This is a genomic window from Bradyrhizobium sp. BWC-3-1 (assembly GCF_032917965.1).
GTDB lineage: Bacteria > Pseudomonadota > Alphaproteobacteria > Rhizobiales > Xanthobacteraceae > Bradyrhizobium > Bradyrhizobium canariense_D.
Map to the genome: position 1 here is coordinate 1 of NZ_CP136625.1, position 57,671 is coordinate 57,671.

47 protein-coding genes and 2 pseudogenes (1 of these 49 running past the window's edge) are annotated in these 57,671 nt (G+C 65.2%); 40 read left to right on the forward strand and 9 right to left on the reverse strand.

The window, feature by feature from the left end; genetic code table 11:
* The 11 genes and pseudogenes from dnaA to RX329_RS00055 all read left to right on the forward strand — a co-directional run bounded on the left by dnaA (position 1) and on the right by RX329_RS00055 (position 14,889).
* Positions 1–1,413, forward strand: a complete 1,413-nt coding sequence (gene dnaA / locus RX329_RS00005; protein WP_026233035.1) for a chromosomal replication initiator protein DnaA — start codon at positions 1–3, stop codon at positions 1,411–1,413.
* 380 nt (positions 1,414–1,793) lie between these two features.
* Positions 1,794–2,912, forward strand: coding sequence for a DNA polymerase III subunit beta (dnaN, locus tag RX329_RS00010; RefSeq protein WP_007598262.1), 1,119 nt, complete (start codon positions 1,794–1,796; stop codon positions 2,910–2,912).
* A 210-nt stretch (positions 2,913–3,122) separates the two neighbouring features.
* Positions 3,123–3,487, forward strand: a pseudogene (locus RX329_RS00015) (endonuclease domain-containing protein).
* An 89-nt stretch (positions 3,488–3,576) separates the two neighbouring features.
* A complete protein-coding gene (gene recF / locus RX329_RS00020) occupies positions 3,577–4,713 on the forward strand; it encodes a DNA replication/repair protein RecF (RefSeq protein WP_085361994.1) in 1,137 nt (378 codons plus the stop codon).
* 120 nt (positions 4,714–4,833) lie between these two features.
* On the forward strand, positions 4,834–5,577 hold the full coding sequence (locus tag RX329_RS00025) for a hypothetical protein (RefSeq protein ID WP_085385545.1): 744 nt from the start codon (positions 4,834–4,836) through the stop codon (positions 5,575–5,577).
* A gap of 125 nt (positions 5,578–5,702) precedes the next feature.
* Complete coding sequence (locus RX329_RS00030; protein WP_085385546.1) at positions 5,703–7,871, forward strand: hypothetical protein; 2,169 nt, start codon at positions 5,703–5,705, stop codon at positions 7,869–7,871.
* Between the two features lie 279 nt (positions 7,872–8,150).
* Positions 8,151–10,586, forward strand: a complete 2,436-nt coding sequence (gene gyrB / locus RX329_RS00035) for a DNA topoisomerase (ATP-hydrolyzing) subunit B (protein ID WP_018455834.1) — start codon at positions 8,151–8,153, stop codon at positions 10,584–10,586.
* A gap of 227 nt (positions 10,587–10,813) precedes the next feature.
* On the forward strand, positions 10,814–12,109 hold the full coding sequence (gene murA, locus RX329_RS00040; protein ID WP_018455833.1) for a UDP-N-acetylglucosamine 1-carboxyvinyltransferase: 1,296 nt from the start codon (positions 10,814–10,816) through the stop codon (positions 12,107–12,109).
* Positions 12,110–12,361: 252 nt separating this feature from the next.
* Positions 12,362–13,756 (forward strand): MATE family efflux transporter, encoded by a 1,395-nt coding sequence (locus RX329_RS00045; protein ID WP_085361995.1) that lies wholly within the window; start codon positions 12,362–12,364, stop codon positions 13,754–13,756.
* Positions 13,753–14,241, forward strand: coding sequence for a DUF2867 domain-containing protein (locus RX329_RS00050; protein ID WP_085361996.1), 489 nt, complete (start codon positions 13,753–13,755; stop codon positions 14,239–14,241). Before RX329_RS00045 ends, RX329_RS00050 begins: the two co-directional genes overlap by 4 nt.
* Positions 14,238–14,889, forward strand: a pseudogene (locus RX329_RS00055) (2-hydroxychromene-2-carboxylate isomerase). The gene RX329_RS00050 and the pseudogene RX329_RS00055 overlap by 4 nt, the downstream one beginning before the upstream one ends.
* Before the next feature lies 1 nt (position 14,890).
* On the opposite strand, the gene RX329_RS00060 reads toward RX329_RS00055, so the two are convergent.
* Positions 14,891–16,006, reverse strand: a complete 1,116-nt coding sequence (locus RX329_RS00060; protein WP_085361997.1) for an FUSC family protein — start codon at positions 16,004–16,006, stop codon at positions 14,891–14,893.
* A 118-nt stretch (positions 16,007–16,124) separates the two neighbouring features.
* On the opposite strand from RX329_RS00060, the gene RX329_RS00065 reads away from it, so the two are divergent.
* The gene (locus tag RX329_RS00065) at positions 16,125–17,492 is read left to right on the forward strand and encodes an MmgE/PrpD family protein (RefSeq protein WP_018455828.1); all 1,368 of its coding nucleotides are present in this window, start codon (positions 16,125–16,127) and stop codon (positions 17,490–17,492) included.
* 6 nt (positions 17,493–17,498) lie between these two features.
* On the opposite strand, the gene RX329_RS00070 is transcribed toward RX329_RS00065, so the two are convergent.
* Positions 17,499–18,926, reverse strand: coding sequence for a serine hydrolase domain-containing protein (locus RX329_RS00070; RefSeq protein ID WP_085361998.1), 1,428 nt, complete (start codon positions 18,924–18,926; stop codon positions 17,499–17,501).
* A gap of 145 nt (positions 18,927–19,071) precedes the next feature.
* A complete protein-coding gene (locus RX329_RS00075; RefSeq protein WP_085361999.1) occupies positions 19,072–20,130 on the reverse strand; it encodes an AraC family transcriptional regulator in 1,059 nt (352 codons plus the stop codon).
* Positions 20,131–20,388: 258 nt separating this feature from the next.
* Between RX329_RS00075 and RX329_RS00080 the strand changes: the two genes are divergently transcribed.
* From RX329_RS00080 to RX329_RS00090, 3 genes are all read left to right on the forward strand, one after another.
* Positions 20,389–21,306: a pirin family protein gene (locus tag RX329_RS00080; RefSeq protein WP_085362000.1), complete on the forward strand. Its 918-nt coding sequence runs from the start codon at positions 20,389–20,391 to the stop codon at positions 21,304–21,306.
* A 77-nt stretch (positions 21,307–21,383) separates the two neighbouring features.
* Positions 21,384–22,298 (forward strand): phosphoribosylaminoimidazolesuccinocarboxamide synthase, encoded by a 915-nt coding sequence (locus tag RX329_RS00085; RefSeq protein WP_018455824.1) that lies wholly within the window; start codon positions 21,384–21,386, stop codon positions 22,296–22,298.
* A gap of 260 nt (positions 22,299–22,558) precedes the next feature.
* Complete coding sequence (locus RX329_RS00090) at positions 22,559–24,775, forward strand: SLC26A/SulP transporter family protein (protein ID WP_085362001.1); 2,217 nt, start codon at positions 22,559–22,561, stop codon at positions 24,773–24,775.
* Here the strand turns inward: RX329_RS00090 and RX329_RS00095 are convergent.
* Positions 24,765–25,598, reverse strand: a complete 834-nt coding sequence (locus tag RX329_RS00095; RefSeq protein ID WP_085349865.1) for an alpha/beta fold hydrolase — start codon at positions 25,596–25,598, stop codon at positions 24,765–24,767. The two genes, RX329_RS00090 and RX329_RS00095, sit on opposite strands and share 11 nt — an antisense overlap.
* A 221-nt stretch (positions 25,599–25,819) precedes the next feature.
* Between RX329_RS00095 and RX329_RS00100 the strand changes: the two genes are divergently transcribed.
* Positions 25,820–26,761: a GlxA family transcriptional regulator gene (locus RX329_RS00100; RefSeq protein ID WP_018455822.1), complete on the forward strand. Its 942-nt coding sequence runs from the start codon at positions 25,820–25,822 to the stop codon at positions 26,759–26,761.
* Positions 26,762–26,772: 11 nt separating this feature from the next.
* Here the strand turns inward: RX329_RS00100 and RX329_RS00105 are convergent, their stop codons facing one another.
* The 3 genes from RX329_RS00105 to RX329_RS00115 form a co-directional block, all read right to left on the reverse strand.
* Positions 26,773–27,492: a hypothetical protein gene (locus RX329_RS00105; RefSeq protein WP_085349866.1), complete on the reverse strand. Its 720-nt coding sequence runs from the start codon at positions 27,490–27,492 to the stop codon at positions 26,773–26,775.
* 115 nt (positions 27,493–27,607) lie between these two features.
* Entirely contained in the window at positions 27,608–29,101 is a 1,494-nt protein-coding gene (locus RX329_RS00110) for an NAD-dependent succinate-semialdehyde dehydrogenase (RefSeq protein ID WP_018455820.1), read from the reverse strand.
* A 122-nt stretch (positions 29,102–29,223) separates the two neighbouring features.
* Positions 29,224–29,544: a hypothetical protein gene (locus RX329_RS00115; RefSeq protein ID WP_007603877.1), complete on the reverse strand. Its 321-nt coding sequence runs from the start codon at positions 29,542–29,544 to the stop codon at positions 29,224–29,226.
* Positions 29,545–29,891: 347 nt separating this feature from the next.
* Between RX329_RS00115 and RX329_RS00120 the strand changes: the two genes are divergently transcribed.
* Both RX329_RS00120 and RX329_RS00125 read left to right on the forward strand, forming a co-directional pair.
* The gene (locus tag RX329_RS00120) at positions 29,892–31,085 is read left to right on the forward strand and encodes a serine hydrolase domain-containing protein (protein WP_085385547.1); all 1,194 of its coding nucleotides are present in this window, start codon (positions 29,892–29,894) and stop codon (positions 31,083–31,085) included.
* A gap of 79 nt (positions 31,086–31,164) precedes the next feature.
* Positions 31,165–32,859 carry an AMP-binding protein gene (locus RX329_RS00125; protein ID WP_085349868.1) on the forward strand — a complete coding sequence of 565 codons (1,695 nt, stop codon included), beginning with the start codon at positions 31,165–31,167 and terminating at the stop codon, positions 32,857–32,859.
* Positions 32,860–32,992: 133 nt separating this feature from the next.
* Here RX329_RS00125 and RX329_RS00130 read toward each other — a convergent pair whose 3' ends face one another.
* Positions 32,993–33,994, reverse strand: coding sequence for an adenosine kinase (locus tag RX329_RS00130; protein ID WP_085349869.1), 1,002 nt, complete (start codon positions 33,992–33,994; stop codon positions 32,993–32,995).
* Positions 33,995–34,119: 125 nt separating this feature from the next.
* Between RX329_RS00130 and murJ the strand changes: the two genes are divergently transcribed.
* The 16 genes from murJ to RX329_RS00210 all read left to right on the forward strand — a co-directional run bounded on the left by murJ (position 34,120) and on the right by RX329_RS00210 (position 49,100).
* Positions 34,120–35,670 (forward strand): murein biosynthesis integral membrane protein MurJ, encoded by a 1,551-nt coding sequence (murJ, locus tag RX329_RS00135; protein WP_085349870.1) that lies wholly within the window; start codon positions 34,120–34,122, stop codon positions 35,668–35,670.
* Positions 35,671–35,743: 73 nt separating this feature from the next.
* The gene (gene trpS, locus RX329_RS00140; RefSeq protein WP_063992141.1) at positions 35,744–36,796 is read left to right on the forward strand and encodes a tryptophan--tRNA ligase; all 1,053 of its coding nucleotides are present in this window, start codon (positions 35,744–35,746) and stop codon (positions 36,794–36,796) included.
* Positions 36,797–36,904: 108 nt separating this feature from the next.
* Positions 36,905–37,399: a universal stress protein gene (locus tag RX329_RS00145; protein ID WP_018455814.1), complete on the forward strand. Its 495-nt coding sequence runs from the start codon at positions 36,905–36,907 to the stop codon at positions 37,397–37,399.
* A gap of 174 nt (positions 37,400–37,573) precedes the next feature.
* Complete coding sequence (locus tag RX329_RS00150) at positions 37,574–38,143, forward strand: NifU family protein (protein ID WP_026233032.1); 570 nt, start codon at positions 37,574–37,576, stop codon at positions 38,141–38,143.
* Between the two features lie 85 nt (positions 38,144–38,228).
* Positions 38,229–38,927: a tRNA (adenosine(37)-N6)-threonylcarbamoyltransferase complex dimerization subunit type 1 TsaB gene (gene tsaB / locus RX329_RS00155; RefSeq protein WP_018455812.1), complete on the forward strand. Its 699-nt coding sequence runs from the start codon at positions 38,229–38,231 to the stop codon at positions 38,925–38,927.
* A complete protein-coding gene (rimI, locus tag RX329_RS00160) occupies positions 38,924–39,406 on the forward strand; it encodes a ribosomal protein S18-alanine N-acetyltransferase (RefSeq protein ID WP_018455811.1) in 483 nt (160 codons plus the stop codon). Before tsaB ends, rimI begins: the two co-directional genes overlap by 4 nt.
* Before the next feature lie 38 nt (positions 39,407–39,444).
* Positions 39,445–39,900 (forward strand): Fur family transcriptional regulator, encoded by a 456-nt coding sequence (locus tag RX329_RS00165; protein WP_007598312.1) that lies wholly within the window; start codon positions 39,445–39,447, stop codon positions 39,898–39,900.
* Positions 39,901–40,581 carry an HAD family hydrolase gene (locus RX329_RS00170; RefSeq protein WP_018455809.1) on the forward strand — a complete coding sequence of 227 codons (681 nt, stop codon included), beginning with the start codon at positions 39,901–39,903 and terminating at the stop codon, positions 40,579–40,581.
* Between the two features lie 192 nt (positions 40,582–40,773).
* Positions 40,774–42,162 carry a tRNA (N6-isopentenyl adenosine(37)-C2)-methylthiotransferase MiaB gene (gene miaB, locus RX329_RS00175; RefSeq protein WP_317245479.1) on the forward strand — a complete coding sequence of 463 codons (1,389 nt, stop codon included), beginning with the start codon at positions 40,774–40,776 and terminating at the stop codon, positions 42,160–42,162.
* Between the two features lie 4 nt (positions 42,163–42,166).
* Positions 42,167–43,225: a PhoH family protein gene (locus tag RX329_RS00180; protein WP_317245480.1), complete on the forward strand. Its 1,059-nt coding sequence runs from the start codon at positions 42,167–42,169 to the stop codon at positions 43,223–43,225.
* A 61-nt stretch (positions 43,226–43,286) separates the two neighbouring features.
* Positions 43,287–43,796 (forward strand): rRNA maturation RNase YbeY, encoded by a 510-nt coding sequence (gene ybeY / locus RX329_RS00185; protein WP_085349875.1) that lies wholly within the window; start codon positions 43,287–43,289, stop codon positions 43,794–43,796.
* A gap of 1 nt (position 43,797) precedes the next feature.
* A complete protein-coding gene (locus RX329_RS00190; protein ID WP_026233030.1) occupies positions 43,798–44,916 on the forward strand; it encodes a hemolysin family protein in 1,119 nt (372 codons plus the stop codon).
* The gene (gene lnt / locus RX329_RS00195) at positions 44,913–46,526 is read left to right on the forward strand and encodes an apolipoprotein N-acyltransferase (RefSeq protein ID WP_085362003.1); all 1,614 of its coding nucleotides are present in this window, start codon (positions 44,913–44,915) and stop codon (positions 46,524–46,526) included. The genes RX329_RS00190 and lnt overlap by 4 nt, the downstream gene beginning before the upstream one ends.
* A 210-nt stretch (positions 46,527–46,736) precedes the next feature.
* A complete protein-coding gene (locus RX329_RS00200; RefSeq protein ID WP_007598327.1) occupies positions 46,737–47,150 on the forward strand; it encodes a helix-turn-helix domain-containing protein in 414 nt (137 codons plus the stop codon).
* Between the two features lie 85 nt (positions 47,151–47,235).
* Positions 47,236–48,393, forward strand: a complete 1,158-nt coding sequence (locus tag RX329_RS00205; protein ID WP_085362004.1) for a M20 family metallopeptidase — start codon at positions 47,236–47,238, stop codon at positions 48,391–48,393.
* Positions 48,390–49,100, forward strand: coding sequence for a tRNA (guanine(46)-N(7))-methyltransferase TrmB (locus RX329_RS00210; RefSeq protein ID WP_085362005.1), 711 nt, complete (start codon positions 48,390–48,392; stop codon positions 49,098–49,100). Before RX329_RS00205 ends, RX329_RS00210 begins: the two co-directional genes overlap by 4 nt.
* On the opposite strand, the gene RX329_RS00215 is transcribed toward RX329_RS00210, so the two are convergent.
* Positions 49,097–50,179, reverse strand: coding sequence for a DUF2336 domain-containing protein (locus RX329_RS00215; protein WP_085362006.1), 1,083 nt, complete (start codon positions 50,177–50,179; stop codon positions 49,097–49,099). The two genes, RX329_RS00210 and RX329_RS00215, sit on opposite strands and share 4 nt — an antisense overlap.
* 364 nt (positions 50,180–50,543) lie before the next feature.
* Between RX329_RS00215 and rimP the strand changes: the two genes are divergently transcribed.
* The 6 genes from rimP to truB form a co-directional block, all read left to right on the forward strand.
* Positions 50,544–51,323 carry a ribosome maturation factor RimP gene (gene rimP, locus RX329_RS00220; RefSeq protein WP_018455800.1) on the forward strand — a complete coding sequence of 260 codons (780 nt, stop codon included), beginning with the start codon at positions 50,544–50,546 and terminating at the stop codon, positions 51,321–51,323.
* Between the two features lie 2 nt (positions 51,324–51,325).
* On the forward strand, positions 51,326–52,936 hold the full coding sequence (gene nusA, locus RX329_RS00225; RefSeq protein WP_007603900.1) for a transcription termination factor NusA: 1,611 nt from the start codon (positions 51,326–51,328) through the stop codon (positions 52,934–52,936).
* A 22-nt stretch (positions 52,937–52,958) separates the two neighbouring features.
* Complete coding sequence (locus tag RX329_RS00230; RefSeq protein ID WP_018455799.1) at positions 52,959–53,642, forward strand: RNA-binding protein; 684 nt, start codon at positions 52,959–52,961, stop codon at positions 53,640–53,642.
* A 70-nt stretch (positions 53,643–53,712) separates the two neighbouring features.
* Complete coding sequence (gene infB / locus RX329_RS00235) at positions 53,713–56,415, forward strand: translation initiation factor IF-2 (protein ID WP_085362007.1); 2,703 nt, start codon at positions 53,713–53,715, stop codon at positions 56,413–56,415.
* 156 nt (positions 56,416–56,571) lie between these two features.
* Complete coding sequence (rbfA, locus tag RX329_RS00240) at positions 56,572–57,003, forward strand: 30S ribosome-binding factor RbfA (protein WP_026233028.1); 432 nt, start codon at positions 56,572–56,574, stop codon at positions 57,001–57,003.
* Positions 57,000–57,671 carry the 5' portion of a tRNA pseudouridine(55) synthase TruB gene (gene truB, locus RX329_RS00245; protein WP_085385550.1) on the forward strand. The gene runs 447 nt beyond the window's last position, so the window shows 672 of its 1,119 coding nt (coding positions 1–672); the start codon lies at positions 57,000–57,002; its stop codon lies off the right edge, out of view. The genes rbfA and truB overlap by 4 nt, the downstream gene beginning before the upstream one ends.

Below are 57,671 nucleotides of genomic sequence, written 5' to 3' on the forward strand. Positions count from 1 at the left end.
ATGACAACCCCGGAACAGGATCGCTGGTCACGCGTGAAGAGTCGGCTGCGCTCGAACGTAGGCGAGGACGTCTATACGAGCTGGTTCGCGCGCATGGATCTGGAAGGCGTCCAGGACGAGAGCGTGCGTCTGTCGGTGCCAACCCGCTTCCTGAAGAGCTGGATCCAGGCCCATTATGCCGAGCGCGTGCTGTCGTGCTGGCAGGCCGAGATGCCGGAAGTGCATCGCATCGATCTCACCGTGCGCTCGGCCGTGCGCCCCGTGGTGCAGCAGAAGGAAGCGCCCGCGCCGGTCGAAACGCGCCGCTCGCCTGCGCCGGAGCTGCGCTCGACCGCGACCGCGCCGGTCTCGGCCAATCATGATGCACTCGGCGGCTCGCCGCTCGATCCGCGCCTGACGTTTGCGAGCTTCGTCGTCGGCCGTTCCAACACGCTGGCGCATGCGGCTGCGCGTCAGGTCGCCGAGGGTCGTCGCGGCGATCCCGTCATGTTCAATCCGCTCTACATCCATGCGGGTGTCGGCCTCGGCAAGACGCATCTCTTGCAGGCGGTGACCTGGGCCGGCAATTCCGGCAACGAGCGCAAGGTGCTTTATCTCACCGCCGAGAAATTCATGTACGGCTTCGTCGCCGCGCTGAAGACGCAGACGGCGCTCGCCTTCAAGGAAGCGTTGCGCGGCATCGACGTGCTCGTGATCGACGATCTCCAGTTCCTGCAGGGCAAGTCGACCCAGGCCGAGTTCTGCCACACGCTGAACGCGCTGATCGATGCCGGCCGCCAGGTCGTGATCGCGGCCGACCGTCCGCCGTCCGACCTCGAAAGCCTCGACGACCGCGTGCGCTCGCGGCTGGCCGGCGGCCTCGTGGTCGAGATGGCCTCGCTCGGCGAGGAGCTGCGGCACGGTATTCTCAAGTCGCGCGTCGCAGCCGCCCGCGCTCATCATGCGACCTTCGAGGTGCCGGAGGAGGTGCTGACCTATCTGGCCCGCGCCATCACCCATAACGGCCGGGATCTCGAAGGCGCGATCAACCGCCTGCTCGCGCATTCGAAGCTCAACAATCGGCCGGTGACGCTGGAGATGGCGGAGCACGAGGTGCGCGACCTGATCCGGCCGCAGGAACCGAAGCGGATCAAGATCGAGGACATCCAGCGCGTGGTGGCACGGCAGTATAATGTCAGCCGCTCCGATCTCCTGTCCTCGCGCCGGACCGCCAACGTGGTCCGTCCGCGCCAGGTGGCGATGTATCTCGCCAAGACGCTGACCTTGCGATCGCTTCCCGAGATCGGCCGCCGCTTCGGTGGGCGCGACCACACCACGGTGCTGCACGCCGTGCGCAAGATCGAGGCCCTGGTTTCCAAGGACACGGCGCTGTCGGACGAGGTCGAATCGCTCAAGCGCCAGCTTCAGGAATAAACGCCTATTTGCTTCTGCGCGGGTGCGACCACATCCAAGCTGCATCGGAGGTCGTCATGCCCGGGCCTGTCCCGGGCATCCACGTTCTTAGGACCGCGAACCCAGACGTGGATGGCCGGGACAAGCCCGGCCATGACGGGCGCAGAGACGTCCCTGGCCGGCGAGGCGTTCAGCGCGTTGCGGAAACATAGGTAAATCGTGGGGAACTGCCCGCAATCCCTTGAATCCGGGGGCCATCCGCGCCACCTTGCGCGACCCTGACGGCTTTGGTCATATCGGCTGGATGATCCGGCTTTCCGGGGTCTTCGGTGCCGTGGCGCGCGTCCCGCCGCCCGGCTTTTCCAGATTTGTGTTTCCTTGGGGATCGGGCGAGTAGTGCAATGAAGGTTACGGTCGAACGCGCGCAACTCCTGAAGTCGCTGGGCCACGTCCACCGCGTGGTCGAACGCCGCAACACGATTCCGATCCTCGGCAACGTGCTTGTTAGGGCCGAGAACGCGAAATTGTCGCTGAAGGCGACCGACCTCGACCTCGAGGTCACCGAAACGCTCGCGGCGGAAACCGCGACCGCGGGCTCGACCACCGTGCCGGCGCACATGTTCTACGACATCGTGCGCAAGCTGCCGGACGGTTCGCAGATCGTGCTCGAAGCCGACGGCGACCGCGCCGTGCTGGCGATCCGTGCCGGGCGCTCCCGCTTCACGCTGCAGACCCTGCCGGAAAACGATTTCCCGGATCTCGCCGCCGGCGACATGTCGCATTCGTTCAGCCTCGCCGCCAAGGACGTCAAGCGGCTGATCGATCGCACCCAGTTCGCGATCTCCACGGAGGAGACCCGCTATTATCTCAACGGCATCTATCTGCATGCCGCGGGCTCCGCCAAAGCCGCCACCCTGCGCGGCGTCGCCACCGACGGCCACCGCCTCGCCCAGCTCGACCTAGTGCAGCCCAAGGGCGCCGAGGGCATGCCCGGCGTGATCGTGCCGCGCAAGACGGTGGGCGAGGTGCAGCGCCTGATCGAGGACAACGAGGCCGAGGTCACGATCGAGCTGTCGCAGGCCAAGATCCGCTTCACCATCGGCAATGTAGTGCTGACCTCGAAGCTGATCGACGGCACCTTCCCCGATTACGGCCGCGTGATCCCGCAGGGCAACGACAAGGAACTCGTCGTCGACAAGAAGGATTTCGAGAACGCGGTCGATCGCGTCTCGACGATTTCCAGCGAGCGCGGGCGCGCCGTGAAACTCTCGCTGTCGCCGGGCAAGCTGGTGCTGTCGGTGACCAATCCGGATTCCGGCAGCGCGACCGAAGAGCTCGAAGTCGAATACGCCTCCGACGCCCTCGATATCGGCTTCAACTCCCGCTATCTGCTCGACATCGCCGCCCAGATCGAAGGCGACGTCGCAACGCTCCGGCTCGCCGACCCGGGCTCACCGACCCTGGTGCAAGACCGCGACGACAAGAGCGCGCTCTACGTGCTGATGCCGATGCGGGTGTGAGGGACGTGGTCCTCCTCTCGCGACACCTTTTATGCGGAGACAACCCCTCACCCGGCCTCGCTGCGCGAAGCCCCCCTCTCCCACAAGGGGAGAGGGTGAAGCTACAGCTTCGCCTGCCGAAACAAGCGCAATGCACGTTGCTGCGCCCTCTCCCCTTGTGGGAGAGGGCATCTCCACGGGCGGATACATACTCAGTCGGGTGAGGGGTTCGTGCCGCAGGAACCATCCCATCGGCCAGTCTCCAAACGTCTTCGCCAATTCGCGAAGAATATGCGGCACGAACCGGCGGATGCGGAAGCGGCAATGTGGCGCCTGCTCAGGCACCGGCAACTCTCCGCTTTCAAGTTTCGCCGGCAGGTCCCGTTCAACACCTACATTCTCGACTTCGTCTGCTTTGAGAAGCGCCTGGTGATCGAGATCGACGGCGGTCAGCACGGAGAATCACGACGCGATGCAGCGCGTGACGCAGCTCTCTCGCCGAAGGCTTTGTCATCGCGCGCTACTGGAACAACGACGTGCTCCAGCGACCCACTTCTGTATTGGAGGACATCCTTGCAAAGCTCGCCGAGCGGTAAGATACCCCTCACCCGTCGCCTCACTTTGTGAGGCGCCACCCTCTCCCACAAGGGGAGAGGGGAAGAATCGCGGCCACGACAAAGATCTGATGACCCCCTCCCGCATTCATCGCCTGACGCTGACGCATTTTCGTAATTACCGGGCGGCGGGGCTCGAGACGGCGGCCGACATGGTGGTCCTGGTCGGGCCGAACGGAGCGGGCAAGACCAATTGCATCGAGGCGATCTCGTTCCTGTCGCCGGGACGCGGCCTGCGGCGCGCGACGCTGGACGACGTCGCCGACAACCAGGGCGACGGCTCCTGGGCGGTGTCGGCACAGGTCGAGGGCGCGCTGGGCCTTGCCACGCTCGGCACCGGCATCGATCCGCCGCGCGCAGATAGCCCGGTGAGCCGGCGCTGCCGCATCGACCGCGAACCGGTCAATTCGGCGGCGGCGTTCGGCGACCACATCCGCATGGTATGGCTAACGCCGGCGATGGACGGGCTGTTCATGGGAGCGGCGTCCGAGCGGCGGCGCTTCTTCGACCGCCTGGTGCTCGCCATCGACAGCGACCATTCCAGCCGCATCTCCGCGCTCGAACGTTCGCTGCGTTCGCGCAACCGACTGCTCGAGACGCGCAATTACGACGACCATTGGTGTGACGCGATCGAGCGTGAGACCGCGGAGCTTGCGGTCGCGGTCGCCGCAACGCGCGGCCAGACCGCGGCGCGTCTGACCGGCATGCTGAACGCTCGCGCGCAGGCCTCCGCCTTCCCTTCGGCGCAGATCGCGCTCGACGGCTGGATGGAGAACGCGCTGCTGACGGAGACCGCGACGTCGGTCGAGGACCGCTACCGCCAGATCCTGCGCGACAACCGTCCGCGTGACGCCATCGCCGGCCGTACCACGGATGGTCCGCATCTCACCGATCTGCAGGTGATCTACGCGCCGAAGAGCATGCCGGCGCGCGATGCCTCGACCGGCGAGCAGAAGGCGTTGCTGATCGGGCTGGTGCTGGCGCATGCGAGCCTGGTCGCCGAGATGACCGGCATCGTGCCGCTGCTGCTGCTCGACGAGGTCGTCGCGCATCTGGATCCCGGCAGGCGCGCGGCGCTGTTCGACGAGCTGCGCAAGCTCGGCGCGCAGGTGTGGTTGACCGGCGCAGACCCTGCCGCCTTCGCCGAGATCGGCGCCGGGGGCGAGATCTTTGACGTCGAAAGCGGACAGGTATCGGCCCGGCGCTAGTCGCCGCCGTTGAACCGGCCCCATTTCTGCCGCGACTAGTTGCCGGAGGCCGCGCCGACGGCGTCGCAGCCGTTTTGCAATCGCGCAATGACATGCCGCGCGAGACCCCTGGAGAGTGAGATGCGGACGGCAAGGTCCGGGGCGCAAGCTCCGGCACGATGGCGGGCGTTTGCGTGCGGCCTCGTCCTGCTCGCGATCTGCATGCTCGCTGCAAGCGCCGGCGCCGGGATGCCGCATCTCGCGGCGCTGTTTTCCGCCGATCTCACGCCGGATCCCGATGCCAGGCTGCTCGCACCGACCCGCTACAGCTTTCGAGGAATCCACACCACCCTGATGCGGGGCGTCGAAGCGCCGCTTCGGGTCAAGCTCGAAGCCACCGTGCCCGCCGAACTCGGCGACGTCCTAGCCTTCTACCGCAGGGAGCTCGGAAAGCTCGGGTGGCAGGAGCAGCACGATGGCGCCGTCGTCTCCGCCGATCACGTCCAGCTCGCGTTCGCATCTCCGCTCGGTCCGGCGATGCTGGAGCTCGGCCGCAAGGGCAGCAGCACCTTGGTTCATCTCGTGCAGAAGAACTCGGATACTGCAACCCGGGCGAACGTCATGCCCGAGCCGGGCCAGGCGAAGCTGGTGTTCAGCAACATCGGCGAGACGGAAGCCGTGCTCGGGATCAACGCGCAGATCATCAAGCGCTCCGCCGGCGCTAACGCCGTCTCGCTGGATCTGGCGCCCGGCAGATATTCCTACGAACTGGGCGTGCCCGGCCGTCCGGCCCACAGCAACATCCTCACCGTCGCGGCCGGCGACGCCTGGGAGCTCACCGTCGGGCGCGACGGCGAGGCATGGTCGCCGCTCCAGCTGTATTGAGCCGTCCGAATCTTTGAACCTGCCCGGTTCCTGCCGCGACTTCTGGTCTGAGGCCCCGCCGACGGTGTCGCAGCCGTTGCAATCGCGCGCGCCCAAGCGCCGCGCGGCATCCTGGAGACGTAACGATGGCGATGATCCCGCGCGGGGTGCAAGTCCCGGCACGATGGCAGCTGCTTGCATGCGGTCTCTTCCTGATGGCGAGCTGCTCGATCGCGGCCGGCGCCGACGAGGGCATCGTCGACGTCCACGCGCTGCCCCAGCTCGAAGGTGCGGTGGAAGACATTTCGCGCCCCGATCCCTATAGCGTCGAATATCGCGTACCGATGCGGCAGGCCGTGACGCTGCCCGCGGTCCAAAAGCTCCTGCGCGACAACGGATGGGTGCCCTATGTGATGCCGCTTGAGGAGAAAAGCAGCCTGCTGAAGTTCAGGAAGGGACGACAGGGCCTTTCCGTTCATTTCACGCAGGCGCTCGGCCGGCCAGACCAGTCCGTGGTTTACTACACCACCGACCGGATCTACGGGAACGTGCCATTTCCGGAAGGCGCAAGTGACATCGTGTTCGACGGGACCCGGCCCTATCTCGGCTGCATCGCGCCGACGCCGCTCGATGCAACGTCGGATTTCTACAGCAGCCAGATGGCTGCGATCGGCTGGCAGAAGCTCACGCCGGAAACCGCCGCACGCTGGACCACCAGCCTGAATGAAACCGTTCCCAACGGCCTGCGCGCGTTCTACGCGCATGCCGATAGCAAGGAGACCGGCTTCTATCAGCAGAAGCCCGTGATGCTGACGCTGACGCGCCGCGACGATGGCCGCACCAATGTCGATATCCGGGTCGCCCCCTTCGCGCTGCCGAGCGAGCTCAAAGCCGATAGCGATCTGGCCGGCCTGCCGCGGCCGAGCCCGACCAAGACGGCCAGGGGGCTCGGCGGCGCGAGCGACAACAAGCGCGAAATGTCGGCCGCCGCGATGGCCGAGCTGCCGGCCGTGCTCGCCTTCTATCACCGCGAGTTCGCCGCGCGCGGCTGGCAGGAGGACGGCAGCGCGCAGCTCGCACCCGGTGACGAGGTCGCGATCAAGATCTCTTCGGCGGAGGAAACCGGCGTGCTGCGGCTTGGCCGCAAATATGATTTCACCATGGTCAGCCTGACCGCGCAGGTGAAGGACTCCGCGCTTGCCGCCCGTGCCAAGGCGAAGAAAGAGGCGGACGACAAGTTCCTTGGGGATGCGTTAGGTGCGGCCAAGCAGCTCATCACCGCCGACGAAGCCAGGCGCAAGGTGCAGGCGGCCGCATTGTCCGACGCGCCGCTCAACGCGCAGGCCGACAGCAAGATTCCGGTGCCGCTGCCTGAAAACGCCGAGGGTGTGAAGTTCGAGAGCGACGAGGGCAGGCTCGAGTTCTCCTCGACCTCGAGCGTGAAGGCGCTCACTGCGTTCTATCGCGCATCGCTCAAGCCAGCGGGCTGGAAAGAGCAGCCCTCCGTCATCAATCAGCCCAACATGGCGGTGATGGAGTTCGCAAAGAGCGGCAAGTCGATCTCGATGACCGTGATGCAGATGGGACCGAAGGTGAACGTTAGCGCCAACGGCTCCGGTCTGGTCGTCGCCGCGGCGAAGCCCGTCGAGGCCAAATCGACCCAAGCCAAGGCGGTCCAGACCAAATCGAAGGAGCCGCTCACGCCCGATCCCGATTCGGCCCTGCCGGTGCCGACGCAGCACAGCTCGACCGGCATCAGCTCCACGAAATTTCCCGGCAGCGACCAGTCGTTCCGGACCGAGCTCGAAGCCAGCATCCCCGCCGACCTTGGCGAGGTCCTCGCCTTCTATCGCGCGGAGCTGACCAATCGGGGCTGGCAAGAGAAGGCCGACGGCGCGATCGTGACGGCCGAGCGGGCGGAGCTCGCGTTCACCTCGCCGCAGGGGCCGGCCGTGCTGAAGCTTGGCCGCGCCCGAGACGAGACCACGGTCAGCCTGATGCAGCGAAATCCGCAGGCCGCGGCCAAGGCCGACATCATGCCGAAGGCCGGACAGGCCAGGCTGATGCTCGGCAATATGGGGCCGAAAGAAGCATCGCTGACGATCAACAATCAGACCGTAAAGATCGCGGCCGGCGCCGGCGGTCCGCAATCGCCGAAAGGCCCGATGCTCGATCTGCCGCCAGGCAAGTACCAGTACGCGCTGCGTCTGCCGGGACGCCCCACTCGCACCGAGATTCTCACAGTGGCCGCCGGCGATGCCTGGGGCCTCCTGGTGGGGCCAAACGGAGATGTGCTGCCGCTTCAGATGTATTGAGCTGCAAGGCCGTTCCGGGGCGTTCCAGGCGCCTCGGAACGCCCTCGTCCCCGCAAAATCCACGCCTTCCACGGCCCGAAACGGCTTCCCGAATCGCGCTTTTTCCAAGCCGCCGAATCGGGCTTCGAAGGCCTTGAAAATCGGCCAAAAAATTCTATTTAATCAAAGACTTGCCGGGGGATACTTTGCGCTAGGCGCAATCCGTCTTTCGTGGCACAAATAGCCCGCATATCAGCGCCTTTTGCGCCGCTGATTCGGGCGACATCTCGAAGGCCTCTCATGACAGAACCTGCTCGGCAGACGCCTGCCGAAAACGAACCCTCAAATCCGAGCGATTACGGGGCGGAATCGATCCGCGTGCTCAAGGGTCTCGACGCCGTCCGCAAGCGTCCCGGCATGTATATCGGCGACACCGATGACGGCTCGGGCCTGCATCACATGGTGTACGAGGTCGTGGATAACGCGATCGACGAGGCGCTCGCGGGCCACGCCACGCGCGTGGACGTGATCCTCAACGCCGACAATTCCGTCACCGTGCGCGACGACGGCCGCGGCATTCCCGTCGACATCCACAAGGGCGAAGGCATCTCGGCAGCCGAGGTCATCATGACCCAGCTCCATGCCGGCGGTAAGTTCGACCAGAATTCCTACAAGGTTTCCGGCGGTCTGCACGGCGTCGGCGTCTCCGTGGTCAACGCGCTGTCGAGCAAGCTCGGCTTGCGCATCTGGCGCGACAACAAGGAACACTACATCGAATTCGCCCATGGCGATGCGGTCGCGCCGCTCAAGGTGGTCGGCGACGCGCCCGGCAGGCGCGGCACTGAGGTGACGTTCCAGGCTTCGACGGAAACCTTCAAGAACATCGAGTATGATTTCGCCACGCTGGAGCACCGGCTGCGCGAGCTCGCCTTCCTCAATTCCGGCGTCAACATCGCCCTCTCCGACATGCGTCACGCGGTCGAGAAGCGCGAGGAGATGCACTATTCCGGCGGCGTCGAGGAATTCGTCAAATATCTCGACCGCAACAAGAAGGCGATCGTGCCGGCGCCGATCATGGTGCGCGCGGAATCCAACGGCATCGGTGTCGAGGCCGCGTTGTGGTGGAACGACAGCTACCACGAGAACGTGCTGTGCTTCACCAACAACATCCCGCAGCGCGACGGCGGCACCCATCTCGCCGGCTTCCGCGGCGCGCTGACGCGCCAGGTCAACGGCTATGCCGAGGCCAACGCGAAAAAGGAAAAGATCGCGCTCACCGGCGACGACTGCCGCGAAGGCCTCACTGCGGTGCTGTCGGTGAAGGTGCCGGACCCCAAATTCTCGTCGCAGACCAAGGACAAGCTGGTGTCCTCGGAAGTGCGCCCCGTGGTCGAGAACGTGCTCAACGAGGCGCTGCAGGCCTGGTTCGAGGAGCACCCTTCCGAAGCCAAGATGATCGTCGGCAAGGTGATCCAGGCGGCGGCTGCCCGCGAAGCGGCGCGAAAGGCGCGCGAGCTGACGCGCAAGAGCCCGCTCTCGGTCTCTTCGCTGCCCGGCAAGCTCGCCGACTGCCAGGAGAAGGACCCGGCGAAATCCGAGCTCTTCATCGTCGAGGGTGACTCGGCAGGCGGCAGCGCCAAGCAGGGCCGCAACCGCGAATTCCAGGCTGTACTGCCGCTGCGTGGCAAGATCCTCAATGTCGAACGCGTGCGTCCCGACAAGATGCTGCACAGCGAGCAGATCGGCACGCTGATCACCGCGCTCGGCACCGGCATCAGCGACGAATTCTCGATCGAGAAGCTGCGCTATCACAAGATCATCGTGATGACGGACGCCGACGTCGACGGCGCCCACATCCGCACGCTGCTGCTCACTTTCTTCTACCGGCAGATGCGCGAGATCATCGACGGCGGCTATCTCTATATCGCCCAGCCGCCGCTCTATAAGGTCAACCGTGGCAAGTCCGAGCAATATCTGAAGGACGAGCGGGCGCTGGAAGATTATTTGATCGATACCGGGCTGGACGATTGCGTCTATATTCCCGGCACCGGCGGCGATCGCACCGGCCGCGACCTGCGCTCGCTGGTCGATGACGCCCGCGCGGTCCGCGGCGTCCTGCGCAGCCTGCACACCCGCTACAATCGCAAGGTGATCGAGCAGGCCGCCATCACCGGCGTGCTCAACAAGGCGATCTACGGCGATCCGGAGAAAGCCGCCGCGGCAGCCCAATACATCGCCGCCCGCCTCGACACGCTCGCCGACGAGGTCGAGCGCGGCTGGATCGGTCAATACGTTGAAGGCCATGGTTTCCAGTTCGAGCGCACCGTGCGCGGCGTCAAGGACGTCGCCCTCATCGATGACGCGTTCCTGGGCTCGGTCGAAGCCCGCAAGCTCGACGAGTACACGGTCAAGCTTCAGGACGTTTACGCCCGCCCCGGCAAGCTGCGGCGCAAGGACACCGAGCACATGGTCTACGGCCCGGTCGATCTGTTCGAAGCCGTCACCGACGCCGGCCGCAAGGGCGTCTCGCTGCAGCGCTACAAAGGGCTGGGCGAGATGAATCCGGAGCAGCTCTGGCAGACCACGCTGGACGTCAATGCGCGATCACTGCTCCAGGTGAAGGTCAAGGAGGTCGACGAGGCCGACGACATCTTCACCAAGCTGATGGGCGACGTGGTCGAGCCGCGCCGCGACTTCATCCAGGAACATTCGCTGAGCGCGACGATCGATATCTGAGATCGGATGGCTTGGACGGTCGTCATGCCCGGACTTGTCCCGGGCATCTACGTTCTCCGTGCATCTGGCAAAGGCGTGGATGGCCGGGACAAGCCCGGCCATGACGTAGAGACACGGCTGAACCTCCCCCGCCCTCGCGACAAGTGCAGAATTGCTCCCGCGCTCAATTCTCGGTAGTTTCCGCCTCGAAAACCCGCCCCCCACTCAACACGACAGCGAGAGACCCCGTGGCGCCCATCCAGTACATTGTCGAGGGCGGTCACCGGCTCTCGGGCTCGATCGAGCCTTCCGGCAACAAGAATGCGGCCCTGCCGATCATCGCGGCAGCCCTGCTCACCGAGCATCCGGTGACGCTGGAGAACGTGCCGCGGATCCGCGACACCGAGACGCTGGTCGAGCTGATCCGCTCGGTCGGCGCGGCGGCGGAATGGACCGCCCGCAACACGCTTCATATTCACGCCAAGAGCATCCGCGCCGCCGATCTCGATCCGGACTTGTGCGTTCGCATCCGCGCCTCGATCCTGCTCGCCGGCCCCCTGCTCGCCCGCTGCGGCGAAGTGATGCTGCCGCCGCCCGGCGGCGACGTCATCGGCCGCCGAAGGCTCGACACGCATGTGCTCGCACTCGAGCAGTTGGGAGCCAAGGTCACCGCGACCGACCGGCTCGAATTCCGCGCTTCGAAACTGACCGGCGCCGACGTGTTCCTGGACGAGCCCAGCGTGACCGCGACCGAGAACGCGCTGGTCGCAGCCGTCGCCGCCCAAGGCACCACCTATTTGCGCAACGCCGCGTCCGAGCCGCATGTGCAGGACCTCGCCAACTTCCTGGTCGCGCTCGGCGCAGGGATCGAGGGCATCGGCACCAACACCATGATCGTGCACGGTCCGGCGACGCTGGGCGGCGCGACCTACCGGATCCAGCCCGACCATATCGAGGTCGGCTCGCTGATCGGACTCGCGGCCGTGACGCGGTCGCCGCTTCGCATCGTGCGCGCGGGCGTCGAGCATCTGCGCTCGATCCGCATGGGATTCGAACGGCTCGGCATCGTCTGCCGCATCGAGGGCGACGATCTCATCGTGCCCTCAAACCAGACGCTGAAGATCCAGGACGATTTTGGCGGCCATGTGCCGAAGCTGGAAGACCAGCCCTGGCCGGCCTTCCCGGCCGATCTGATGTCGATCGCGATCGTCACCGCCACGCAATGCGAGGGCGTGATCCTGATGTTCGAGAAGATGTTCGAATCGCGGATGTTCTTCGTCGACAAGCTGATCGCGATGGGCGCGCGTATCGTGCTCTGTGACCCCCATCGCGCCATCATCGCCGGCCCCAGCCGCCTGCGCGGTGCATCGATGATCTCGCCCGACATTCGCGCCGGCATGGCCATGCTGCTCGCGGCCGTCTGCGCCGAGGGCACCTCCACGATCAACAACGCCGACCAGATCGAGCGCGGCTACGAGCGCATCGACGAGCGCCTCAACGCGCTCGGCGCGAAGATCAGGCGCGTGCCTGAACGGAAGGGCTGAGAGTTTCTTCCTTCTCCCCTTGTGGGAGAAGGTGGCGTAGGCGGCCTTCGGCCGCCGTTTTTGAGAACGCCGAAGCTTCGCATCGGCTATAGCGCCGGATGAGGGGTTGCTTCAGCGAGTCTTGAGGGCCGTACGCGGAGAGATCCCCCTCACCCGTCTCGCCGCTGCTGCGGCGAGCCACCCTCTCCCGCAAGGGGAGAGGGAGAAGACCAAGCCATGTTTTCGTCGCCCGGCTGTGCTATTGACCCGGCCATGCTCGACACCGTCCAGCCTCGTTCGCAGCCGCAAGCCGGCGTGCCGCCAAATCCTCTCGCCGACGAATTCGTCGCGACGCTGCGGCTGGCCGTGCCGATGATGCTGACACAGCTCGGGCAGATCGCGATGATCACGACCGATCTCGCGCTGATCGGGCGGCTCGGCGAGAGCGCGGTCGCAGCAGCAGCGCTGGCGCACACGGTCTATTTCGTCAGCTTCACCTTCGGGCTCGGATTGATGGCGGCGGTGTCGCCGCTGGTCGCGCAAGCCTTCGGCGCCGGCGATGTCAGGCGCATCCGCCGCTCTCTGCGCGTCGGCTTGTGGGTCGCGTTGCTGATCTCGCTGCCGATGATGGCCTCGCCGCTCTATGGCGAGCACATCCTGGTCGCACTCGGTCAGGCGCCGCACTCGGCCGCGCTCGCCCAGCGCTATCTGAATGGGCTGGCCTGGGGCATCGCGCCGGCGCTCGGGTTCATCGCGCTGCGCAGCATGATGAGCGCGGTGAACCGGCCGCAGGCCCCGCTATGGATCACGCTCGCGGCGATCCCCGTCAATGCCGCGCTGGTCTACGCCCTGATCCACGGCCTGTTCGGCCTGCCGGAGCTCGGTCTGTTCGGCGCAGGGCTTGCGACCACCATCGTCAATCTCGGCACGTTCGGCGCCACGCTCGCCATTGCGGGACTGCGCAAGCCGTTCGCGGATTATCGTCCGCTTGCCAATCTCTGGCGGATCGACTGGCCCCTGATGCGCAAGCTCATCGCGATCGGCGCCCCGATCTCGTTCTCGCTGCTGCTGGAATATGGCCTGTTCTCTTCGGCGGCGCTGCTGATGGGGTTGATCTCGACCACGGCGCTTGCGGCGCATCAGATCGCCCTCCAGGTCACCGCCGTGCTGTTCATGGTCCCGCTCGGCATCGGCATGGCGGCCACGGTGCGGGTCGGCCACGCCTTCGGCCGCGGCGACCCGGCTGCGGTGAGGCGCGCAGGTCTCGTCGCAGCCGTGATCGGGATCGCGTTCGTCTCGGCCCTCACCGTCGCAATCATTCTCGGCCGCTATGAGCTCGGACGGCTGTTCTTCGGCAGCGGCGAGGCGAGCATGGCGACCGTCGAGCTGACTGCAACGCTGCTGCTGGTCGGCGCGACCTTCTTCATCGCCGATGCCATCCAGACCATCATGGGCGGCGCACTGCGCGGCATCAATGACACCAGAATGACGTTGGTATTCGCCGCGATCGGCTACTGGTGCGTGGGCTTTCCCATCGCCTGGTTGCTCGCTTTTCACGCTGATTTCGGCGCGGTCGGTGTCTGGATCGGACTGTCGATCGGATCGTTCGTCTATGCCGGACTTCTGATCTTGCGCTTCCGGATGCTGACGCGCAAACTGGCGGGATGAACGGGACCGTCCGCGAAGTCATCCCCGATGTCGACGCCGGCACGCTGCTGGCCGGTGCGCAATTCATCGACGCCTTTCGCGTGGAGATCGGCACAGCACCGGTGAATGCCCGCGAGGCCTGCACCAGGATGGTGTTGCACGGACCGCGCTGGATCGGTGCACTGACACGCCTGCGCAACATCCTCGTGAGGCCCTTTGGATTGAAGACATCGGGTGAAGGCGCACCAGCGCCGGGCGGCCTGATCGGCTTGTTTCCGGTGCTGAGCGAAACGCCGGAGCAGCTGGTCGCCGGCTTCAATGATTATCATCTCGACTTCCGCATCGTGGTCGATGTCGCCGGCGAAGCGGTGCTGCGCCACGTCACCCTGACCACGCTGGTGCGGACCAACAATCGGCTGGGCCGCGCCTATCTCGCGTTCATCACGCCCTTCCACAAGCTCGTCGCCCGCAGCATGATGGGGCGGCTCGCGGAGCCGGCCCGATGACGCTCTCCGTCGACCTCTACTACTCCTTTCGCAGCCCGTTCAGCTATCTGGCGCTGCCAAAAACGCTCAAGCTCGTCGAAACCTACGATCTGGCGGTGAATTTGCGGCCGGTCTATCCGCTCGCAGTCCGTGTGCCCGGGTATTTTCAAGAAGGCCAGCCCGAACTTCATTCGCTATGTGGTGCTCGACAGCACGCGCGTGGCGCAGCACGAAGGCATTCCGTTCCGCTTTCCCAGGCCCGATCCGATCGTGCAGGACAAGGTGACGTTCGACGTCGCGGCCGAGCAGCCCTACATCCACCGCCTGACCCGGCTTGGTGCCATGGCGCAGCTCGAGGGACGCTCGCTCGCATTCACCGATGCAATTGCCCGCGTGCTGTGGGACGGCTCGGTGTCGGGCTGGAACGAAGGCGATCATCTCTGGCGCGGCGCCGAAAAGGCCGGCTTCGATCTCGCCGCGATGGATGCCGCAATCACCGCGGACCCTGATCGCTACGAGCAGGTGATCACGGAGAACGAGAAGGACCACGCCGCCTCCGGCCATTGGGGCGTGCCGACCTTCGTGTTCGACAACGAGCCGTTCTTCGGCCAGGACCGCATCGATTTGCTGGTCTGGCGCATGCAAGGCAAGGGCCTGATGCGGCGCTAGCTCACTCGGCCAAGCGCGCTGACTTGTCCGACGAGGCTTCCGACCACTCGCCGACGACGCGATCGAGATCGCAGAGATTCTGGTGCATCTGCTCCAGCGAGAAGCCGATCGCGAAGAAGCGCTCGGCGGTGTCGCTCGGCTGGCCGCGGATCAGGCCGTCCTGGCGAACGGCGGCAACCGCCTCGGCGTAATGCTGGAGCGCGACGTGCACGGGATGAATCGGCGGCGCGCCGGCACCAGCCCGCAACGCTTCGGCCGCCGAGCGCAGAAAGCGCACGATCGCCGCACTGACCTCCGCCAGCGGCGCGGCGAGCCGCAGCTGCACCTCGGCCGGCAACGGCACCACGGTCGAGCGGCCGATCATCACGACGTCGTGGCGCAGCCGTAGGATCGTTCGCAGCAAGGGACCGGTGTCGGGCCCGCTTGACAGGCGCGCGGCCCGCTCGCGCTCGGCTTCGGCACCGATCGCATTCATGCCCACCATCGCGGTGCCGATGCCGTCCTGGATCCGGTGCAGCGCATCGTTGTCGCGGCCGCGCGTGAGACCCGCGAGCAGCTCGGTGAAGGCGTCCGCGATCAGCTCGAGCAGCCTTGCCGCGCTGGCGCGGATCTGGCGCACCGCGCGCGAGGGCAGCACCAGGAACGAGACCAGCAATCCCGTGATTGCGCCGACCCCGACCTCGCTGACCCGATCGATTGCCGATGTCATGGGATCGGAATGATGCATCGTCGGAACCAGCAGCACGATGATGGCGGTGACCGTCGCTGCATTGAGGCTCGGGTTGATCGCGGCGACGAAGGCGAGTGGCGCGACCGCCAGCACCAGCAGCCCCAACAGGCCGGCCTCGGTCGAATAAGGGATCAGGATCGCGATGGCGCCCCCATAGATGGCGCCGCCGATGGTGCCGAGCACGTAATCGCGCGTCGCCTTCAGCGAGCGCCCGACGCTCAACTGGGTCACGATCAGCGAGGTCAGCACCGCCCAGAGCGGCAGCAGCAGATGCAGCGCGGTGGCGATCGCGTAGGCCGCGGTGGCCGCGACCGTGACCCGGATCGCCAGGCCCAGTTGCGTTCGCCGCGCCCGGACCCGGTCGAACACATCTTTTGGAAGTCCCATCGTGGAATATCCCGATCCTCTTGGAGCCTGCCAAAAGCATAGCTGATGCCCGCAGCCCATGGCCGCTTGAAAGGCCAAATCAGCCCGCCTAACTTGCGCGCCAAAACGAGGAAACACGATGGCCCACGAAACCGCAACGCTCGCTGCCTATGTCTTCAATCTGAAATACGGGGATATTCCGGCGGAAGTGCTGGATCGCGCAAAGGTGCTGACGCTGGACTTCCTCGGCAGCGCCATCCGCGCCCGCAGCGAAGCGGAATCGACCCCCTCGATCCTGAAGATGCTGGAGGCGCTCGCGCTCGACACCAGGGGCGAATCCACCGTGTTCGGCGACAGCAAGACCTGGACGCCGGCGGTCGCGGCGCTGCTCAACGGCGCGCTCGGCCATTCCCTCGACTTCGACGACACCCATGCGGACTCCTCGCTGCACCCGAGCGCGCCGGTCGTTCCGGCCGCCTTCGCCATCGGCGAGATGGTCGGCGCGTCGGGCCGCGACGTGCTGACCGCGATCGTTGCGGGCTATGAGGTCTGCTGCCGGCTCGGCAACGCGCTCGACCCGACCTCGCATTATGCGCGCGGCTTCCATCCGACCGCCACCGCTGGCACCTATGGCGCAGCAGCGGCCGCCGGAAAACTGTTCGGCCTGTCCGAGCAACAGCTCATCGCCGCCTTCGGCGTCGCCGGCAGCCAGGCCGCGGGCTCGCTGCAATTCCTGGTCAATGGCGCCTGGAACAAGCGCTACCAGGTCGGAGCCGCCGCGATGAATGGCGTGATCGCCGCGACGCTGGCGCGCAACGACTTCGTCGGGGCGACGGAATCCGTGGAGGGCAAACATGGCCTGCTCGCCGGCTACACCGACGATGCGCATCCCGACAAGGCGGTCGCCGAGCTCGGCAAGACCTACGAGACCATGAAGATCGGCGTCAAACCGTATCCGAGCTGCCGCTACACTCACGCCGCGATCGACGCGCTGATCGCAATGCGGCGCGAGCACAATCTGACGCCCGATCAGGTCAAGCGGGTCGAAATCGGCCTGCATCGCAACGGCATCACGCTCACCGGCGACGCCGCGACCAAGCGCCACCCGACCTCGATCGTCGGCGGCCAGTTCTCGATGTTCTTCACCGGCGCGCTCGCGCTCGACCAGGGCTCATTTGGCTGGGACGACTACAATCGTCTTGGCGACGCCGCCATCGACGCACTCGCCGACAAGTTCGACGTAGTGCAGGACGATCGCCTCGAAATCGGCCGCACCCACCCCTTTGGCGCGCGCGTGAGTATCACGACGGACGACGGCGTGCATGAGCGGCTCTACGCCGATCCCTCGGGAGAGCCGACCTCGTTCCCGGATGCACAGGCGATGCAGCAAAAATTCTTGACGCTGGCACGCCCGGTGCTGAATGCGCGCGCGGAGAAATTCGCGGACGCGATCATGACGCTGGAGCGGTTCGATCGCGTGGCAAAGGCGACGGAGCTGGGAAGGTAAAGCACCTCAATCCATCCCCGCCACCTTCCCTTTAGCGCGCGTTGCCGCAATCACATCCCGCACCAGATCAAACACACCGTCCGCTTCTGGCGGTGAGTTCGGCGAACGGCCGAGCCGCACTATCACGAGTCGTTCCGACGGAATCACGATTGTATACTGCCCGATCGTGCCCTTGGCGAAGAAGGCATCGCGCGGCCAGCCGTGATCGACGCGAAAGGTCGCGCCAAAGCTGTCGCCCTGGTTGGTCCAGAATCCGGCGCCGATACCGACCCAGGCATTGGGCGTCGCCGACGCCGAGTAATTCACCCAGCCCTCGGGCAGGATGCGCCGGCCGCCGGCGACGCCGTCGTCGAGATAGAGCTGGCCGAAACGCGCCCAGTCGCGCGCGGATGCGAGCATCTCGCTCGACCCCTCGATCGTGCCGGCGCCGTCGAGCTGGAGCGTGACGTGTCGCATGCCGAGCGGCGCGAACAATTCGCGGCGCGCGAAGGCAAGCGCATCGGCGGGATTGCCGCCGGCGGCGTTGCGGATCAGATGCGCGAGCATGATGGTGTTGCCATCGTGATAATTCCACACGGTGCCCGGCGCGGTCGCAAGCGGCATGCTCGCTGCATAGGCGGCCATGTCGGCCTCCACGAATTTCATGCGATTGACCGGCTCGAACGCGGAGCCAAGCGAGGCCTGAAGCGAGCTGCCGAGCGCCAGGCCCGCGGTGTGGCGCAGCAATTGATCGACGGTGATGGCGTGACGCGGATCGTCCGGATTTGTCCAGGCGGCGACCGGTGCGGGCCCGTCGAGCTTCAGTCGGCCCTGGCGCACGAGGATCCCGGTGAGAGCCGAGATCACGGACTTGGTCATGGAGAAGCCGAGCAGCGGCGTCTCCGGTCCGATGCCGTCCGCATAGCGCTCCGCGATGATGCGGCCCGACTTCATGACGACGATTGCGCGGGTGCGGCGGAATGGCGGCGATGGCGGCTCGGCGAAGGCGCGATCGAGCGCGGCTGACAGTTCCGGGCTTTGCGGCGATACGACCGCGGGCCCGGCGATCTCGGGCAGCAACGCCGGCTGCCTGTCATCAGGCGGCAGCCTGACGTCGGCGATCTCAGCACCGTGCTCGAGTGTGCAGCCGAGGCCCTCGCGATAGACGGCATGGCTGCGACCGATGCCGAACAGCGTCACCGTGACGTCCTTGCGCGCGCGATCGACCTGATAGTCCATCGCCCAGGTGAGCAGACCGGCGCCCGGCATCGCATCGGCGGTCTCGGTCAGGTTGCGCCTGATATCGAGGCCCGAGACAAACGTCTCCGAGCAGAGCACGTCGGCGATGAAGCCGGTGGCGACCTTGGGCAGGTCATGGGCGCGAACCGCGCCGAGCGCGAGGCCGGCAAAGGCGACGGTGGTGATGAGAAGGACGATCTTGCGGCGGCGGGTCACGGGCTTGCTCCGGCTTGAGGCGCGTGCCGGAGACGAAGCGGCATTCACGCGATGCCCGCTCGCCGGATTTGGAAAACGGCAGAGCCGAAAGCAGCGAGACGCTCGCCGATTCCAAAATAACCTAGATGTTTCAGTGCACTAAAGGTTAGACAGCATTCACCTTGAGCCGACGATATTCCGTCGGCGTCACGCCGGTCACGGCCTTGAAGGCGCGGTTGAAGGGACCGAGCGACTGGAAGCCGGAGTCCATCGCGATGGTGATGACCGGGACCTCGGCCTGGGCGGGATCGGCCAGCGCGGCCTTGGCCTCCTCGATCCGGTGGCTGTTCAGGAACACATTGAAATTGCGGTAGCCGAGCCCCTGGTTGATCAGCCGGCGCAGCCGGTATTCGGGAATTTTCAGCCGGCCCGCCAGCACGCCGATGCTGATGTTCTCCTGCCGATAGATCCGCTCGTCCGCCATTAGCCGCATCAGGGCGTCGATGAGCTTTTGGTCGGCGGCATCCTCGCCGACAGGCTGGCTCGCCGCGATCGCGGGCGCAGCCTCCGCAGCAGCTGGAAACAGGTCGGCGCCATCGACGCGCATCATCGCATAGGCGATGGCCGTGACGATGCTGGCAAGCACGCCGGTATTGACGGTATTGGCGACGTCGCCGACGTCGCTGCCGGCGAGGATCTGGAGCAGCGCGTTCAATCCGCCATAGAGCGCGGCAGCACAGACAATGAAGATACGGACGCGGCGGCGGCGCTCGACCAGATCGGCTGACCATGAGGCGATCGTCTGCACGATCGCGAGCGCAATGAAGCCGAGCACGATCAGGTTCACCGCGGTGACGGCGACCCGGACATGTCCGCCGGGTGCGATCCAGAGACAGCTGACGAAGCTGAAGGCTGCCACCAACGCCCAGGTCAATCCGTGCCACCGGCGCAGGCGAAACTCATCGTCGAACAGCGCGCGCGTGAACAGCCAGAACACCACGATATTGCCGGTCGACAACGCGATCAGCGGCGCATGCCATGCCGGTACCAGCGATGATGTTCCGACAGAATAGCTCACAGCATGCGCGGCCGAGCCGAGCGCAAAGGCCGCACCGAGCCGGGCTGCCAGCACATTGCGGAAATCCGAGAGTAATGACGCTGCCAACACCAGCAGCAGCGCCACGGCGGCGGCGCGAAAGGCGAGCTCGGCTGCGGCTGGGGTCATCGGGTGTTGCGATGGGTCGCGGTTGACATCAGCCGAACATCCTTCGTCAGGCGTATGTTTTCAAGCACCATCCGCACCACAGCTGTCATCGTCCGGCTTGACCGGACGATCCAGTACTCCGAGACGGCCATGATTGAACGGATAGGCCGCCGCGTACTGGATGCCCCGCCTTCGCGGGGCATAACAGCGGGCTTAGCCGCGACGCTGGCGCGGAATCCTGCTAGTATCGAGCCCAAGCAATTTAGACGGAGTTTTACCATGAGCTGGCAACCCTCGAACGATCCCGTGCTCGGCGATCCCATGTCCTGCGATGCGCTCGATCTCGTCATCGTGCCGCGCACGCGCGATCTCGGCGACGGCTTCGCGGTGCGGCGCGCGTTGCCGCACGGCAAGCGGCAGATGGTCGGGCCCTTCATCTTCTTCGACCATTTCGGGCCGGTGCAGTTCGTCTCCGGCAAGGGCATGGACGTGCGGCCGCACCCGCATATCGGGCTTGCCACGGTCACCTATCTGTTCGACGGCGCGATCATGCATCGCGACAGTGAGGGCAACATCCAGGAGATCCAGCCTGGCGCGATGAATTTGATGACGGCCGGCCGCGGCATCGCGCATTCCGAGCGCACGCCGGATGTGCAGCGCGCCTCGGGGCAGAAGATGCTGGGCCTGCAAAGCTGGATCGCGCTGCCGGCCGGATCGGAAGAGATCGCCCCGTCGTTCCAGCACTACGGCGCGGGTGACCTGCCGATGGTCACCGAGCGCGACTTCACCGCAAAGGTGATCGCGGGCTCGTCCTTCGGCATCACCTCACCTGTTTCGATGGTGTCGCCGTGGTTCTATACCGAGGTCACGGCGGCCGCGGGCGCGGTCGTGCCGCTCGACCCTGATCATGAGGAGCGCGCCATTTACGTGGTCGACGGCGAGGTCGAGATCGCGAACGAGCGCTACGAAGGGCCGCGACTGCTGATCTTCCGCCCGGGCGACCGCATCACGGTGAAGGCGCTCAAGGCCACGCGGATGATGTTTCTGGGCGGCGACGCCCTGGAGGGCCCGCGCCACATCTGGTGGAATTTCGTCTCCTCCAGCAAGGAGCGGATCGAGCAGGCCAAGCGGGACTGGAAAACCGGCCGCTTCGCCGCAGTTCCGCAGGAACATGAGTTCATTCCGCTGCCGGAATAGGCTAATCCGGCTTCCGGTCGCGCGATCAGGCGCGGCCGGATGTCCCGTCGCAAGACCTTGCCCCGAAAGTTCTGCCGATGACCACCATGCTCTCCAGCGACCTGCCCCTGCCCAAGATCGGGCGCGGCAAGGTGCGCGATATCTACGCCGTCGACGACGACCGCCTGCTGCTCGTCACCACGGACCGCATCAGCGCCTTCGATGTCGTGATGGGCGAGACCATCCCGATGAAGGGCGCGGTACTGACGCAAATCAGCGCCTTCTGGTTCAACGAGCTCGAAGGCGTGGTGCCGCATCACATGATCAGCGCCGACACCGACGAGATCATCGCCGCCGTGCCGGCCTTGAAGCCGCATCGCGCCGAGATTCTCGGCCGCGCCATGCTGTGCCGCCGGACCACGGTGTTTCCGATCGAATGCGTGATCCGCGGTTATCTCTCGGGCTCGGCCTGGAAGGAATATGCAGCAAGCGGAACGCTGGCCGGCGAGAAGCTGAAGGCGGGCCTGGTCGAGAGCGAGAAGCTGGAGCCCTCGATCTTCAGCCCGGCGACCAAGGCCGAGACCGGCCATGACGAGAACATTACCATCGCAAAAATGCGCGAGGTCGTCGGCGACGAGACGGCCTACACGCTCGAGAGCATGACGCGCGCGATCTACACGCTCGGCGAGGAGCTCGCCCGCGAACAGGGCATTATCATCGCCGACACCAAGTTCGAATTCGGCCGCGACAAGGACGGCCGCATCATCCTGATCGACGAAGTCATGACGCCGGATAGTTCGCGCTTCTGGGCCGTCGATGCCTACAAACCCGGCCAGCCGCAGGCGAGCTTCGACAAGCAGCCCTTGCGCGACTATCTCGATGTCGAGCGCCGCGCCGGCCGCTGGAACGGCGACGCCCCGCCGCCGCCTTTGCCCGCAAGCGTGGTGGACGCGACCAGCAAGCGGTATCTGGAAGCATATCGCCGCGTGACGGGAAGCGAACTCAAGATCTAGTGCAGGCCTTAGCGTCGTCCTGGACCAGCGAACGAAGTGAGCGCCGATCCAGGACCCATTACACCGGGCGCGGTTTGGCGAAGACTGTGGCCGTCACCTCGCGCCACGACTCCTCCCTGGGATAATGGGTCCTGGCTTTCGCCAGGACGACACCGAATGGCGGGCGCTTCGGTTTCTTCCATCCGGCTTGCAAGAATCTTGTTGCGCTAAGTCTCCAGTCGTCTACCTCTCGGAGGGGAATACTCAGCGAGTGGCACGGCGTGACAGATCCAGCGATTGGCTTCACTCCGTCGACCGGGCTCAATCCGGCCCTCAAGCGCGCGCTGAACGATATATTGGGCGGGAGCGCCGCCAGCGTCCTGACCGTCACGTTCGGACTGTCCTACGCGCTGCTGATCTTCGCGGGGCCGTTGTCGCCCTACCTGTCCTACGGCATCACGGCCACTTTCGTCAGCTCCGCGGTGCTTGCGGCCGTCGTCGAGCTCGGCAGCTCGCTGCCCTTCGCGATTGCAGCCCCCGACAGCTCGACCGCCGCGGTGACGGGTATCCTGGCGGCCTCGGTGGTCGAACGCATCGAGACGGCGAACCTGTCGACGCCGTTGCTGTCCCCGATCCTGATCACGCTCGGCCTGTCGACGATGCTGACAGGATTGGTGCTGTGTGGACTGGGCCTGACGCGGCTTGGCCGCGCCATCCGTTACGTGCCTTATCCGGTGGTCGGCGGCTTCCTCGGCGCCACCGGACTTCTCATCGTCATGGGTGCGGTCCGGGTGATCACCGACCATCCGCTGCAGTTCACGACGCTGTCGCACTTCGCCGACCGCACCATCCTGCTGGAGCTCGGTGCCGCCTGCGCGATGGCGCTGGTGCTGTATCTCACCTGGCACCGCTCGCGCAGCCCGTTCGGACTGCCGATCATCCTGGTCGGCGGCGTGCTCACCGCGCATCTGGCGTTCTGGATCACCGGCGTTTCCTTCGATGAGGCGCGCACATTGGGCTGGACCTTTCAGCCACCGCCGCAAGCGGTCTTCATGCTGCCCTGGCATACCGACGATCTCGCCCGCTATCCCTGGTTTGCCATACCGGACCTGCTTGGCAATGTCGTCGCCGTCATCTTCGTCACGGCCTCCAGCACGCTGTTCAACACCACCGGCATCGAGGTGGCCACGCGTCGCGAAGCCAATCTGGAGTGTGAGCTGAACGTCACCGGCGCCGCCAACATCCTGACCGGCATGCTGGGCGGCTACCCCGGTTGCAGCTCGACCAGCCGCTCGATGCTCAATTTCGGCAGCGGCGGCCGCGGGCGACTGTCCGGCCTCACCGCCGCAGCGCTGTCGCTGCTGGTGCTTGCCGTCGCACCCGAGCTGCTCGGCTTCATCCCCAAATGCGTGCTCGGCGGCCTGTTGCTCTATCTCGGCGCCGACCAGTTGCACAAATGGATCATCGAGTCGCGCAAGCGGCTGTCGAAGCTCGAATATCTCTCGCTGATCGCCATCATCGCGATCATCGTGGCCTGGGGTTTCGTTCCGGGCATCCTGATCGGCGTCATCATCGGCTGCGCGACGTTTGCGTTCAGCGCCGCGCGGGTCGAGTCGATCAAATACAGTTTCGACGGCTCGGAGTACCGCTCCTCGCTCGACCGCTCGCGCGACGACCAGGACGTGCTGCTTGCCCACGGGGGCAAGATCCAGGGCCTCAATCTCCAGAGCTATCTCTTCTTCGGCTCCGCCAACCGGCTCTACCAGCACGTCAAGCAGCTGCTGCAGGAACGCCCCGAGTGCCGCTATCTGCTGTTTGACTTCAAGCTCGTCACCGGCGTGGATTCATCGGCTGCCTATAGTTTCGCCCAGATCAAGCGCAGCGCCGGCGATCTCGGAGTCGAGCTGATCCTGGTGCATCTGTCGGCTGCGGCCGAGAAGGTGCTGCGCTCCAGCGACTTCGTCGGCGAGGGCGTCACCATCATCCCCAAGCTCGATCGCGCGCTGGAATGGTGCGAGAACGAGCTCATCTCGCAGCATCAGGAGCTGGCGCAGGAAGAAGCCAGCCTGCGTGACTGGTTCACGCGAATGCTCGGCAGCGAAGACGGCGCCGACGAGCTGATCCGCCGCTGCCAGCGCATCGAGGTCGAAGCCGGCGAGGTCATCGTGCAGGCCGGCGCCCCCGCCGATTCCATGCATTTCATCCTCGACGGCCGCGTCGGCATCATGATCCCGGCCGATCACGACCGCACCACACGCGTGCGCAGCCTCGGCCGTTACACCACGATCGGCGAGATGGGGCTGGTGTCACAGACACCGCGCAGCGCGACCATCCAGGCCGAGGTCGACAGCGTGCTCTACGTGCTGAATACGCACCAGTTCGACGCCATCAAGACCGAGGATCCAGCGCTCAGCCACAAGCTGCTGACCTATTTCGTGTCGGTCATGGCGGAGCGGCTGACCTTTGCGAACCGCACGATCGCGGTGCTCAGGCGGTAGCCCTCGCATCCAGAAACGTTCTGCAATGTGCTACGAACAAATCCGGGTATTGGAAAGGTGCGCCGTGTCCGGAGTCGGGATACAGGATGAGCTGCGCATCACTCATCGCCTTGAACATGTTGTAGGCGTTGATGCTCGGGAACATTGAATCGTCGCTGCCGTGAACAATCAAGGTGGGCTGCGCGATTGCGCGGAGGATGGACGCCTCGTCCTTGCGGGCACACCAGGTGATGATCGCCTTCGCCTGAGGTTCGCTCACACTGTCTCCGCTTTCGGGATCCCGGTCCTGTGCGCGCGCAGTCGCTCGCGCGATAAAGCCCCTACCGGCGCGCTGGCTGGCCTCGGAGGGCGTAAAGAACAGCGGCAGCCTGACATCGGCAGCCCCACGGGCAAAGGCGTCGTTGACGACGGCCATCAGATGCTCCTCGCCGCCGCGCGGCGCCGCTCCCGCCACGATCATCTTGCGGACGAGCCCCGTCCCCCGGGCAGCGAGCACCTGAGCGATCATGCCACCGAGCGAGAAGCCGAGAAGATCGACCTCACCGAGATCGAGCGCCCTGATGAAAGTTTCGGCATCCGCCGCCATCTGCTCGACGTTGTCCGGCGTCGCGCCGGAGCTCGTGCCGACGCCCGCATTGTTAAAAACGATGACCGGCCTGGTTTCCGCGAGCCGGTTCACCACGGCCGGATCCCAGGAATCCATGTTGCCTGTGAAATGCTGAAGCAGGACCAGTGGCATACCCTTTGCCGGGTCGAGGCGCCTGAAGGCAAAGCGCATACCGCCGGCCTCGATCAATTCCGTTCGCGCCGTTTCAAGGGACATGCCTTTTCCTTTTTCTTGAAGTGCACGGATGGCTGCTGGCACGACGGCGAGCACTCCATATATGACGCTCGCCATATGTATGTCGTCTTCCCGCGCTCGAGGGTGGAGACGTATCAGCCGGCTTACGGCATCGACAGGACGTAGATGCCATCATTTCGGCCATCCAATTGGCGAGGGGAGCAGGCGCACAAACAGGTGGTCCGTCGCATCCAGGAGTCATCATGAGAATCGGCTTGGTTCTGTCTCCGAGCTTCCAGGCCGTCTGTTTCGGCGCCGTCGCCGCTTTCGACGTGGCGAACAAGCAGGCTGGAGAAAAAATCTACGATGTTCGTGCGTTCTCGGAAGACGGCGGGCTGGTCACCTCGTCTGCTGGGATGCAAGTCATGACGGAGCCTTTCGATCAGGCCGCTTTCGACACCCTCATCGTCGCGGCGGGCCTCGACATTCCAACCTCATCACCCGGCCTCGTCCGGCTGCTTCGCGCAGCGGCCCGGAATGCGCGGCGGGTTTCGTCGATCTGTCTCGGCTCGTTCGTGCTCGGTGACGCCGGGCTGTTGAACGGGCGGCGAGCGACCACGCATTGGCGCTACGCACAGGAGATGCAGGCCAGATTCCCGGGTTGCAATGTGGACGCCGACAAGATCTTCATTGCCGACGGCCAGATCTGGACGTCTGCCGGCATGAGCGCCGGCACCGACATGGTCGTCGGCATGATCGAACGAGACCTCGGTGCCGAGAGGGCTCGCTCCGTGGCCAAAGGCATGGTCATGTACCACAGCCGCCCCGGCGGACAATCGCAGCATTCGGTTTTGCTGGAGGTCGGAACGAGCGAAGACAGGATCCAGAAGGCCCTGAACTACGCCCGGCAAAACCTGCGCGAGAGCCTCACGATCGAGGATTTGGCCCGCGCCGCCTGTCTCAGCCCGCGGCAATTCACGCGACTCTTCCGCTCGGCGACCGGCACGACGCCGGCCAAGGCCGTCGAAGCCTTGCGCCTCGAATCCGCGAAGCTGATGCTGGAGCAGACTCGTTTGCCGATCGAGGTCGTGGCGCGCGAGACCGGCTTTGCGACCCGTGAGCGCATGCGACAGGCTTTTGTCCGCGTGCATGGCGAGGCGCCGCGGACCTTCCGCAAGGAGGCTGGGCCACTCGCCATGCTCTGACGTGCCTCAAATCAGCTCAGCCGGATATTGGACAGATCGATCGAGACGACCAGCGGCTCGGTGCTGAAGCTGCCGTCGGGTTGCCGTGCATAAATGCGACGCTTGGTCGGAAACCGGATGCCCGAGACCTCGACATAGCCATCGATCAGATGCGCGCCGGGCGTATTGCCGGCGATCTCCACGTCGTAATCGTGCCGCTTCAAGAGTCCGTCCGCATCGAAATAGAGCGTCTGCACCGCACTGTGCGTTGCGATGTCATTTGGAAAACGGACCGCAAGACGGCGCCACAGCCCGTCATTCGTACGCACCGGCTCCAGCTCTTCTGCCTCGACTCCGGGCCAGGCGAGCACGAACGGGGTGTTGAGGTAAGTCCACATGGCGCAGCCGGCGAAATAGGCGAGCTGGAGATCGGTCCACGGCGTTTGCAGAGTATGACCTGCAAAGCTGCTGCGCGGGTCACGAAGCTCGTCGAGCACCGTGCCGTCGGCCGCTTCGAGGGCGACCCGCCCCGGCTCGAACCGCGAACGGCGGCGCTCGGCGCCGAAGGGCGAGTGGGACGCCCATTCCTGGCGCAGACCAGCCGTCACGGTGGTCTGCTGAAGCGTCTCGGGCTGCCCTTTCAAGGACCACAACACGCCCCCCTGCTGAAGGTCGGCCGCGACCTGCTCGAACTGGTTCCAGCGCTGAAGCCCACCATGGGCTTCGATCGCCAGCTCACTTAGTTTGGTCATCACGTTCTCCTGCGTAGGGGCCGTTGCATTGAGCCCTGCTGCAGAGAACGTTAGGCCCTCACGGGAGGACGGCGAACGCCGTAGATGCCGCGTTTCAGGCCACGGCGACCAGCAGCTAAACCCCCGCCATCATCACATATTTGATCTCGACATATTCTTCCATGCCGTGATGCGAGCCTTCGCGGCCGAGGCCGCTTTCCTTGACGCCGCCGAAGGGCGCCACTTCGGTGGTGATCAGGCCGGTGTTGACGCCGACCATGCCGGATTCCAGCGCCTCGGCGACGCGCCAGACGCGGCCGAGATCGCGGGAGTAGAAGTAGGAGGCGAGCCCGAACGGCGAGGCGTTGCACATCGCGATGACGTCGGCCTCGTCCTTGAAGCGGATCACAGGTGCGAGCGGGCCGAAGGTTTCCTCCTGCGCCACCAGCGAGTCCGGCTCGACGTCGGCAAGCACCGTCGGCTCGAAGAACGAACGCCCGAGCTCGCTGCGCTTGCCGCCGGTGACGATCCTGGCGCCGCGCTTGACGGCGTCCGCGATATGGCGCTCGACCTTGTCGACCGCTTTCAAATTGATCAGTGGGCCCTGCGTGACGCCGTTCTCGGTACCGTCACCGATCTTCATCGCCGCGACTTTCTTCGACAGCTTCTGCACGAACTCGTCGTAGATCTTGTCCTGGGCGTAGATGCGGTTGGCGCAGACGCAGGTCTGGCCCATGTTGCGGTATTTCGAGACGATCGCGCCGTCGACCGCCGCATCGATGTCGGCGTCGTCGAACACCACGAACGGCGCGTTGCCGCCGAGCTCGAGGCCGAGCCGCTTCACGCCGACGGAGGCCTGCCGGTAGAGAATCTTGCCGACCGCGGTCGAGCCGGTGAAGCCGACGAAACGCACGGCCGGATGCTCGCACAACACCTTGCCGATCGGCGCTGCATCGCCCGTGACGATGTTGAACACACCCTTGGGCACGCCGGCTCTCTCCGCGAGCGCGGCAAGCGCCAGCGCCGACAGCGGCGTTTCATTGGCGGGCTTCAGCACCACGGTGCACCCGGCCGCAAGCGCCGGCGAAACCTTTCGTGTGATCATCGAGTTCGGGAAATTCCACGGCGTGATCGCGCCGCAGACGCCGATCGGCTGCTTGATCGCGAGCAAGCGCGCATCCGGCCGCTGCGTCGGAATCGTCTCGCCATAGACGCGGCGGGCCTCCTCGGCGAAAAATTCGACATAGGCGCCGCCGATGTCGACCTCGCCGAGCGCTTCGGCGAGCGGCTTGCCCTGCTCGGAGGTGAGGATCAGCGCGAGGTCCTCGCGATTGGCGATGATCAGCTCGAACCATTTGCGCAAAATATTGGAGCGCTGCTTGGCGGTGTGCTTGGCCCAGCCCGGGAACGCGCGCTCGGCGGCCTCGACCGCCCTGGTGGCGTCATCGGCCGAAAGCTGCGGAACCTTTGCAAGCTCGATGCCGGTTGCGGGATTGTTGACGGCGAAGACCGGCGAGCCGACCCAGGTGCCGTCGATGTAGCAGGCCTCCTTCAGCAGCGACGGGTCCTTCAACCGGTCGCGCAGATTGGACGTGGCGTGCTGGGCACGTGCGGCGGCGGTCGGGGTCATGGCGTTGCTCCTGCGGGGCTTTTGCGGGCTGTTCCGGTTCGGCCGGAATATAGGGAGACGCGGCGCGCAATGCACCGTCCCGCAACGCACATCTGCTGGGAGCCAGGCTCGGAGCGGCGGAGTTACGCCGCGCCGCTCAGATAGGTCTCGCGCCGCCCGATCATGCGCTCGGCGGCGGCCTTGGCGTCGGCCTTCGAGGAGGTTGCGCAGGTCCGGTATTCGAGATCAGGAACGTCGGACGCGTTGCGGCGGCCGAACCAGGACTTTGAACCGACCGGCAGCAGCGCCAGCGCCTGTGCCAGATTGTCGACAGCGCCGAAGGAATAAAGTGCGCCGGTGCCGGCGATGCGGACCTCGTAGATGCCGGGCGCGATCGGCGCTTCGAGATTCTCGCCCCGTCCGGGACGGGGATAGCGCTTCCATTCGCTCCAGGTCGAAATCATCTGAGGTCCCCCCTCGCGGCCGGTGGGCGGCCGCCAATTTGCATCAAGTCTTAACGTTGACCGTCGATCGGCCGAGAGCTGAACGCCGCAGCTCACAAAATGTTTCAAGTGCTTCAAACAGTCGAAACATCTCGCCAGCACCCATCCACGGTCACGGCTGGTTGCGGCCATCCACCACAGATTGTGACGGAGTGTTGCAGGTCAACCGCCTTGTCGTCGTGCGAGGGGAGCCGACCGTCAAGTCACGACATCGCGACCGCGGCAGGTACGCGGATGTGCTTGCCGCGCGGCGCACGCGGGAGGACAATCGATCGCTTCCAACAATAATCAAACCGGAGGAAACGCGGATGCAAGGCAAAGCTGAGATCGACCAGATTCTGCGCCAGAAGAGCGAGGCCAGGGAGATTCCCGGCGTCGTCGCCATCGCCGCCAGCGGTACCGAGGTGCTGTATCAGGGCGCGTTCGGCAAACGCGACCTGTCCAAGCCGGATGCGATGACCGCCGACAGCGTGTTCTGGATCGCATCGATGACGAAGGCGGTGACATCAGCGGGCGCGATGCAGCTCGTCGAGCAAGGCAAGCTGTCGCTGGATGCGCCGATCGGCGAGGTGTTGCCCGATCTCGCCAAGCCGCAGGTGCTCGAAGGTTTCGATGCCAAGGGCGAAGCCAAGCTGCGGCCGGCCAAGGGGCCGATCACGCTGCGCCAACTCATGACCCACACCGCCGGCTTTGCCTACAACATGTGGAACGGCGATCTCGCGATCCATCTCGAGAAATCCGGCATCCCCGCCATCACCACCTGCCAGAACGCGGCGTTGAAGACGCCGGTTATGACCGACCCCGGCACGCGCTGGGAATACGGCACCAATATCGATTTCGTCGGCAAGGCGGTGGAAGCCGTCAGCGGCAAGCGCCTCGATGCCTATCTGCGCGACAATCTGTTCGCACCGCTCGGCATGAGCGATACCGCTTTCAAGATCACCGACGACATGCGCAAGCGTCTGGTCGGCATGCATGCGCGCGGCGAGGATGGCCAGCTCGCCGCGATCCCGTTCGAGCTCGAGCAGGAGCCGGAATTCCACATGGGCGGCGGCGGCCTTTATTCGACCGCGGCCGACTATATCAGGTTTACCCAGATGATCTTGAACAAGGGCCGCGGCAACGGCAATCAGGTGCTGAAGGCCGAGACCATCGCGACGATGGGGCAGAACCACATCGGCGACCTCGCCATGGGCAAGATGACCACGGCGGCGCCGATGTACACCAATGACGTCGATCTCTATCCGGAGCAGGTGAAGAAGTGGGGCCTCAGCTTCATGATCAACACCGCCAAGACCGCCGAGGGCCGCAGCGCGGGCAGCCTCGCCTGGGCGGGCCTCGCCAACACCTATTACTGGATCGACCCGGCGCGCGACGTCACCGGCGTGATCCTGATGCAGCTGCTGCCATTCGCCGACGCAAAGTGTCTCGAGGCTTTTGCCGGCTTCGAGCGCGGCGTCTATGCCGGGCTCGATGCGGGAAGCGGGCAGAAGGCGGCGTGAGGCGCGCCTGACTCTCACGACGCGTCACGGCCGGGCTTGTTGTCCCGGCCGTGCACGCACCTGACTGGAGGACACGATCTTGGCAGACAAAGCCGACAGTTACGTTTGCGGCACCTCCGACACGCCGCTGCTCGGCGACACCATCGGGCGCAGCCTCGATCAGGCCGCGCGGCGCTGGAGCGATCGTGAGGCGCTGGTCTCGCCCAGCCACGGCGTGAGATGGAAATGGGGAGAGTTTGCCCAGCGGGTCGACGCGCTCGCCGCCGGCTTTGTCGCGCTCGGCCTCGAACGCGGCGGGCGGATCGGCATCTGGTCGCTGAACCGGCCGGAATGGACACTGACCCAGTTTGCCGCCGCCAAGGCCGGCCTCATCCTGGTGACGATCAATCCGGCCTACCGGCTGAGCGAGCTGGAATTCGCGTTTCACAAGGTCGGATGCAGCGCCATCGTCACCGCGACGGCATTCAAGACCAGCAACTACATGGACATGCTCAACACGCTGTTGCCGGAGCTCGCGAGCGCCAAGCCCGGGCAATTGCGCGCGGCGCGGCTGCCGGCCTTGCGCATCGTGATCCAGATCGGCGGCCCCGCCTGCCCGGGCACGATCCCGTTCGACGAGGTCGCCGGCATGGGCGGTACCCTGCATCGCGAACAGCTCGCCGCGCTCAGTGCCTCGCTGCAATTCGACGATGCCGTCAACATCCAGTTCACCAGCGGAACGACGGGATCGCCCAAGGGCGTGACGCTGACCCATCACAACATTCTCAACAACGGCTATTTCGTCGGCCGCGCCATGCGCCTGACCGAACAGGACCGCATCTGCATTCCGGTGCCGCTCTATCATTGCTTCGGCATGGTGATGGGCAACCTCGCCTCCGTCACGCTCGGCGCAACGATGGTCTATCCCGGCGAGGGGTTTGATCCGCTCGCAACGCTGCGGACGATCGAGCAGGAAAAATGCACCGCGCTGTACGGTGTGCCGACCATGTTCATCGCCGAACTCGACCACGGCGAATTCTCAAACTTCGATCTGACATCGCTGCGCACCGGCATCATGGCCGGTGCACCCTGCCCGATCGAGGTGATGAAGCGCGTCAACAGCGAGATGAACATGGGCGAGGTCACGATCGCCTATGGCATGACCGAGACGAGCCCGGTCAGCTTCCAAAGCGCCGTCGACGACCCGCTCGATCGCCGCGTCTCGACGGTCGGGCGAATCCATCCGCATGTCGAGGTCAAGGTCGTCGATCTCGAGGGCAAGATCGTCAAGCGCGGCGAACGGGGCGAGCTCTGCACCCGCGGCTACAGCGTGATGCTGGGCTACTGGGAGGAGCCGGAGAAGACCGCGGATGTGCTCGACGCCAACGGCTGGATGCATACCGGCGACATCGCCATCATCGACGACCAGGGTTATTGCAACATCGTCGGCCGCATCAAGGACATGGTGATCCGCGGCGGCGAGAACCTCTATCCCCGCGAGATCGAGGAATTTCTCTACCGCCATCCCAAGATTCAGGACGTGCAGATCTTTGGCGTTGCGGATACCCGCTACGGCGAGGAGCTCTGCGCCTGGATCCGCGTCAGGCCCGGCGAGACGCTGACGAAGGAAGAGGTGCGCACCTTCTGCGACGGCCAGATCGCCCACAACAAGATTCCGCGGTACGTGGAATTCGTCGACGAGTTTCCGATGACCGTGACCGGAAAGGTCCAGAAATTCCTGATGCGCGACGACGTGGAGCAACGGCTTGGACTGAAAGCCGCGAAGACGGCGTGAGCCGCAGCTGTCATTCCCCGCGAAGGCGGGGAATCCAATACGCCGGAGCCTCTCGATAGAACCACGACCGTCTCGGAGTACTGGATCGCCCGGCCAAGCCGGGCGATGACAGCGAGGATGAGGCTATTCCACCTTAAGCCGTCAGCCCGCGCTGCCGGGCGAGCTCCTTCAGCGACACCTGTGGACGCGCGCCGATGTGCTGGATCACTTCGGCGGCCGCGAGCGCGCCGAGTTCGCCGCACTGCTTGTGGGGCAGGTTGCGCGCCAGACCGAACAGGAAGCCGGCGGCGAAGAGATCGCCGGCCCCGGTGGTGTCCACGAGTTTCGCGATCGGAGACGCCGGGGCTGCGACTGCGTCAGTTGGCGTCACCACCACGCAGCCTTTCTCGCTGCGGGTGACCACGCCGAGATTGACGTCGTTGCGCAGCTGCTTGAGCGCGGTGTCGAAGTCCGAGGTCTGGTAGAGCGAATGCAGCTCGGACTCGTTCGCGAACACGATATCGACGGTGCCGTTGCGCATCAGCCCCAGGAACTCGTCGCGATAACGATCGACGCAGAAGGAATCCGACAACGTCAGCGCCACCTTGCGCTTGGCATCATGAGCGATCTTGGCCGCCTTGACGAAGGCGTCCTTGGCGTTCTTGGGGTCCCAGAGATAGCCCTCGAGGTAGACGATGCCGGCCGCGGCGATCTCGGCCGGGTCGATGTCGGCGGGCGACAGGTCCTGCGCGGCGCCGAGATAGGTGTTCATGGTGCGCTCGCCGTCGTCAGTCACCAGGATGTAGGAGCAGCCGGTCGCAGGACCGTCCTTCGCCGCGGGCGTGTTGAAGGCGACGCCGGCCGCGCGGATGTCGTGGACGTAGAGCTTCCCGATCTGGTCGTCCTTGACCTTGCCGACATAGGCGGCGCGCGCCCCGAGGCTGCCGATGCCGACGATGGTGTTGGCGGCCGAACCGCCGGAAACTTCCGTCGCCGGGCCCATGTCCTTGTAGATGGCGGCGGCCCGCGCCTCGTCGATCAGGGACATGCTGCCCTTGGTCATGCCGTGCTTGCCCAGAAAGGCTTCGTCGGTCTTGACCAGCACGTCGAACAGCGCGTTGCCGATGCCGAGAACGTCATATTTCACGTCAGCCATTCACCTTGATCCTGTTTGGCGGATTGCGATACCCGCGGAAATCCGCTTCCTGTCGGTCTGAAATCTGGCTCGCGGCCTATCACGGCCGGCCCTTCGCGGGCAAGCAACGGTATTATGCAGTTCCGATGATCCGCTCCTTCCTGACCGTCTCGACGGGGACACTGGCTTCACGGCTGCTGGGCTTTGCACGCGATTCCCTGATCGCGGCGCTGCTCGGCACCGGCGCCGTGGCGGACGCGTTTCTGGCGGCATTTCAGCTCGTCAATGTGGTGCGGCGCCTGCTCAGCGAGGGGGCGCTGAATGCGGCGCTGATCCCGGCCTGGCTGCGCGTTCGTGACCGCGACGGCGAGGCGGTTGCGGCGGCGTTCGCGGGACGCGTGCTCGGCTCGGTGAGCGCGGGCCTGATCGCAATCTCAATCGTGATTGCACTGCTGATGCCGCTGATCATCATGATCATCGCACCGGGCTTCGTCGGCAGCGCATCGCTCGATCTCGCCGTCCAGAATGCGCGGCTGATGCTGCCTTATCTTGCCTTCGCGGGACCCGTCACGGTGCTGATGGGCCTGCTCAACGCGCAGGGTCGCTTTGCACTCACCGCGTTCTCGCCGCTGCTGTTCAACATCGCCCTGATCGCTGCGATCACAACACTCCTGCTGTGGCACGTCGACGCGACCGTCGCCGCGTGGATATTGGCGGCCTCCGTCGGCATCGCCGGCCTGTTGCAGCTCCTGATGCTGCTGTCGCAGCGAAGTGCGCGTCTGGCGACACCGTTGCGCGTGAGCTTCGACAAGGACATGCGCGGCTTCTTCGCCAAGGCGATCCCGGGCATGATCGCGAGCTCCGGCCCGCAATGGCTGATGGTTGCCGGCGCGATCATCGCCTCCGCCACGCCGGCCGCGGTCTCCTGGCTCTATTTCGCCAACCGCTTGATCGAGCTGCCGCTCGGTATTGTCGGCGTCGCCATGGGTACGGTGCTGGTGCCGGAGCTGACGCGCGCGGCGAGGAGCGGTGACCGTGACGCGGTTGCGCATGTGGAATCGCGCGCGCTGGAACTCGCGACCGGGCTGGCATTGCCGGCGACGCTCGGCCTGATCGTGCTGGCCGAGCCGATCGTGCGGCTGCTGTTCGAACACGGCGCCTTTGGCGCGGAGGACAGCGCGGCCACGGCGCGCGCCCTGATGTGGCTGGCGCTGGGACTGCCGGCGCACGTGCTGATCAAGGCGCTGTCCCCGGCCTATTTTGCCCGCAGCGACACGATGACGCCGCTGCTTGCGACTGCCAAAGGGTTCGTGGTCGCGGTCGCGCTCGCGATCCTGCTCGGTCACTTCTTCGGCGCGAGCGGGATCGCCGCCAGCATCGCCGCCGGCGCCTGGAGCAGTGCGATCTCGCTGCTCCGGAAAGGCACGCGTGAATTCGGCTTCTCGGTCGACGCCGCCGCCCGCAAGCGGCTGCCGCGAATCGTGCTCGCCGCGCTCGCCATGGGCGGCCTGCTGTGGCTGACCGCGGGCCTCTTGCCTTCACAGGCCCATGGGCTCATCCGCTTCATTGCGCTGGGATCACAGATCGCCGCCGGAATCGTCGTCTATGGCTTGCTCCTGCAAATCCTCCGCGTCGCGTCCTGGCGCGAGGCGGCCGGTGCCTTTAAGCGCCCCGCCCAGCCCGATCCCGGCGCCTGAAGTCAGCGAAATTCCCTTGACGGGGCAGCGCCGCTGTTGGAAACGACGCCCCGTATCTTGCAGGGAAGCTGCCATGCCATTCGTTGAACGGGTTTTTTCGGGCGTCCAGCCGACGGGCAATCTGCACCTCGGCAATTATCTCGGCGCAATCGTCAACTTCGTGAAGATGCAGGAAACCCACAACTGCATCTATTGCGTCGTCGACATGCACGCGATCACGCAGGGCGTGGACGTCTGGGGCGGACCAGTCGAGCTCGCGCGCAACACCCGCGAGGTGACCGCGGCGTTCATCGCCAGCGGCATCGATCCGAGCAAGCACATCGTGTTCAACCAGAGCCAGGTCTCGGGCCACGCCGAGCTCGCCTGGATCTTCAACTGCGTCGCGCGCATGGGCTGGCTGGGTCGCATGACCCAGTTCAAGGAGAAGGCCGGCAAGGACCGCGAGAACGCGTCCGTCGGTCTGTTCGACTATCCCGTGCTGATGGCGGCTGACATTCTGCTCTACCGCGCCACCCACGTGCCGGTCGGCGAGGACCAGAAGCAGCATCTTGAGCTCTCGCGCGACATCGCGCAGAAGTTCAACAACGACTTCGCCGACTCGATCCGCAGCCAGGGCGCCAATGACGGCCTGTTTTTCCCGCTGCCGGAACCCTTGATCACGGGCCCGGCGACGCGCGTGATGAGCTTGCGCGACGGCACCAAGAAGATGTCGAAGTCGGATGCGTCGGATAATTCGCGCATCAATCTGACCGACGACGCCGACACCATCGCGCAGAAGGTCCGCAAGGCCAAGACCGACCCGGAGCCGCTGCCGACCGAGGAGAAGGGTCTGGAAGCGCGTCCCGAGGCCGACAATCTCGTCGGTATCTTCGCCGCGCTCTCCGGCCGCTCCAAGGCCGACGTGCTCAGGGATTTCGGCGGCGGCCAGTTCTCCAGCTTCAAGAACGCGCTGGTGGATTTGTGCGTCACGAAGCTCGCGCCGATTGCCGGCGAGATGAAGCGCCTCGTCGCCGACCCCGGCCATATCGACGCGATCCTGAACGATGGCGCCGACCGCGCGCGCGCGATTGCCGACGAGACCATGAAGCTCTCGAAGGACATCGTCGGCTTCATCCGTCGGCGCTGATAATAAGTTCGCGAAAACGCGGCCGACGCCACGGCGCCGGCTCGCTTCTGCTCTCCCCAAGTACGACGGAGTGTGGCAGCATGTCAGCGTGGACATTCCGGGACATGCATGACCAGCAAGCGACTTTGCTTCGAGCCGGGTCACAAACCCAAATGCCTCGTCATCGTCGACGACACCGCCGAATGGGATCGCGCGGTCTATTACGCCAGCCGCTGGGCGATTCGGGCCGGTGGCGGCGTGGTGATGCTCCGCATCATCGAGCCCGAACAGCAGAGCCAGGAATGGCTGGGGGTCGCCGACATCATGCGCGCCGAAGCGCATGAGGCGGCCGAAGCCGCGCTCGACCGTGCCGCCGGCCGCGCCAACGGCATCGCCGCGATCACGCCGGAACGGGTGATCCGCGAAGGCGCTGCGATGGAACAGCTGCTGGCGGTGATCGACGAGGACCCCGACATCGCCATGCTGGTGCTCGCCGCGAACCCGGGCGCGGAAGGCCCGGGGCCATTGGTCGCGCTGCTCGCGCACGCGCTGGGCACGTTCCCGGTGCCGGTGACGGTCATTTCCGGCGCGCTCAGCGACCAGAGCGTGGATTCGCTGTCCTAGACTGCTGCTCGTTCGCCTCGCCCCGTTAGCCGGCAGAGGGAAGAAGCGGGTACCCTAACCCGCTGATATAACAGGTGAACGGCCAGCTTACCCCTTGACCGTGCGTTCGCCGTCGCCATCTGCTAGTGGATAGAGCACGCGCCGGCCTTGAACCGGCGACGTCTGGAGAAAACCATGTTCATTCAAACCGAAGCCACCCCCAATCCCGCCACGCTGAAGTTCATTCCCGGCCGCGTCGTGGTCGACGGCGGACCGATGGAATTTGCCAACCGCGAATCGGCCGCACGCTCGCCGCTCGCCGAAAAGCTGTTCGAAGTCCCCGGCGTCACCGGCGTGTTCTACGGCTCGGACTTCATCACCGTGACCAAGGCGAACGGTGAATGGCAACAGCTCAAGCCCGCGATCCTCGGCGCCATCATGGAGCACTACATGTCCGGCGCGCCGCTGCTCGCCGACGGTGCGGCCGCGAGCGATGTCGATCTCGACGAAGAGGACGAGTTCTTTGACGAAGCCGATGCCGAGACGGTCGACATGATCAAGGATCTGATCGAGACCCGCGTGCGGCCAGCGGTCGCCAATGACGGCGGCGACATCACTTTCCGCGGCTTCAAGGATGGTATCGTCTATCTCAACATGAAGGGCTCCTGCGCCGGCTGCCCGTCATCGACCGCGACGCTCCAGCACGGCATCCAGAACCTGCTCAAGCACTTCGTCCCCGACGTGGTCGAAGTCCGGCCGATGTAGGCTGGGGCCGCAAAGGCGTGGATGGCCGGGACAAGCCCGGCCATGATGACGAGCATTCCATGACGGATGGTGCTACCATCGTTCCATGCTGATCCTTGCCATCGATACCGCGCTGGAAGCGTGCGCGGTTGCCGTTCTCGACACCGATGCCGGCCAGCTCCTCGCGCAGGAGCAGCTTCTGATGAAGCGCGGCCACGCCGAAGCGCTGATGCCGATGATCGCGCGCGTGATGCAGTCAGCCAACCTCGCCTTCACAGCGCTCGAGCGCATCGCGGTCACCATGGGCCCCGGAAGTTTCACCGGCCTGCGCGTCGGCATTTCGGCCGCCCGCGGCCTTGCGCTTGCTGCGAAGCGGCCCGCCGTCGGCCTGACCACCTTGTCGGCCTATGCCGCCGCCGTCGTCGGCCAGAGCGGAGCGGCGCCGGTGATCTCGGCGATCGACGCGCGGCACGACCACGTCTATTTCCAGATCGTGGCCGGTGACGGCAGTCAGCTGGTGCGGCCGGGCGTCGCTCCCATCGACGAGGCGATCGCGGCGTCGCAATTCGGCGCGCCGCATCTGGTCGGCAATGCCGCGAAGATCCTCGCCGAGCGCTGGCCGAAAGATATGCCGCAGCCGGTCGCGGTCGACGCGCAGCCCGCGCCCGACATCGGCTGGGTCGCATGGCTTGGCGCCGCCGCCGATCCCGCGACAAATCCGGCGCGGCCGTTCTATCTGCGGGCGCCCGACGCAAAGCCGCCCGCACAACTGCCGCTTGCAGCACAAGCCGCAAGCTCACGATGAAATGGTTGTCGGAATGGTGGCGCGGCGGTACGGCCGTCGTCGAGCCGGCTGTCGCGCGCGACGTCGCACGGCTTGCGCAACTCCACGGCGCCTCCTTCGCGCGCGGTTGGGGCGAAGGCGAGTTCGAGAGCATGCTCAGCGAGCGCAACACGCTGGTGCACCGGTTGCGGCTCGGCCGCAAGACCGTGGGCTTCGCGGTGTCGCGGATCGGCGCAGACGAAGCAGAGATTCTCTCGATCGCGGTCGATCAGGCCCATCGCGGCCGCGGCCTCTCTCGCACGCTGCTGATGACCCATCTCGGCCACCTGGCAGGACGCGGCGTGCGCACAATATTTCTTGAGGTCGAGGAAAATAACCAGCCGGCGCGGCGGCTCTACGACCGAGCCGGATTCATGGTGGTCGGACGCCGCGAACGCTACTATAAGCAGCCGAACGGGGAACAATTGAACGCACTTCTGATGCGACGTGACTTGTCGTAACATTGATGGCAGAAAGCGCCCCGTCAGGCGGACATCACATGACTGGTCTTAAACCTTCCCCCGCTTCCAAGGCGTCCGGCATCGAGGCGCGCTGTGCCGCCACAGGCATGCGCATGACCGAGCAGCGTCGTGTCATCGCCCGCGTGCTCGCGGAGGCGGTCGATCATCCCGATGTGGAGGAACTATATCGCCGCTGTGTCGCGGTCGACGACAAGATCTCGATCTCGACCGTGTATCGGACCGTCAAGCTGTTCGAAGATGCGGGCATCATCGAGCGCCATGATTTCCGCGAAGGCCGCGCGCGCTACGAGCAGATGCGCGACAGCCATCACGACCACCTCATCAACCTGCGCGACGGCAAGGTGATCGAGTTCACCTCCGAGGAGATCGAGAAGCTCCAGGCGGAGATCGCCCGCAAGCTCGGCTACAAGCTGGTCGATCATCGGCTCGAACTCTATTGCGTCCCGCTCGACGACGACAAACCCACAAGTTAAGTGGCGATCGATCTCGTCATCTTCGATTGCGACGGCGTGCTCGTGGACAGCGAGGTGATCTCCTGTCGCGCGCATGCAGATGTGCTGTCGAGGCACGGCTATCCGATCACATCGGAGCAGGTGCTGGTCCGCTTCCTCGGCGTATCCGAGAAAGATGCACGGCGAATGGTCGAACAGGAGATCGGCCGCAATCTTCCCGATGATCTCGAAAGCCAAGTGAATGCTGCGACGCTGCAATTTTATGCCAGCGATTTGCAGCCGATCACCCATGTGGCCGCAGCGATTGGCGCAATCGATTTGCCCAAATGCGTTGCGTCGAGCGGCACACCGGAGAAGATCCATCATGGCCTGACCTGCGCCGGTCTCTACGATCTGCTTGCGCCGAACATCTTTTCCGCGAGCCAGGTCGCGCGCGGCAAGCCCGCGCCCGATCTTTTTCTGTTCGCCGCCGCGCAGATGAAAGTCGCGCCGGAGCGGTGCCTCGTGATCGAGGACAGCGTCCCCGGGGTGACCGGCGCGCATGCCGCCGGGATGACCGTGCTGGGCTTTCACGGTGGCAGCCATTGCCCGCCGGGCCACGCTGAAAGGCTCCGGGCCGCCGGGGCCGGATTGACGTTCGACGATATGCGGCAATTGCCGGAGCTGGTCCGGCGGGTCGCGGCGGACACCCTGGCGGGCTGATTCAGGGTATTTTCTGAGTGCAGCTGGCGGCTGCCGGGACACGCACACGCCCGGAATCCCGAGGTTTTGGCGGGATTCCGCACTTCCCGCCAGCGCTCGCCCCGGAATGACAGCCCAAAGGGCGCCAATCGCTGGATTTTCGCCTCCCCAGCCTATATCTGAGGGCGGTCCTCCACCTCAATTCCGGATTCCATGACGCCGCCGCGCAAGCTGCACATCAAATCATATGGCTGCCAGATGAACGTCTACGATGCCCAGCGCATGGTGGACACGCTGGCCCCGGAAGGATTCGTGGAGACGGCCAGCGCTGATGACGCCGACCTCGTCATCCTCAACACCTGCCATATCCGCGAGAAGGCCTCGGAAAAGGTCTATTCGGAGCTCGGCCGCCTGCGCGTCGCCAAGGACGCCGCCGCGCGCGACGGGCGTACCATGCAGATCGCGGTCGCAGGCTGCGTGGCACAGGCCGAGGGCGAGGAGATCGTGCGCCGTGCACCCGCGGTCGACGTCGTGGTGGGACCGCAGAGCTATCATCATTTGCCGCAGCTGTTGAAGCGCGCCGGCAATGAAGGCCGCGCCATCGAGACCGAATTCCCGGCTCAGGACAAGTTCGGCTTCCTGGCCCAACCCAAGCCCGGCGCGATCCGCGCCCGCGGCATTTCCGCTTTCATCACGGTGCAGGAAGGCTGCGACAAGTTCTGCACCTTCTGCGTCGTGCCTTACACGCGTGGCTCGGAAGTCTCGCGGCCGGTGACAAAGATCGTCGACGACGTGAAGCGGCTCACCGAGAACGGCGTGCGCGAGCTCACGCTGATCGGACAGAACGTCAACGCCTATCACGGCGAGGGACCGGACGGAAAAAGCTGGCCGCTCGGCAGGCTGCTGGAGCACCTCGCGGCGCTCCCGGGCGTCGCGCGGCTGCGTTATTCGACCAGCCATCCGCGCGATGTCGATGACAGTCTGATTGCAGCCCATCGCGATCTCGATGCCTTGATGCCGTTCGTGCACCTGCCGGTGCAGTCGGGCTCGGACCGGATTCTGGCTGCCATGAACCGGAAACATACCGCCGATGATTATCGGCGTGTCGTCGACCGTTTCCGGTCCGCACGCCAAGACATTGCTTTCTCATCAGATTTTATCGTCGGCTTCCCCGGCGAGAGCGAGCAAGATTTTCTCGCGACCCTCGCGCTTGTCACGCAAATCGGCTACGCTGCGGCATATTCGTTCAAATACTCCGCCCGGCCGGGAACGCCGGCCGCGGACATGCAGGAGACGGTGTCCCCCTCCGAGATGGACCAGCGATTGGAGCGGCTCCAGGAACTGATCGACAGCCAGCAATCGGCCTTCAACAAGGCTGCGATTGGCTCAACGGTCGATGTGCTGTTCGAGCGCCCGGCCCGCAAGGACGGCCAGATCGTCGGCCGCACCGCCTTCCTCCAGCCCGCGCATGTGATGGCCTCCCCCGACATCATCGGACAGATCCTGCCGGTCCGGATCGACAGTCTCGAACGCTACAGCTTCCTCGGCGAGCTCGCCATGGCGCGCGTGCCCGCTTTATCGCCCATCGCCACTGGAGCCTGAACCCTTGCCAAAAAGCGCATCGGATTCGTCTTCTTCCATCGCTCCCAGCCGCAAATTTGACCGCGACATGCAGGTTCCGCCCGAGACCCAGGTCGTCATCGACTTCGACGACAACCGCGCCGCGTCGGTGCTGGTCGGTCCTTACGGCCAGCATCTGGCACAGATCGAACGGCGGCTCGGCGTCGTCGTCGATTCCAAGGGCAACCACATCACGATTGGCGGCTCGCGCGACGGCTGCGATGCCGCGCGCCGGGTGCTGGAGACGCTCTACGCCCAGGCCGTGAAGGGACAGGATCTCGACCAGGGCGAGGTCGAGGGCGCGATCCGAGCCGTGATCGCGCAGGGCTCGCTGTTCGAGTTCGATGCCAAGTCGGCCAAATCCAGCTTCGACAGCATCAATCTGCGCAAGCGCCCGGTGCGTGCGCGCACGGCGGCGCAGGATTCCTACATCCGCGCGCTGAAGCGCCACGAGCTGGTGTTCGGCATCGGCCCCGCCGGCACCGGCAAGACCTGGCTCGCGGTCGCGCATGCCGCGCAGCTATTCGAGCGCAAGGAAGTCGACAAGATCATCCTGTCGCGCCCGGCGGTGGAAGCCGGCGAGCGGCTCGGCTTTTTGCCCGGCGATCTCCGCGAGAAGGTCGATCCTTATCTCCGCCCTATCTACGACGCGCTCTATGACCTGATGGACGCGCGCATTGTCGAGCGCGCGCTGCAGACCGGCGAGATCGAGATCGCGCCACTCGCCTTCATGCGCGGTCGCACGCTGACCAACGCGGCCATCATCCTGGACGAGGCGCAAAACACCACGTCCATGCAGATGAAGATGTTCTTGACCCGCCTTGGCGAGAACAGCCGCATGATCGTCACCGGCGATCCCTCGCAGATCGACTTGCCGAACGGCCAGACCTCGGGCCTCGCCGAGGCGACGCGCCTGCTGAGCGGCGTCGAAGGCATTGCGCAAGTTCATTTCAAGGCCGAAGACGTGATCCGCCACGAGCTCGTGGCGCGGATCGTCTCCGCCTACGAAGGGTCGCCGCAGCGGCCGGCCGCCGGTAAATCCTGACGAGACAGCAACCGGACCATATGGGCGCGGACACGGCGCCCCTTCGTTCGGAACAAGGACAATGTCACACCCCAACCTTCCCATCACCGAGGTCCTCGTCGTCGCCGATTGCTGGCAGCGGGAGCCCGAATCCGAAGCCGTGATCCAGCGCGCCGTGGCGGCCGCCGCCGAGAATGTCGACGAAGACGTTGCGGAGGCGGAAGTGGCGGTGATGCTGACCGATGATGCCGGCATCCGCATCCTGAACAGCAACTGGCGCGGCATCGACAAGCCGACCAACGTGCTGTCGTTTCCCGCGCTGCAGCCGGAAGGCGACTGGAAGCCTGGCGATGCGCCGCGCATGCTGGGCGACATCGCGATCGCCTACGAGACCATGCGGCGTGAGGCGGACGAGGAACAAAAGCCGTTCGATCATCATTTGAGCCATCTCGCCGTGCACGGTTTCCTGCATCTGGTCGGCTACGACCACGAAAACGAAGACGACGCCGAGGAAATGGAAGCGCTCGAACGAGAGATCCTGGCTCATCTCGGCATTCCCGACCCCTATGCCGACCGCCCAGGGACGCATTGAGATGCCGGATTCGGACCCGACTCACGACAATCCGCGCAACACGGCCAATTTACCGGTCGTGGTGACCTCAGGCGAGGTGATGCGCCCGACCGCGGAGGGCTGGCTGCTGCGTGCCATTCGCAGCCTGTTCGGCTGGAAGGCAGGTTCGGTGCGCGACGACCTCCAGGTCGTGCTCGACGCCACGACGCCCGACGACACCGGCTTCTCGACGGTCGAGCGCACCATGCTGCGCAACATCCTCGGCCTGCACGAGCGTCGCATCGCCGACGTCATGGTGCATCGCGCCGACATCGTCGCGGTCAAGCGCGACATCCCGCTCGGCGAGTTGATGGACCGTTTCGAGAGCGCCGGCCATTCGCGCCTCGTGGTCTACAACGAGACGCTCGACGATCCCGTCGGCATCGTCCATATCCGCGATCTGCTCGCCTTCATGACCGCGCGTGCGCGCGTGTCGGGGGTCACGAAAACCAAGCGCAAGAAACCGCTGCCGGCCGGGCTCGATCTGCGTACGGTCGATCTCGCGCTGCCGCTCGAGGAAGCGCGCATCATCCGCAAGCTGCTCTACGTGCCGCCGTCGATGCGGGCGATCGACCTGCTTGCGCAGATGCAGGCCACCCGCATCCATCTGGCGCTGGTGGTCGACGAATATGGCGGCAGCGACGGCCTGGTCTCGCTCGAGGACATCGTCGAGCAGATCGTCGGCGAGATCGACGACGAGCATGACAGCGACGAGCCGCCCTCGATCGTGCGGCTGCCCGACAACGCCTTCATCGCCGACGCCCGCGCCAGCCTCGACGACGTCCGCACCGTGATCGGCGAGGACTTCGTCACCGGCGAGGCCGGCGAGGAAGTGGAGACGCTGGGCGGCTATCTCGTCAGCTTCGTCGGGCGCCTGCCGGTGCGCGGCGAGGTGATCTCGGGCCCCGGCCATTACGAGATCGAGGTGCTCGATGCCGATCCGCGCCGGGTCAAGCGACTGCGGATCTCGACGCGAAAGGAGCGCCCCGCGCCGCGCACCCAGCGCGAGAGCCGGCGCCGCGAGGCTGCGCCGGATGGCAGCCAGCCGACGGCCAGCGACACGCCCACCCCGCCGCCAAGCGACGGGACCGGTCCGCAGTGAGCCCTTTCCAGCGATTTCGCCAGATCGCGCTTGCCATCATCCTGACCTGGGGATGGAAGCGCGCGCTCGTCGCGATGGCTGCCGGCGCGCTCTCGGTGCTGGCGCTGGCGCCGTTCAATGTATTCCCGGTGCTATTCGTCACCTTCCCGGTGCTGGTCTGGCTGATCGACGGCACCGGCGCCGGACGATATCGCGGCGTCCCCGCCGCGGCGCTTACCGGCTACTGGTTCGGCCTCGGCTATTTCGTGCCCGGCCTCTACTGGATCGGCTACGCCTTCTTCGTCGACGCCGATGTATTCGCCTGGCTGACGCCGTTCGCCGTGCTGGGCCTGCCGGCCTATCTGTCGATCTTCACGGCAATGGGCTTTGCGCTCGCCCGCCTGCTCTGGACCAAGAACGCGACGCGCGTGCTTGCGCTCGCGGCAAGCCTCACCATCACGGAATGGCTGCGGGGTCATGCGCTGACCGGCTTTCCCTGGAACGCGTTCGGCTATGCGCTGTCCGATCCGCTGCCGCTGGCACAAACGGCGTCGCTGATCGGCCTGTGGGGCATGACGTTCCTGACGGTTGCGATCTTCGCAAGCCCCGCGGCGCTGATCGACCGCACGCCCGATCGCCGCCTGGCGTGGCGCGCACCGGCCGCGGCCCTGGCGCTCCTGCTGGTCATGAGTATCTTCGGCGCGATCCGCCTGTCGCTGCATCCGACCACGATGGTCGCGGGCCCCAAATTGCGCCTGATGCAGCCGGATCTCCAGCAGGACGCGAAATTCAACTACGCCGCCAAGGCGGAGGTGATGAAGAAATATCTGGCCTTGTCGGACCGCGCCTCCGGACCGCAATCGACCGGCGTGCGCGATGCCACCATCCTGATCTGGCCGGAATCCGCCTTTCCGTTCTTCCTGACTCGCGAAGCCGATGCGATGGCGCAAATCGCGGAGCTTCTGCCCAAGGGCACGGTGCTGATCACGGGCTCGGTCCGCGCGCCCGACCTGCCGCGGGGCACGCCGATCACACGCGCCTACAATTCGATCTACGTGATCGACCACGATGGCAGCGTGCTCTCTATGTACGACAAGCTGCATTTGGTGCCGTTCGGCGAGTTTCTTCCCTACCAGGGTCTGATGGAGAAGCTCGGTTTCGAGCAACTCACGCGTGTGCGCGGCGGCTTCATTGCCGGCACCGTGCGGCATGCGCTGCCGGTCCCCGGCGCGCCGTCCGCGCTGCCGCTGATCTGCTACGAAGCAATCTTTCCCGGCGAGGTGGCCGGACGCAATGAACGTCCGGGCTGGATCGTGAATCTCACCAATGACGGCTGGTTCGGAATTTCGACCGGTCCCTACCAACACCTCGAACAGGCGCGGATGCGCGCGATCGAGCTCGGATTGCCGCTGGTTCGCTCCGCCAATACCGGCGTTTCCGCAGTGATCGATCCGGTGGGACGCATCGTCGCCAGCCTCGGTCTCGGGATCGAAGGCATTTTGGATGCAAATCTGCCCGCCGCGATCCCGCCGACCATCTATGCGCGCGTGGGCGATGTACCCGCGGCCATGTTTGTCGCGCTCGCCGTGTTTCTGGCGGTCCGCCGACGTGTTGCCAAACGGCATCCCTGATCACGCAGCCGCGGCCGATAGCTTTTGACAACCGTAGTCCCACGGTTGACAGACTGCACGCGGCCTCCTCATTCTGCACCGGCTGCAAAAGACAGTGGGTATTGCTAAATTTCTCCGCAATGTTTCCCAATAACAGGGTCTGATTTTGACGTTGCTTACACCTCAGGCATTCCTGATTGCGCCGAAGGTGATGTTTGGAGGGCTGAGGAAATGTCGAAAGCGCCCAACCCTGTTGACAAATATGTCGGCAGTCGCGTGCGGATGCGCCGCATCATGTTGGGCATGAGCCAGGAAAAGCTCGGTGAAGCTTTGGGCCTGACTTTCCAACAAGTTCAGAAATACGAGAAGGGCACAAACCGGGTCGGCGCGAGCCGCATCCAGCAAATTGCCGAAATTCTCCAGGTGCCGGTGTCCTTCCTGTTCGAGGGCGGTCCGAGCGGCGTGGCGGGGCCGGACGGCTTCGCAGAAGGCGCATCGCCGTCTTACGTCTCGGATTTCCTCGCGACTTCCGAAGGACTCGCTTTGACCAAGGCGTTCACCCGAATCACCGATTCGAAGATGCGCCGCTCGATCGTCGATCTCGTCGAGCAGATTGCGGCCCGCGAAGGCCCCGACAAGCGCTGACGCGCCATCTCAATCCGATTTGAGACTGCGTCAAATCTGGCCTATGTCGTCATTTGTGGCCGCGCTTTGATGCGCGTCCTCCTTGATGATGCGATTCAAAGGCACAGATGCGCCCATGGCCAGCTCCAATTGGTTCGATTCTCAAACTATTCTCGATGGCATCCGCCGCTGGGTGGAGGTCGAGACGCCAACGGACACGCCTGAACAGGTCAACAAGCTCGTCTCGATGGTCGCGGAGCAATACCGCGATCTCCCTGTTACGCTCGAGCGCATCGCCGGTGTCGATGGTTGCGGCGATCATCTCGTGGCGCGCTCGACCTGGGGCCAGGACCGGCCGGGTATCCTGGTGCTGAGCCACCTCGATACCGTTCACCCCATGGGATTCATCGAGCGCCTGCCGTTCAAGGTCGAAGGCGACAGCGCGTTCGGTCCCGGCATCTACGACATGAAGGGCGGCGCCTACATCGCCCACCACGCCTTTCGCGCGCTTTGCGCCACGGCCGATCGCCCGCCGCTCGGCATCATCCATCTGTTCACTTCGGACGAGGAGATCGGCAGCCCCACCTCTCGCGCACTCATCGAGACCGAAGGGCGCAAGGCGAAATACGTGCTGGTGACGGAGCCGGCGCGCGAGGGCGGCAAGATCGTCACCGGTCGCAAGGGCGTCGGGCGATTCGAAGTGTTCATCAAGGGCGTGCCCGCGCATGCCGGCACGCGGCCCCAGGATGGCCGCAGCGCGATCCGCGAGCTTGCCAACGTCATCCTGGCGCTGGAGGCGATGAACGATCTGGCGCGCGGCGTCACCGTCAATGTCGGCGTGGTGCGCGGCGGCACGCGGCCCAACGTGACCCCGGAAGAAGCCTATGCTGAAATCGATCTGCGCGTGCCGAGCTTCAAGGACGCGGATGAATTCGTCGGCAAGATCCTCGCTTTGACATCGAAGACAGATGGCGTCACCGTCAAGGTCACGGGCGGGCTCAATCGTCCGCCTTACGAGAAGAGCAATGCAGGCGCTTCGCTGTACGAACATGCAAAGACGGTTGCCACGGAGATCGGCTTCGATCTGGTGGACGTTCACACCGGCGGCGGCTCGGACGGCAATTTCACCGCCGCCCACACCGCGACGCTCGACGGGCTCGGCGTCGACGGCAAGGGCGCGCACACCCATTATGAGCAGCTCTATGTCTCGTCGCTCGCACCGCGCGCGCGGCTGCTCCACCGCCTCTACCAGACGCTACGATGAGTGAGCGCAAATCAGATCCGGATCGCGAGGACAGCGAGCGCGCCTTCTTCGGACGCCGCAAGGGCCACAAGCTCAGGCAGCACCAAGCCGAGCTGATCGATCATCTGCTGCCGCGTCTTGCGCTCGCCATCGACCGCGCAGCACCGGCGGATGCCCGCGAGATCTTCGCCCCCGCAGCCGACGATTTGCGGCTCGAGATCGGCTTCGGCGGCGGCGAGCATCTTGCGGCGGAAGCGCAGACCTTCGCCACAACCGGCTTCATTGGCTGCGAGCCTTACGTCAACGGCATGGCGAAGATCCTCGCGCAGATCGAGGCCGCCGAGATCGGCAACATCCGCCTGTTCGCAGGCGATGCCGCCGAGCTCCTGGCCTGGCTGCCGGAAGCTTCGCTGTCGCGGATTGACCTGATCCATCCCGATCCCTGGCCGAAACGGCGGCACTGGAAGCGGCGCTTCGTCCAGGACCGGACCATCGCCGCGATGGCGCGCGTGTTGAAAGCCGGCGGCGAATTTCGTTTCGTCTGCGACATCGACGATTACTGCGCCTGGACGCTGTCGCATCTGTCGCGCTCGCAGGACTTTGTCTGGCTCGCGGAGCGCGCCGATGATTTTCGCCTGCCGTGGGCCGGATACACGATGACGCGCTACGGCCGAAAGGCCACGCGCGAGGGGCGCAAGGCGGCGTATCTGCGGTTCAGGCGGGTCTAGATCGTCTGCCGGTTGCGCCAGAAATTCACGACGCGCTCGGCGGTCGTCGGCATCAAGCGCGTGAAATTCGCGCGCGCCTGCTCAAGATCGGCATCGGCTGGCGTGCGATTCGGGCCGTACCACATCAGGATCAGCGCCCGCACCGTCGGCCAGCTGACATTCAGCACACGCCCCAGAACCAGGATTGGATCGTAGCGGTCGCCCGTGATCAGGCGGTCGAGGACCGAGAGGCGGACTCCGGACATCGCCGAGAGCGAAGCGATCGCCTCCTCGTATTTGTAGGCCTTCGCGAAGCCAAACAGCGCGCTCTCGCCAAGATGGCCCCCGCGATGCAAGGCCAGCACCGTACGTTGCGCTCCCGAGAAATCGCGACGCGGGCCCGGCGGCAGCGTGGCTTCCTCGATGGCCGCCATGGCGCGCGTGATCTCGACCTGGCGCACGGGATTGACCACGCTCGAGAGGCGACGGCGGATGACGTCGAGCGTACCGTCGAGAAGCTGTTTCAGGTTCTCACCCGAAAGATCGCTGCGCTGGCCGATCCTGAGCGTCAGCACGCCATCCTGCGCGGCACGCTTGATCAGCTCCGAATAGCTGCCAGGCGAGAACACCGCGCCGGCATTGCCCGCGGCGCGGCGCACCACGTCGCGATCGCCGCGCTCGACCAGCACGTCGGTGATGACAGCCGACAGCGTGGGGCGTTCGCTCATCGCCAGCAGATGTCCCTGGCCCTTCAGTCGCGCGATTTCGACGAGAGCGGCGTCGTCGAGCACGGGCGAATGGCGCAGCACGGGGCCCGCCACCGCGATTTCGTTTTCGCGCGCGAGCTCGCTCACGAGACGCCGCGGCGCGTTGTTCAGGCGCGAGAAGCGTTCGGCGAGATCGACGCGCGAGGCGAGCTCGGCATGCGGGACGAGATCGATCAGCAGATTGTCGAAGAGATCGATGACATCGGGACGGAGGTTCTCGGCGTCCTGAAAGAACAATTGGGAAATGGCATGCGCGATCTCGCCGCGACGCCGCGGGTCGCCGCGTTTGACGATATCGTCCAGTCCGGGAATGAGCGACGTGGCAACGGTCATGAAAACGCAAACTCGTAGGGGGCACGCCGCGGGTACGCCCTGGTCCAAGCCGCCCCACAATCAGGGAATCTAGGCCTTGGAGGTGAAGGAAGCGTTGCGCCAGCGGGCCGCACAGCGGGCGCAAAAAGCCTCGCGCGCCGTGCAATGGGCCTTGTCCGAGAGGGCGGAAAGGGCTATATCACCGGCAATTCATCTTCTCATACGATCCGCGTAGTGAGAGTGGGCCCGAAAGGACCCGCTCTTTTTTATTACCTGAACGCGGCCTGGTGGAAGATGTGCGGCCCGCCGATCTGTCGGGAGAGTTCCGAAGCGGGCTTGAAAGCTTAACCAAGCCTTAACCATACCGAGCGCCTTGACCTCTGACATGACCGAACCGAACCCTGGTTCCACGGATGCCGAATTGCTGGCCGAGCCGAGGCTCGTGGTCGAGCCGGGCGTCGCGGCGCGGGTGTCCGCGGTCGCGGGGCCGGTGCTCGAAGGCATGGGCTACCGCCTGGTGCGGATCCGCATTTCCGGGGAATCCGGCTGCACCGTGCAGGTTATGGCAGAGCGGCCGGACGGCTCCATGCAGATCGAGGATTGCGAGGCGATCTCGCGGGCACTGTCGCCCGTGCTCGACGTCGCCGATCCCGTCGATCGCGCCTATCGGCTGGAAATCTCCTCACCGGGGATCGACCGCCCGCTGGTGCGCCGCTCCGATTTCGAGCGTTATGCCGGCCATCTGGTGAAGGTCGAAATGGCTGTCGCCCATGAGGGGCGGAAGCGGTTCCGCGGCACGATCGGCCCCGTCGAAGGCGACCGCGTGCATCTGCATCGCGACGACATCAAGGCGGGCGAGGCTGCCGACGTTCTCCTGACGATGGAAGACATCGCCGAGGCACGGCTGGTGCTGACGGACGAGTTGATCGCGGAATCCATGCGCCGCGGCAAGGCCCAGGCCCGCGAAATGCGCCGCAATCTCGGCCTCGAGCCGCCGGCGGCGCCGCACGCCAGCATCAGCGAAAAAACGACCAAGAACACCAAGCCGACTAAGAAACCGACGCCGGCCGCGACGAAGAAGCCGGCTCCGACCAATACCAAGAAACATCGCCTGGCCGCCGAACGCGCGCGACGGGGCGAAATCGATCCTGACGAAGGAGACTAGCCATGGCAGTCAGCGCCAATCGACTTGAATTGCTTCAGATCGCCGACGCCGTTGCGCGCGAGAAATCGATCGACCGCGGCATCGTCATCGCGGCGATGGAGGATGCCATCGCCAAGGCGGCGCGGGCTCGCTACGGCAGCGAGACCGACGTTCACGCCGAGATCGACCCGAAGAAGGGCGAGCTGCGGCTGTCGCGCCACATGCTGGTGGTCGAGACGGTCGAAAACCATTCCAACCAGATTTCGCTGGTGGATGCGCAGCGCGCCAATCCCGGTGCCCAGGTCGGCGACACCATCGCCGACACCCTGCCGCCGCTGGAATATGGCCGCATCGCCGCGCAATCCGCCAAGCAGGTGATCGTGCAAAAGGTGCGCGAAGCCGAGCGCGACCGGCAATATATGGAATTCAAGGACCGCATCGGCGACATCGTCAACGGCGTCGTCAAGCGCGTCGAATATGGCAGTGTGATCGTCGATCTCGGCCGCGGCGAGGCCATCATCCGCCGCGACGAGATGCTGCCGCGCGAAGTGTTCCGCAACGGCGACCGCGTCCGCGCCTACATCTTCGATGTCCGCCGCGAGACCCGCGGGCCGCAGATCTTCCTCTCCCGCACCCATCCGCAGTTCATGGCAAAGCTGTTCGCGCAGGAAGTGCCCGAGATCTATGACGGCATCGTCGAGATCAAGGCGGTCGCCCGCGATCCCGGCTCGCGCGCAAAAATCGGCGTGATTTCTCGTGATTCCTCGGTCGATCCGGTCGGCGCCTGCGTCGGTATGCGCGGTTCGCGCGTGCAGGCGGTGGTGAACGAATTGCAGGGCGAGAAGATCGACATCATCCCCTGGTCGCCCGACATCGCGACCTTCGTGGTCAACGCGCTGGCGCCGGCCGAAGTCTCCAAGGTCGTCATCGACGAAGACCGCGAGCGCATCGAGGTCGTCGTGCCCGACACCAACAACCAGCTCTCGCTGGCGATCGGCCGCCGCGGCCAGAATGTGCGTCTGGCCTCGCAGCTCACCGGCTGGGACATCGACATCCTGACCGAGCAGGAGGAATCGGAGCGCCGCCAGGCCGACTTCGAGAACTCCACCCGCGTCTTCATGGAATCGCTCAATGTCGACGAAGTGGTCGGCCAGTTGCTGGCGTCCGAAGGCTTCACGTCGGTCGAGGAACTCGCGATGGTGGACGTCAAGGAACTCGCCGGCATCGAAGGTTTCGACGAGGAGACCGCGCAGGAACTCCAGAACCGCGCCCGGGAATATCTCGAACAGCTGGAAGCCGAGCTCGAGGCCAGGCGCAAGGAACTCGGCGTCGAGGACGCCGTGAAGGACGTGCCCGGCGTCACCTCGAAGATGCTGGTGAAGTTCGGCGAGAACGACATCAAGACGGTCGACGACCTCGCCGGTTGCGCCACGGACGATCTGGTCGGCTGGACCGAGCGCAAGGAAGGCGGCGAGCAGACCAAATATCCGGGCGCGCTCGATGGCCTGGAGATCTCCCGTGACGATGCTGAAGCGATGATCATGCAGGCCCGCGTCAAGGCCGGATGGATCACCGAGGCCGATCTCGCCAAGCCTGCTGAAGAGGCCGAGGCGACCGAAGATCAGCCGGCTTAGGGCGAAGGAGGATGTCACCCGGATGCTCGCCGATACTGACCCCGAACTCGACCATGGACCGCGGACCGAAAGGTCCGCGACCGTGCGGATGTGTGCGGTCAGCCGCGAGGTCCGGCCGATCGACGAGCTGATCCGCTTCGTCGTCTCGCCGCAAGGGCACATAGTTCCCGATCTCAAGCGCAAGCTGCCCGGACGCGGCATGTGGGTCACCGCCTCGCGCGAGGTGGTTGCGGAAGCCGTTCGGCGTCACCATTTTACGAAAGCCTTCAAGCGCGAGCTGCGCATCCCTCAGACGTTTCCCGCCGACCTCGAGGCGCTCCTGGTCCGGAGCGTGGTCGAAGCCCTTGGGATTGCGGCCAAAGCGCGCCAGATCGTCGCCGGTTTCGGCAAGGTCGAAAGCGCGCTTCGGGAGGGTACGGTCGAGGTCCTGATCCATGCCAGCGACGGGGCCGCGGACGGAATCCGCAAATTGGACATGCTGGCGCGTCAAAATGAGGGAAATCGCGGCGCCAAGCCGGAGATTCCCGTCGTCACTGCACTAAAATCGACAGAATTGGATTTGGCACTTACCCGGTCAAATGTGATACATGCTGCCCTGCTCGCGGGCCCGGCGAGCAAGTCATTCCTGTCACGTAGCCAGATGCTGGTCCGATACCGGATGGCGGACGCTGACAGGACTGCCGAAAAGCCCGGCCAGGATTTCTGAGAGACAACGACCACCCGATAGCACGGTGCGGCAACGCACAAGACAACAAGATCAGGATTAGGACTGCTTAATGGTTGATACCAAGACCCCTGGCGACAAGAAGCTGAGCGTTCCGAGCAAGACGCTATCGCTCAAGCCGCGCGTCGAAACGGGCACCGTGCGCCAGAGCTTCAGTCATGGCCGTAGCAAGCAGGTCGTGGTCGAGAAGCGTGGCAAGCGCCGTGTCGACGGCAGCCCTGAACCGCAGGTGGCCGAAGTGGCGAAGCCCGCGCCGGCCGCCGCGCCCAAGCCTGCCCCGGCACGCCACGCGCCGCCGCGCAACGCCGGCTCCGGCGTGGTGCTGCGCACGCTGACCGAGGACGAACGTTCCGCCCGCGCCAGCGCGCTGGCCGATGCCAAGGTGCGCGAAGTCGAAGAGCGCCGCCATGCCGAGGAAGAGGCCCAGCGCCGCGCGGTCCGCGAAAGCGCCGAGCGTGCTGATCGTGAGGCCGCCGAAGCCCGCCGCAAGGCCGAGGAGGAGCGTCACCGTCACGAGGAGGAAGCCAAGCGGAAGGCCGAAACCGAGGCCAAGAAGCGTTTTGGCGAAGGCGAGCAGCCGCAATCTGTGGCGCGCCCTGCAACGGGGACCTCGGCCGCTCCTGCAGCGCGGCCCGGAGCGCCGATGGCGCGACCCGGCACAACCACCACGGCACGCCCGGGAACAACGACCGCGCGACCCGGAACGACCACGCAGCGGCCGGGAGGCCCGGTGGGCCGCGCCCCCGCCGTCGCAGCCGGACCGGACGAGGACGACGGTCCGCGCCAGATCCGTCGCGGCCCCGGCGGCGCTGCGCGGCCTGTGGTCGCTCCCAAGCCCACCCACAAGCCCGGCCCGCAGAAGGAGCGCGGCCGCCTGACGGTCGTCACCGCCTTCAATGCCGACGACGTCCGCGAGCGCTCGATCGCCTCGTTCCGCCGCCGCACCCAGCGCCTGAAGGGCCATGCCGCGAACGAGCCGAAGGAAAAGCTCATCCGCGAGGTGGTCATTCCGGAAGCGATCACCATCCAGGAGCTCGCCAACCGCATGTCGGAGCGCGCGGTGGAAATCATCCGCATGCTGATGAAGCAGGGCGCGATCCACAAGATCACCGACGTGATCGATGCCGACACTGCGCAGCTGATCGCCGAGGAGCTTGGTCACACCGTCAAGCGCGTTGCCGCGTCCGACGTTGAAGAAGGCCTGTTCGACGCCATCGACGATTCGACCGACACCGAGCCGCGCTCGCCGGTGGTGACGGTGATGGGTCACGTCGACCACGGCAAGACCTCGCTGCTCGATGCGCTCCGTCATGCCAACGTGGTCTCCGGCGAAGCCGGCGGCATCACCCAGCATATCGGCGCCTATCAGGTGCTGTCGCCCGAAAGCGGCAAGAAGATCACCTTCATCGACACGCCCGGCCACGCCGCGTTCACCGCGATGCGCGCGCGCGGCGCCAAGGTGACCGACATCGTCGTGCTGGTGGTTGCGGCCGACGACGGCGTGATGCCGCAGACGATCGAAGCCATCAACCACGCCAAGGCGGCGCGGGTGCCGATCATTGTTGCCATCAACAAGATCGACAAGCCCGACGCCAAGCCCGAGCGCGTGCGCACCGAGCTGCTCCAGCACGAGGTGCAGGTCGAATCCTTCGGCGGCGAAGTCGTCGATGTCGAAGTGTCGGCGAAGAACAAGACGAATCTCGACAAGCTGCTCGAGATGATCGCGCTCCAGGCCGACATCCTCGACCTCAAGACCAATTCGGATCGTCCGGCCGAAGGCACCGTGATCGAAGCCAAGCTCGATCGTGGCCGCGGTCCGGTCGCGACCGTTCTGGTCCAGCGCGGCACGCTCCGTGTCGGTGACATCATCGTCGCCGGCGCCGAAATGGGCCGCGTCCGCGCGCTGATCTCGGATCAGGGCGAGACGGTGCAGGAGGCAGGTCCATCCGTGCCGGTCGAGGTGCTCGGCTTCAACGGTCCGCCGGAAGCCGGCGATCGTCTCGCCGTGGTCGAGAACGAAGCCCGCGCCCGCCAGGTCACCAGCTACCGCGCGCACCAGAAGCGCGAGAACGCGGCTGCCTCGATCTCCGGCATGCGCGGCTCGCTCGAGCAGATGATGTCGCAGTTGAAGACGGCGGGCCGCAAGGAATTCCCGCTGATCATCAAGGCCGACGTGCAGGGCTCGCTGGAAGCGATCCTCGGCTCGCTGGAGAAGCTCGGCACCGACGAAGTCGCCGCGCGCATCCTGCATGCGGGTGTCGGCGGCATCTCGGAATCGGACGTGACGCTCGCGGAGGGCTTCAACGCCGCGATCATCGGCTTCTCGGTTCGTGCGAACAAGGAGGCCGCTGCGGCCGCCAAGCGCAACGGCATCGAGATCCGCTACTACAACATCATCTACGACCTCGTGGACGACGTGAAGAAGGCCATGAGCGGCCTGCTCGCGCCGACCCTGCGGGAAACAATGCTCGGCAATGCCGCGATCCTGGAGATCTTCAACATCTCCAAGGTCGGCAAGGTCGCCGGCTGCCGCGTCACCGACGGCACCGTGGAACGCGGCGCCAACGTGCGCCTGATCCGCGACAACGTCGTCGTGCACGAAGGCAAGCTGTCGACGCTGAAGCGCTTCAAGGACGAAGTGAAGGAAGTCCAGTCCGGTCAGGAATGCGGCATGGCCTTCGAGAACTATCACGACATGCGCGCCGGTGACGTCATCGAGTGTTACCGCGTGGAGACGATCCAGCGCTCCCTGTAAGTCCAAATCTTACCGAAGCGCCTGGATCTTTTTTGAACTGAATTGCGGGAGTACGATGGCCGGATTTTTTCCGGCCATCCACCCCTCTTCGTTTCAGCAAGACAAATGACAATGCCTGTGTCCCAAAAGCGGGCATGACGAGGTGATTTTCAGACCATGCCCCGCCATCATCAAAAAAAGAGTTCCGCGTCCGGCGGCTCGCAACGTCAGTTGCGGGTCGGCGAGCAGGTTCGCCATGCGATAGCCGAGATTCTGGCGCAAGGCAGCGTGCATGATGCTGACCTCGAAGGTCACATCATCACCGTGCCGGAGGTGCGGATGTCGCCCGACCTGAAGCTCGCAACAGTCTACGTGATGCCGCTCGGTGGCCGCGACACCGAGATCGTCCTCGCTGCGCTCGAGCGCAACAAGAAATTCCTGCGCGGCGAGGTCGCGCGGCGCGTTAACCTGAAATTTGCACCTGACCTTCGCTTCCGCGTCGACGAACGATTCGACGAAGCCGAACGGATCGAGAAGCTTTTGCGAACACCCGCGGTGCAGAAGGACCTGGAACAGGATCCGGATACGGATCGGGAAGAAGAACGATGACGATGGACCCGGCTCACGGCACGATCGGCGGCGAAGAGGCCGATCAGCTCGACGTGCAGAAGAATAATTTTGCGGACATGAGCGGCAATTCTCAGCCCGCTCAAGAGCCGCGCCGCGTCAACAACGATCCGCGCGCCAACAAGCAGAAGGGCAACCAGCCGCGCCGCGACCGTCGCGACGTCCACGGCTGGGTCGTGCTCGACAAGCCGATCGGCATGACCTCGACGCAGGCCGTTGCCGTGCTCAAGCGCCTGTTCAACGCCAAACGCGCCGGCCATGCCGGCACGCTAGATCCGCTGGCCTCCGGCGGCCTGCCGATCGCGCTCGGCGAGGCCACCAAGACCGTCCCCTTCGTCATGGACGGCCGCAAGCGCTACCGGTTCACGGTGTGCTGGGGCGAGGAGCGCGACACCGACGACATCGAGGGCCGGGCGACCGCAACCTCGGACCAGCGCCCGACTCGGGGGGCCATCGAGGCCCTGCTGCCCCGTTTCACCGGGGTGATCCAGCAGATCCCGCCGCGCTATTCCGCGATCAAGGTCCAGGGCGAGCGCGCCTACGACCTCGCCCGCGACGGCGAGATCGTGGAACTGGCCCCGCGCCCGGTCGAGATTCACCGTTTAAACCTTGTAGATCAACCGGATAGCGACCGCGCCGTGTTCGAGGCC

What these genes read in the sequence shown, in the direction of transcription:
- dnaA (WP_026233035.1), top strand. Translation starts at nt 1, where the DNA reads ATGACAACCCCGGAACAGGATCGCTGGTCACGCGTGAAGAGTCGGCTG.
- dnaN (WP_007598262.1), top strand. Translation starts at nt 1,794, where the DNA reads ATGAAGGTTACGGTCGAACGCGCGCAACTCCTGAAGTCGCTGGGCCAC.
- recF (WP_085361994.1), top strand. Translation starts at nt 3,577, where the DNA reads ATGACCCCCTCCCGCATTCATCGCCTGACGCTGACGCATTTTCGTAAT.
- RX329_RS00025 (WP_085385545.1), top strand. Translation starts at nt 4,834, where the DNA reads ATGCGGACGGCAAGGTCCGGGGCGCAAGCTCCGGCACGATGGCGGGCG.
- RX329_RS00030 (WP_085385546.1), top strand. Translation starts at nt 5,703, where the DNA reads ATGGCGATGATCCCGCGCGGGGTGCAAGTCCCGGCACGATGGCAGCTG.
- gyrB (WP_018455834.1), top strand. Translation starts at nt 8,151, where the DNA reads ATGACAGAACCTGCTCGGCAGACGCCTGCCGAAAACGAACCCTCAAAT.
- RX329_RS00045 (WP_085361995.1), top strand. Translation starts at nt 12,362, where the DNA reads ATGCTCGACACCGTCCAGCCTCGTTCGCAGCCGCAAGCCGGCGTGCCG.
- RX329_RS00050 (WP_085361996.1), top strand. Translation starts at nt 13,753, where the DNA reads ATGAACGGGACCGTCCGCGAAGTCATCCCCGATGTCGACGCCGGCACG.
- RX329_RS00060 (WP_085361997.1), bottom strand. Translation starts at nt 16,006, where the DNA reads ATGGGACTTCCAAAAGATGTGTTCGACCGGGTCCGGGCGCGGCGAACG.
- RX329_RS00065 (WP_018455828.1), top strand. Translation starts at nt 16,125, where the DNA reads ATGGCCCACGAAACCGCAACGCTCGCTGCCTATGTCTTCAATCTGAAA.
- RX329_RS00075 (WP_085361999.1), bottom strand. Translation starts at nt 20,130, where the DNA reads ATGACCCCAGCCGCAGCCGAGCTCGCCTTTCGCGCCGCCGCCGTGGCG.
- RX329_RS00080 (WP_085362000.1), top strand. Translation starts at nt 20,389, where the DNA reads ATGAGCTGGCAACCCTCGAACGATCCCGTGCTCGGCGATCCCATGTCC.
- RX329_RS00085 (WP_018455824.1), top strand. Translation starts at nt 21,384, where the DNA reads ATGACCACCATGCTCTCCAGCGACCTGCCCCTGCCCAAGATCGGGCGC.
- RX329_RS00095 (WP_085349865.1), bottom strand. Translation starts at nt 25,598, where the DNA reads ATGTCCCTTGAAACGGCGCGAACGGAATTGATCGAGGCCGGCGGTATG.
- RX329_RS00100 (WP_018455822.1), top strand. Translation starts at nt 25,820, where the DNA reads ATGAGAATCGGCTTGGTTCTGTCTCCGAGCTTCCAGGCCGTCTGTTTC.
- RX329_RS00105 (WP_085349866.1), bottom strand. Translation starts at nt 27,492, where the DNA reads ATGACCAAACTAAGTGAGCTGGCGATCGAAGCCCATGGTGGGCTTCAG.
- RX329_RS00110 (WP_018455820.1), bottom strand. Translation starts at nt 29,101, where the DNA reads ATGACCCCGACCGCCGCCGCACGTGCCCAGCACGCCACGTCCAATCTG.
- RX329_RS00115 (WP_007603877.1), bottom strand. Translation starts at nt 29,544, where the DNA reads ATGATTTCGACCTGGAGCGAATGGAAGCGCTATCCCCGTCCCGGACGG.
- RX329_RS00120 (WP_085385547.1), top strand. Translation starts at nt 29,892, where the DNA reads ATGCAAGGCAAAGCTGAGATCGACCAGATTCTGCGCCAGAAGAGCGAG.
- RX329_RS00130 (WP_085349869.1), bottom strand. Translation starts at nt 33,994, where the DNA reads ATGGCTGACGTGAAATATGACGTTCTCGGCATCGGCAACGCGCTGTTC.
- murJ (WP_085349870.1), top strand. Translation starts at nt 34,120, where the DNA reads ATGATCCGCTCCTTCCTGACCGTCTCGACGGGGACACTGGCTTCACGG.
- trpS (WP_063992141.1), top strand. Translation starts at nt 35,744, where the DNA reads ATGCCATTCGTTGAACGGGTTTTTTCGGGCGTCCAGCCGACGGGCAAT.
- RX329_RS00145 (WP_018455814.1), top strand. Translation starts at nt 36,905, where the DNA reads ATGACCAGCAAGCGACTTTGCTTCGAGCCGGGTCACAAACCCAAATGC.
- RX329_RS00150 (WP_026233032.1), top strand. Translation starts at nt 37,574, where the DNA reads ATGTTCATTCAAACCGAAGCCACCCCCAATCCCGCCACGCTGAAGTTC.
- tsaB (WP_018455812.1), top strand. Translation starts at nt 38,229, where the DNA reads ATGCTGATCCTTGCCATCGATACCGCGCTGGAAGCGTGCGCGGTTGCC.
- rimI (WP_018455811.1), top strand. Translation starts at nt 38,924, where the DNA reads ATGAAATGGTTGTCGGAATGGTGGCGCGGCGGTACGGCCGTCGTCGAG.
- RX329_RS00165 (WP_007598312.1), top strand. Translation starts at nt 39,445, where the DNA reads ATGACTGGTCTTAAACCTTCCCCCGCTTCCAAGGCGTCCGGCATCGAG.
- miaB (WP_317245479.1), top strand. Translation starts at nt 40,774, where the DNA reads ATGACGCCGCCGCGCAAGCTGCACATCAAATCATATGGCTGCCAGATG.
- ybeY (WP_085349875.1), top strand. Translation starts at nt 43,287, where the DNA reads ATGTCACACCCCAACCTTCCCATCACCGAGGTCCTCGTCGTCGCCGAT.
- RX329_RS00190 (WP_026233030.1), top strand. Translation starts at nt 43,798, where the DNA reads ATGCCGGATTCGGACCCGACTCACGACAATCCGCGCAACACGGCCAAT.
- RX329_RS00200 (WP_007598327.1), top strand. Translation starts at nt 46,737, where the DNA reads ATGTCGAAAGCGCCCAACCCTGTTGACAAATATGTCGGCAGTCGCGTG.
- RX329_RS00205 (WP_085362004.1), top strand. Translation starts at nt 47,236, where the DNA reads ATGATGCGATTCAAAGGCACAGATGCGCCCATGGCCAGCTCCAATTGG.
- RX329_RS00210 (WP_085362005.1), top strand. Translation starts at nt 48,390, where the DNA reads ATGAGTGAGCGCAAATCAGATCCGGATCGCGAGGACAGCGAGCGCGCC.
- RX329_RS00215 (WP_085362006.1), bottom strand. Translation starts at nt 50,179, where the DNA reads ATGACCGTTGCCACGTCGCTCATTCCCGGACTGGACGATATCGTCAAA.
- rimP (WP_018455800.1), top strand. Translation starts at nt 50,544, where the DNA reads ATGACCGAACCGAACCCTGGTTCCACGGATGCCGAATTGCTGGCCGAG.
- nusA (WP_007603900.1), top strand. Translation starts at nt 51,326, where the DNA reads ATGGCAGTCAGCGCCAATCGACTTGAATTGCTTCAGATCGCCGACGCC.
- RX329_RS00230 (WP_018455799.1), top strand. Translation starts at nt 52,959, where the DNA reads ATGCTCGCCGATACTGACCCCGAACTCGACCATGGACCGCGGACCGAA.
- infB (WP_085362007.1), top strand. Translation starts at nt 53,713, where the DNA reads ATGGTTGATACCAAGACCCCTGGCGACAAGAAGCTGAGCGTTCCGAGC.
- rbfA (WP_026233028.1), top strand. Translation starts at nt 56,572, where the DNA reads ATGCCCCGCCATCATCAAAAAAAGAGTTCCGCGTCCGGCGGCTCGCAA.